Annotated in this window: 54 protein-coding genes and 1 tRNA gene (2 of these 55 only partly in view); 34 read left to right on the top strand and 21 right to left on the bottom strand. The window is 62.1% G+C overall.

The features are described from left to right. The 4 genes from SB772_RS02285 to SB772_RS02270 all read left to right on the top strand — a co-directional run. A protein-coding gene (locus tag SB772_RS02285; RefSeq protein WP_410831657.1) for a GMC family oxidoreductase crosses the window boundary here: on the top strand, window positions 1–725 show its end. 877 nt of this gene lie to the left of the window's left edge; the window shows 725 of its 1,602 coding nt (coding positions 878–1,602); the start codon falls outside the window, past its left edge; it ends in the stop codon at window positions 723–725. A 70-nt stretch (window positions 726–795) separates the two neighbouring features. Continuing rightward, the gene (locus SB772_RS02280) at window positions 796–1,980 is read left to right on the top strand and encodes a serine hydrolase domain-containing protein (protein ID WP_410831656.1); all 1,185 of its coding nucleotides are present in this window, start codon (window positions 796–798) and stop codon (window positions 1,978–1,980) included. Next, window positions 1,971–2,828 (top strand): MaoC family dehydratase N-terminal domain-containing protein, encoded by an 858-nt coding sequence (locus SB772_RS02275; protein WP_410831655.1) that lies wholly within the window; start codon window positions 1,971–1,973, stop codon window positions 2,826–2,828. Before SB772_RS02280 ends, SB772_RS02275 begins: the two co-directional genes overlap by 10 nt. A 76-nt stretch (window positions 2,829–2,904) precedes the next feature. Then, window positions 2,905–3,702 carry an HpcH/HpaI aldolase/citrate lyase family protein gene (locus tag SB772_RS02270; RefSeq protein WP_410831654.1) on the top strand — a complete coding sequence of 266 codons (798 nt, stop codon included), beginning with the start codon at window positions 2,905–2,907 and terminating at the stop codon, window positions 3,700–3,702. An 80-nt stretch (window positions 3,703–3,782) separates the two neighbouring features. On the opposite strand, the gene SB772_RS02265 is transcribed toward SB772_RS02270, so the two are convergent. Further along, a complete protein-coding gene (locus tag SB772_RS02265) occupies window positions 3,783–4,688 on the bottom strand; it encodes an SDR family NAD(P)-dependent oxidoreductase (RefSeq protein ID WP_410831653.1) in 906 nt (301 codons plus the stop codon). A gap of 181 nt (window positions 4,689–4,869) precedes the next feature. On the opposite strand from SB772_RS02265, the gene SB772_RS02260 reads away from it, so the two are divergent. After that, entirely contained in the window at window positions 4,870–5,034 is a 165-nt protein-coding gene (locus SB772_RS02260; RefSeq protein WP_410831652.1) for a rubredoxin, read from the top strand. Window positions 5,035–5,098: 64 nt separating this feature from the next. Here the strand turns inward: SB772_RS02260 and SB772_RS02255 are convergent, their stop codons facing one another. From SB772_RS02255 to SB772_RS02235, 5 genes are all read right to left on the bottom strand, one after another. Further along, window positions 5,099–6,295: an acetyl-CoA C-acetyltransferase gene (locus tag SB772_RS02255; protein ID WP_410831651.1), complete on the bottom strand. Its 1,197-nt coding sequence runs from the start codon at window positions 6,293–6,295 to the stop codon at window positions 5,099–5,101. Between the two features lie 79 nt (window positions 6,296–6,374). Next, window positions 6,375–7,634, bottom strand: a complete 1,260-nt coding sequence (locus tag SB772_RS02250) for an acetyl-CoA hydrolase/transferase family protein (RefSeq protein WP_410831650.1) — start codon at window positions 7,632–7,634, stop codon at window positions 6,375–6,377. A gap of 42 nt (window positions 7,635–7,676) precedes the next feature. Next, window positions 7,677–8,870, bottom strand: coding sequence for a CaiB/BaiF CoA transferase family protein (locus SB772_RS02245; protein WP_410831649.1), 1,194 nt, complete (start codon window positions 8,868–8,870; stop codon window positions 7,677–7,679). Next, window positions 8,867–9,853, bottom strand: a complete 987-nt coding sequence (locus SB772_RS02240) for an NAD(P)H-dependent flavin oxidoreductase (protein ID WP_410831648.1) — start codon at window positions 9,851–9,853, stop codon at window positions 8,867–8,869. Before SB772_RS02240 ends, SB772_RS02245 begins: the two co-directional genes overlap by 4 nt. A 107-nt stretch (window positions 9,854–9,960) precedes the next feature. After that, window positions 9,961–10,737, bottom strand: coding sequence for an enoyl-CoA hydratase (locus SB772_RS02235; RefSeq protein WP_410831647.1), 777 nt, complete (start codon window positions 10,735–10,737; stop codon window positions 9,961–9,963). Window positions 10,738–10,986: 249 nt separating this feature from the next. Between SB772_RS02235 and SB772_RS02230 the strand changes: the two genes are divergently transcribed. Both SB772_RS02230 and SB772_RS02225 read left to right on the top strand, forming a co-directional pair. Then, window positions 10,987–11,781 (top strand): crotonase/enoyl-CoA hydratase family protein, encoded by a 795-nt coding sequence (locus tag SB772_RS02230; RefSeq protein ID WP_410831646.1) that lies wholly within the window; start codon window positions 10,987–10,989, stop codon window positions 11,779–11,781. Between the two features lie 41 nt (window positions 11,782–11,822). After that, a complete protein-coding gene (locus tag SB772_RS02225; RefSeq protein WP_410831645.1) occupies window positions 11,823–13,064 on the top strand; it encodes a CaiB/BaiF CoA transferase family protein in 1,242 nt (413 codons plus the stop codon). Between the two features lie 192 nt (window positions 13,065–13,256). Here SB772_RS02225 and SB772_RS02220 read toward each other — a convergent pair whose 3' ends face one another. Then, complete coding sequence (locus SB772_RS02220) at window positions 13,257–14,015, bottom strand: SDR family NAD(P)-dependent oxidoreductase (protein ID WP_410831644.1); 759 nt, start codon at window positions 14,013–14,015, stop codon at window positions 13,257–13,259. Window positions 14,016–14,266: 251 nt separating this feature from the next. On the opposite strand from SB772_RS02220, the gene SB772_RS02215 reads away from it, so the two are divergent. Next, window positions 14,267–15,064, top strand: a complete 798-nt coding sequence (locus SB772_RS02215) for an IclR family transcriptional regulator (RefSeq protein WP_410831643.1) — start codon at window positions 14,267–14,269, stop codon at window positions 15,062–15,064. Window positions 15,065–15,165: 101 nt separating this feature from the next. On the opposite strand, the gene SB772_RS02210 is transcribed toward SB772_RS02215, so the two are convergent. Continuing rightward, the gene (locus tag SB772_RS02210) at window positions 15,166–16,644 is read right to left on the bottom strand and encodes an MFS transporter (protein WP_410831642.1); all 1,479 of its coding nucleotides are present in this window, start codon (window positions 16,642–16,644) and stop codon (window positions 15,166–15,168) included. Window positions 16,645–16,894: 250 nt separating this feature from the next. Here SB772_RS02210 and SB772_RS02205 point away from each other — a divergent pair, with 250 nt between their 5' ends. From SB772_RS02205 to SB772_RS02195, 3 genes are all read left to right on the top strand, one after another. Beyond that, complete coding sequence (locus tag SB772_RS02205) at window positions 16,895–18,091, top strand: amidohydrolase family protein (RefSeq protein WP_410831641.1); 1,197 nt, start codon at window positions 16,895–16,897, stop codon at window positions 18,089–18,091. 140 nt (window positions 18,092–18,231) lie between these two features. Beyond that, window positions 18,232–19,026: an enoyl-CoA hydratase/isomerase family protein gene (locus tag SB772_RS02200; protein ID WP_410831640.1), complete on the top strand. Its 795-nt coding sequence runs from the start codon at window positions 18,232–18,234 to the stop codon at window positions 19,024–19,026. Between the two features lie 67 nt (window positions 19,027–19,093). Next, a complete protein-coding gene (locus SB772_RS02195; RefSeq protein WP_410831639.1) occupies window positions 19,094–19,789 on the top strand; it encodes an SDR family NAD(P)-dependent oxidoreductase in 696 nt (231 codons plus the stop codon). Window positions 19,790–19,925: 136 nt separating this feature from the next. Here SB772_RS02195 and SB772_RS02190 read toward each other — a convergent pair whose 3' ends face one another. Beyond that, window positions 19,926–21,077 (bottom strand): NADH:flavin oxidoreductase, encoded by a 1,152-nt coding sequence (locus tag SB772_RS02190; protein WP_410831638.1) that lies wholly within the window; start codon window positions 21,075–21,077, stop codon window positions 19,926–19,928. A 115-nt stretch (window positions 21,078–21,192) separates the two neighbouring features. Here SB772_RS02190 and SB772_RS02185 point away from each other — a divergent pair, with 115 nt between their 5' ends. After that, window positions 21,193–21,366, top strand: a complete 174-nt coding sequence (locus tag SB772_RS02185; RefSeq protein ID WP_410831637.1) for a hypothetical protein — start codon at window positions 21,193–21,195, stop codon at window positions 21,364–21,366. A 48-nt stretch (window positions 21,367–21,414) separates the two neighbouring features. On the opposite strand, the gene SB772_RS02180 is transcribed toward SB772_RS02185, so the two are convergent. The 4 genes from SB772_RS02180 to SB772_RS02165 form a co-directional block, all read right to left on the bottom strand. Further along, window positions 21,415–22,110 (bottom strand): TetR/AcrR family transcriptional regulator, encoded by a 696-nt coding sequence (locus tag SB772_RS02180; RefSeq protein WP_410831636.1) that lies wholly within the window; start codon window positions 22,108–22,110, stop codon window positions 21,415–21,417. A gap of 106 nt (window positions 22,111–22,216) precedes the next feature. Next, window positions 22,217–23,581 carry a hypothetical protein gene (locus SB772_RS02175; protein ID WP_410831635.1) on the bottom strand — a complete coding sequence of 455 codons (1,365 nt, stop codon included), beginning with the start codon at window positions 23,579–23,581 and terminating at the stop codon, window positions 22,217–22,219. Between the two features lie 38 nt (window positions 23,582–23,619). After that, a complete protein-coding gene (locus SB772_RS02170; protein WP_172161047.1) occupies window positions 23,620–24,474 on the bottom strand; it encodes an oxidoreductase in 855 nt (284 codons plus the stop codon). Between the two features lie 34 nt (window positions 24,475–24,508). Beyond that, on the bottom strand, window positions 24,509–25,957 hold the full coding sequence (locus SB772_RS02165) for an acyl-CoA reductase (protein WP_410831634.1): 1,449 nt from the start codon (window positions 25,955–25,957) through the stop codon (window positions 24,509–24,511). Between the two features lie 504 nt (window positions 25,958–26,461). On the opposite strand from SB772_RS02165, the gene SB772_RS02160 reads away from it, so the two are divergent. After that, window positions 26,462–27,430, top strand: coding sequence for a phytanoyl-CoA dioxygenase family protein (locus tag SB772_RS02160; protein WP_410831633.1), 969 nt, complete (start codon window positions 26,462–26,464; stop codon window positions 27,428–27,430). A 34-nt stretch (window positions 27,431–27,464) separates the two neighbouring features. After that, window positions 27,465–28,283, top strand: coding sequence for an SDR family NAD(P)-dependent oxidoreductase (locus SB772_RS02155; protein ID WP_410831632.1), 819 nt, complete (start codon window positions 27,465–27,467; stop codon window positions 28,281–28,283). A 233-nt stretch (window positions 28,284–28,516) separates the two neighbouring features. Here the strand turns inward: SB772_RS02155 and SB772_RS02150 are convergent, their stop codons facing one another. Beyond that, window positions 28,517–29,044, bottom strand: coding sequence for a PRC-barrel domain-containing protein (locus tag SB772_RS02150; RefSeq protein WP_410831631.1), 528 nt, complete (start codon window positions 29,042–29,044; stop codon window positions 28,517–28,519). 178 nt (window positions 29,045–29,222) lie between these two features. On the opposite strand from SB772_RS02150, the gene SB772_RS02145 reads away from it, so the two are divergent. From SB772_RS02145 to SB772_RS02130, 4 genes are all read left to right on the top strand, one after another. Beyond that, complete coding sequence (locus tag SB772_RS02145) at window positions 29,223–29,429, top strand: hypothetical protein (protein WP_410831630.1); 207 nt, start codon at window positions 29,223–29,225, stop codon at window positions 29,427–29,429. Between the two features lie 157 nt (window positions 29,430–29,586). Continuing rightward, complete coding sequence (locus SB772_RS02140; protein WP_410831629.1) at window positions 29,587–30,984, top strand: PLP-dependent aminotransferase family protein; 1,398 nt, start codon at window positions 29,587–29,589, stop codon at window positions 30,982–30,984. Window positions 30,985–31,255: 271 nt separating this feature from the next. Next, entirely contained in the window at window positions 31,256–32,293 is a 1,038-nt protein-coding gene (gene doeB / locus SB772_RS02135) for a N(2)-acetyl-L-2,4-diaminobutanoate deacetylase DoeB (protein ID WP_410831628.1), read from the top strand. 7 nt (window positions 32,294–32,300) lie between these two features. Further along, complete coding sequence (locus SB772_RS02130; protein ID WP_410831627.1) at window positions 32,301–32,792, top strand: Lrp/AsnC family transcriptional regulator; 492 nt, start codon at window positions 32,301–32,303, stop codon at window positions 32,790–32,792. A 189-nt stretch (window positions 32,793–32,981) separates the two neighbouring features. Here SB772_RS02130 and doeA read toward each other — a convergent pair whose 3' ends face one another. Further along, on the bottom strand, window positions 32,982–34,202 hold the full coding sequence (doeA, locus tag SB772_RS02125) for an ectoine hydrolase DoeA (protein ID WP_410831626.1): 1,221 nt from the start codon (window positions 34,200–34,202) through the stop codon (window positions 32,982–32,984). Between the two features lie 436 nt (window positions 34,203–34,638). Between doeA and SB772_RS02120 the strand changes: the two genes are divergently transcribed. Continuing rightward, on the top strand, window positions 34,639–35,976 hold the full coding sequence (locus tag SB772_RS02120) for an MFS transporter (RefSeq protein ID WP_410831625.1): 1,338 nt from the start codon (window positions 34,639–34,641) through the stop codon (window positions 35,974–35,976). Between the two features lie 166 nt (window positions 35,977–36,142). Here SB772_RS02120 and SB772_RS02115 read toward each other — a convergent pair whose 3' ends face one another. Further along, window positions 36,143–36,550 carry a DUF3564 family protein gene (locus SB772_RS02115; protein ID WP_410831624.1) on the bottom strand — a complete coding sequence of 136 codons (408 nt, stop codon included), beginning with the start codon at window positions 36,548–36,550 and terminating at the stop codon, window positions 36,143–36,145. Between the two features lie 177 nt (window positions 36,551–36,727). Then, complete coding sequence (locus SB772_RS02110) at window positions 36,728–37,000, bottom strand: hypothetical protein (RefSeq protein WP_410831623.1); 273 nt, start codon at window positions 36,998–37,000, stop codon at window positions 36,728–36,730. A gap of 41 nt (window positions 37,001–37,041) precedes the next feature. On the opposite strand from SB772_RS02110, the gene SB772_RS02105 reads away from it, so the two are divergent. Genes SB772_RS02105 through SB772_RS02095 form a run of 3 tightly spaced genes read left to right on the top strand, consistent with a single transcriptional unit; the run spans window position 37,042 to window position 40,888 of the window. Continuing rightward, window positions 37,042–37,623 (top strand): (2Fe-2S)-binding protein, encoded by a 582-nt coding sequence (locus SB772_RS02105; RefSeq protein ID WP_410831622.1) that lies wholly within the window; start codon window positions 37,042–37,044, stop codon window positions 37,621–37,623. After that, on the top strand, window positions 37,620–38,621 hold the full coding sequence (locus SB772_RS02100) for an FAD binding domain-containing protein (protein WP_410831621.1): 1,002 nt from the start codon (window positions 37,620–37,622) through the stop codon (window positions 38,619–38,621). The genes SB772_RS02105 and SB772_RS02100 overlap by 4 nt, the downstream gene beginning before the upstream one ends. Further along, window positions 38,621–40,888 (top strand): xanthine dehydrogenase family protein molybdopterin-binding subunit, encoded by a 2,268-nt coding sequence (locus SB772_RS02095; RefSeq protein WP_410831620.1) that lies wholly within the window; start codon window positions 38,621–38,623, stop codon window positions 40,886–40,888. The genes SB772_RS02100 and SB772_RS02095 overlap by 1 nt, the downstream gene beginning before the upstream one ends. 32 nt (window positions 40,889–40,920) lie before the next feature. Here SB772_RS02095 and SB772_RS02090 read toward each other — a convergent pair whose 3' ends face one another. Then, window positions 40,921–41,055, bottom strand: a complete 135-nt coding sequence (locus SB772_RS02090; protein ID WP_410831619.1) for a hypothetical protein — start codon at window positions 41,053–41,055, stop codon at window positions 40,921–40,923. A gap of 162 nt (window positions 41,056–41,217) precedes the next feature. Between SB772_RS02090 and SB772_RS02085 the strand changes: the two genes are divergently transcribed. Further along, entirely contained in the window at window positions 41,218–41,565 is a 348-nt protein-coding gene (locus SB772_RS02085; protein WP_410831618.1) for a hypothetical protein, read from the top strand. Between the two features lie 118 nt (window positions 41,566–41,683). On the opposite strand, the gene fabI is transcribed toward SB772_RS02085, so the two are convergent. After that, the gene (fabI, locus tag SB772_RS02080; protein ID WP_410831617.1) at window positions 41,684–42,475 is read right to left on the bottom strand and encodes an enoyl-ACP reductase FabI; all 792 of its coding nucleotides are present in this window, start codon (window positions 42,473–42,475) and stop codon (window positions 41,684–41,686) included. 171 nt (window positions 42,476–42,646) lie between these two features. Here fabI and SB772_RS02075 point away from each other — a divergent pair, with 171 nt between their 5' ends. The 5 genes from SB772_RS02075 to SB772_RS02055 all read left to right on the top strand — a co-directional run bounded on the left by SB772_RS02075 (window position 42,647) and on the right by SB772_RS02055 (window position 49,142). Next, on the top strand, window positions 42,647–44,521 hold the full coding sequence (locus tag SB772_RS02075; RefSeq protein ID WP_410831616.1) for an extracellular solute-binding protein: 1,875 nt from the start codon (window positions 42,647–42,649) through the stop codon (window positions 44,519–44,521). A gap of 42 nt (window positions 44,522–44,563) precedes the next feature. After that, window positions 44,564–45,601, top strand: a complete 1,038-nt coding sequence (locus SB772_RS02070) for a microcin C ABC transporter permease YejB (protein WP_410831615.1) — start codon at window positions 44,564–44,566, stop codon at window positions 45,599–45,601. Next, window positions 45,601–46,707 (top strand): ABC transporter permease, encoded by a 1,107-nt coding sequence (locus tag SB772_RS02065; protein ID WP_410831614.1) that lies wholly within the window; start codon window positions 45,601–45,603, stop codon window positions 46,705–46,707. Before SB772_RS02070 ends, SB772_RS02065 begins: the two co-directional genes overlap by 1 nt. After that, the gene (locus tag SB772_RS02060) at window positions 46,704–48,338 is read left to right on the top strand and encodes an ABC transporter ATP-binding protein (protein ID WP_410831613.1); all 1,635 of its coding nucleotides are present in this window, start codon (window positions 46,704–46,706) and stop codon (window positions 48,336–48,338) included. Before SB772_RS02065 ends, SB772_RS02060 begins: the two co-directional genes overlap by 4 nt. A gap of 138 nt (window positions 48,339–48,476) precedes the next feature. Beyond that, window positions 48,477–49,142 carry a C40 family peptidase gene (locus SB772_RS02055; protein ID WP_410831612.1) on the top strand — a complete coding sequence of 222 codons (666 nt, stop codon included), beginning with the start codon at window positions 48,477–48,479 and terminating at the stop codon, window positions 49,140–49,142. A gap of 139 nt (window positions 49,143–49,281) precedes the next feature. On the opposite strand, the gene SB772_RS02050 is transcribed toward SB772_RS02055, so the two are convergent. After that, entirely contained in the window at window positions 49,282–50,229 is a 948-nt protein-coding gene (locus SB772_RS02050; RefSeq protein ID WP_410831611.1) for a patatin-like phospholipase family protein, read from the bottom strand. Between the two features lie 423 nt (window positions 50,230–50,652). Between SB772_RS02050 and gltX the strand changes: the two genes are divergently transcribed. From gltX to SB772_RS02035, 3 genes are all read left to right on the top strand, one after another. Beyond that, a complete protein-coding gene (gene gltX, locus SB772_RS02045) occupies window positions 50,653–52,062 on the top strand; it encodes a glutamate--tRNA ligase (protein WP_410831610.1) in 1,410 nt (469 codons plus the stop codon). Window positions 52,063–52,183: 121 nt separating this feature from the next. Then, window positions 52,184–52,259: transfer RNA gene (locus tag SB772_RS02040), tRNA-Ala, on the top strand. 119 nt (window positions 52,260–52,378) lie between these two features. Beyond that, window positions 52,379–53,764, top strand: coding sequence for a tyrosine-type recombinase/integrase (locus tag SB772_RS02035; protein ID WP_410831609.1), 1,386 nt, complete (start codon window positions 52,379–52,381; stop codon window positions 53,762–53,764). Here the strand turns inward: SB772_RS02035 and SB772_RS02030 are convergent. Continuing rightward, the gene (locus SB772_RS02030) at window positions 53,761–53,922 is read right to left on the bottom strand and encodes an Arm DNA-binding domain-containing protein (protein WP_410831608.1); all 162 of its coding nucleotides are present in this window, start codon (window positions 53,920–53,922) and stop codon (window positions 53,761–53,763) included. The two genes, SB772_RS02035 and SB772_RS02030, sit on opposite strands and share 4 nt — an antisense overlap. Window positions 53,923–54,929: 1,007 nt before the next feature. Here SB772_RS02030 and SB772_RS02025 point away from each other — a divergent pair. The 3 genes from SB772_RS02025 to dapA form a co-directional block, all read left to right on the top strand. Further along, a complete protein-coding gene (locus SB772_RS02025) occupies window positions 54,930–55,136 on the top strand; it encodes a hypothetical protein (RefSeq protein WP_410831607.1) in 207 nt (68 codons plus the stop codon). A 92-nt stretch (window positions 55,137–55,228) separates the two neighbouring features. Next, window positions 55,229–56,392: a porin gene (locus SB772_RS02020; RefSeq protein ID WP_410831606.1), complete on the top strand. Its 1,164-nt coding sequence runs from the start codon at window positions 55,229–55,231 to the stop codon at window positions 56,390–56,392. A gap of 66 nt (window positions 56,393–56,458) precedes the next feature. Next, window positions 56,459–56,921, top strand: the 5' portion of a protein-coding gene (dapA, locus tag SB772_RS02015; RefSeq protein WP_410831605.1) for a 4-hydroxy-tetrahydrodipicolinate synthase. 425 nt of this gene lie beyond the right edge of the window; 463 of the gene's 888 nt are visible here — the first part of the coding sequence; its start codon is at window positions 56,459–56,461; its stop codon lies off the right edge, out of view.

Here is a 56,921-nt window from a genome sequence, read left to right as displayed (position 1 = left end):
ATTTGCTGTACATGACTCAGGCGCGCCTCAGGCAATGGCGCGATTCACACAACCGGCAGTTCGCCGGGGCGCGTCTGTGGCGCAATGCGTTGCAGTATTTTCTGTTTCATCGCGGCGTCATGGCGTTGGGCTCTTACCCGGTTGGGGGCTTCGTCAAAACTACGCCCGACGCCACCCGGCCCGACGTGCAATTGATGATGGCGCCGTTTTCGCTGGACTTCGGAGCGGCTGGCTCCGGTTTCGAGCCGTTTCCCGGCATGCAGCTTTTCAGCTATCCGCTCAGACCCGAGAGCCAGGGGCACGTGAAGATCGTTTCCGCCGACCGCAAGGTCGCGCCCGAGGTGGCAGCCAACTATCTCGCCGAGCCCTACGACCGGCAGATGGCGATCAACGCATTCCGGCTGATGCGCAACGTCTTCGGTGCAGAGCCGTTGGCGAGCCTGCTGAGGGGCGAAACGCGCCCTGGCTCCGCGGTTCAGTCGGACGACGAAATTCTCGACCTTTACCGGCGCGAAGGCCAGTCGGGCTTCCACGCTTGCGGCACCTGCAAGATGGGTACGGATCGCCTTGCGGTACTCGATTCGCGCTTGCGCGTGCGCGGCGTTGATGGACTGCGCGTGATGGATCTGTCCGTCACGCCGGCGATGATTTCCGGCAACACGAACGGCCCGATGATGGCCATGGCGTGGCGCGCCGCCGACCTGATTCTGGAGGACGCGCGATGACCCCGCCAGACCTGTATCGCGGGCATTACGCAAACCTTCATGCGCGAAACTTTGATCATGGAGACCCGGCATGAACTTGACGGCGCAAGCGTCGCAGCGAACCGCAATCGTCCAGCAGGCGCTGGACTACGCGACGAGCGAGGCGGGTGGCGAGATCGGCGTCCAGGTGGCGGCTTTTCTGAATGGCGAACTGGTCGTGGATGCGTGGAGCGGGGTGGCCGATCCGGCAACAGGACGGCGGGTGGACGGCGAGACGCTCTTTAACGTTTACTCGGTGACCAAAGCCGTTGCGGCGACCGCACTACACATGCTGGCCGATCGCGGTCACATTGACTACGACGCGCCGGTCGCGCGCTACTGGCCCGAATACGGCGCGCACGGCAAGGCGCGCACGACGGTTCGAGACGTGTTGACGCATCGTGCGTGCGTGCCGCAGATGCCAGAAGGCGTCACACCGGAACGGATGTGCGACTGGCATTGGATGACCGCTGCGATCGCCGGCCTGAAACCGCTGGCGGAGCCCGGGACGAAGACGTTGTATCTTTCGATGACCTTTGGCTGGATCGTCGGCGAACTGGTGCGGCGGGTGGATCCCAAAGGGCGCTCGCTGGGGCGCTTCGTACGCGAAGAAATCGCCGCGCCGCTCGGCATTTCCGATCTTTGGATCGGCATCCCCGACGCGGTCGAGCCCCGCATCGCCAGGCTCACCGATGCGATGGTGCCGGTGCCGTCGGAATATCTGCCGCCGCTGTTTCTCGCGTCGATGCCCGAGCAGGTCGCGTTGAACCCAACGGTGTTCGAGCGGCCCGATGTGCGCCGCGCGGAAGTGGCAGGGGTGGGTGGCATCTTCAATGCGCGCAGCGAGGCGCGCTTCTGGGCGATGCTTGCGGGCGGCGGGGAGCTTGACGGCGTGCGGCTGCTGTCGAAAGAGCTTGTCGCAACGTTGAATACGCCGCGGGCGAACAGCGAGGAACCCGACCCGGTGATGTTCGGCTTTCCGCTTCCGATCACCATTGGCGGGTTCTGGTTCGGGGGTATTCATCCGCCGGTGACAGCGGTTCAATCGCCGCGCGCGCTGTGTCATCCGGGGCAGGGCAACTCGATCGGCTGGGCCGATCCGGACACAGGTCTAGCCGTCGCGATCTGTCACAATAAGTTGTTTAATCCGACCTCGCCGGAGGAAGATCCCTTGTTGCCCGTCGCGCGGGCAATCCGCGCAGCATTGAATCTGAGTGACTCGACGTTATGCCGATAGATATCGCCCATTTACAGCAGTGGATCGGCAGAAGCGAGTGTGTTTCCGACACGCTTTGCCTGACGCCGATCGCCGCGCTTGCCGCTACGCTCGACCATGACAGTGCGCCAGTCGTGCCCGGCGACGCTTTACCGCCGCTGTGGCATTGGCTCTACTTTTTGCCGGTGCACCGGCAGTCGCTCGTGGGTCCTGACGGGCATCCGAAGCGGGGCGGCTTCCTGCCGCCGGTGGAATTGCCCCGACGGATGTGGGCGGGCAGTCAACTGGCGTTTTTACGCGAGCTAAAGGCCGGTGACGCGGTCAGCCGTTTATCGACGATCGAGGCCGTGACCCACAAGCATGGCCGTAGCGGCGATCTGATCTTCGTCAAGGTACTGCATCAGATCAGCGACGCTGCAGGCGTGGCGATCGAGGAGCATCAGGACATCGTCTATCGCGATCATCCCGCTGCCGGCGAAGCGCCCGCGACACCTCGCCCCGCCCCTGAAGGCGCCCGATGGCTGCGTACGATCGATCCGGATCCCGTGCTGCTGTTCCGCTATTCGGCGCTGACCCTCAACGGTCACCGCATCCATTACGACCGGCCCTATGCGATGGAGGAGGAAGGCTATCAGGGGCTCGTCGTGCATGGCTCGCTTCTGGCGACACTGCTGCTGGATCTGGTGCGAGCAGAACGGCCAGGAGAGCGCGTCGCGGCCTTTTCGTTTCGGGGCACGAGTCCGGTGCTCGATACGGCCCCGTTCGTCGTCTGCGGACGTCCAGACTGTGATGACGGTAAAGCGCTCAAGCTATGGATTGCGGGTAGTGACGGCACGTTGCGCATGGAGGCTAGCGCGGTTCTGGCGTAGCGGCTGGTTTGGGCGCCTTTGTCTGGCGTGAATGGCCGGAGCGTTTGCAACCGGTGGTTATTTTTCAGGAAGCGTGATGCGTTCTTTTCTGTTTGTTCCCGGCATACGGCCTGAGCGTTTTGACAAGGCGCTCGCTTGCGGCGCCGATGCGGTGATCGTGGATCTCGAAGATGCGGTCGGCGCCGTGGACAAGGGGCCGGCTCGTCAGCATGTCGCCGATGCGGCGGCGGCCTTCGCTGCGTCGACCACGCGTGTGCTACTGCGTATCAACGGCTTCGGCACGCCGTGGTTTGACGAGGACCTCTCGTTGCTGGCGCTCGGCGGTATCGACGGCGTCGTATTGCCCAAAGCAGAGAACACGATGGCCCTCGAAGCGCTCGTCCGTGCGACCACCAAGCCGATTCTGCCGATCGTCGAATCGGCGCTCGGCGTGTGGCAGGTGCTCGAGGTGGCAAAAGGGCCGGGCGTCGAGCGGCTCATATTCGGATCGGTGGATTTCGAACTCGATCTGGATTGTTCCGGTGCCTGGGAAGCGCTGCTTTATGCGCGCTCGCGGATCGTACTTGCGTCGCGGGTGGCTGGATTGCTGGCGCCGGTGGATGGCGTCAGCGTGGCGCTCGACGACGCAGTTCGACTCGCGACCGATGCATCGCGCGGGCGAAGCCTGGGTTTCGGCGGCAAGCTTTGTATCCATCCGAAACAGGTCGCACAGGTCAATGCCGCCTTTAGCCCGAGCGAAGAGGAACTCGCGAAGGCCCGGGAAGTGATCGAAGTATTCGAACGCGCCGGGGGCGGCGCGGTGTCGGTGGACGGGCGAATGGTGGACCTGCCGGTTCTGCTCAAGGCGCGGCGTCAGTTGGCGATGGTCGGGTGAGAATCGTCGGGCGAAGCGGGTAGCGTTGTGATGAGCAGTGACTGCGTTGGCAGCCGTTTGCGAAGCGTAGAACGTGTGCGTTAAACCGGATCCCAGGGCGTCAGCGTCAGCGACGGCACGTTCGGGAAGAAACTGGATTCGAATGCGGGCATCACCTGGTCGGCGATCGATTCCGGCGTCCAGCCACCATCGCGGTGCAGCGAGCGCACCATGCGGATCTGGTTGAAGAAATAGATTTCGTTAGCGCGCACACCGAAGATCTGTCCCGACACCTTCGCTGCGCGATCCGATGCCAGATAGACCGCAAGCGGTGCCACCTTGCACGCTTCCATCTTCTTCATGATCTCGACGCGGGCCTTTTGCTCGGGCGTATCCGACGGAATCGATGCGGTCATGGCGGTCCATGCCCATGGTGCGATACAGTTTGAGCGCACGTTGAATTTCGCCATGTCGAGCGCGATCGACTTCGACAGAGCCACGACACCCATCTTTGCCGCCGAGTAGTTCGCCTGGCCGATATTGCCGATCAGGCCGGAAGTGGACGTCATATGGACGTAGCTGCCGCCGTTCTGTGCCTTGAAGTGCGGTGCGGCGGCGCGCGCCACGAAGAACGAACCGTTTAGATGCACGTCGACGACGGCCTTCCATTCTTCCGGGCTCATGTTGAAGAACATCCGGTCGCGCACGATGCCTGCATTGTTGACCACGCAATCGACTCGCCCGAAGGTATCGAGCGCGGCCTGCACGATCTTTTGTGCCGAGTCCCATTCGGCAACGCTATCCGTACTCGCCACCGCCTCGCCGCCCGCTTCCTTGATTTCCGCCACGACCCGCTGCGCTGCGAACTCGCCGCTCTCCGCATGGCGCCCAAGATCGTTGACCACCACCTTCGCGCCAGCCGCTGCGAACTGGAGCGCGAAATCGCGGCCGATACCGGCCCCCGCTCCCGTAACGACCACAACCTTGTCCTTCACGATATCGCTCACTGTCGTCTCCATTCGTTTCAGGCGTTGATGTAGAAAGTCCATCACCTTATAATAGCAAAACTGAACGACGTTGCATATTGTGAACGATCGGCTGGCGCAATGCTAACGCCTCTCTATCTGTCCCTAACGGCGACAGCCGCATCCTGAATCTGTTTCCTGAATACATGACGGACCGACGACGATGAAACAGTGGCAATGCATCTTCTGTGGCTTTTTCTACGACGAAGCCGTTGGACTTCCGGTTGAGGGTTTTCCAGCCGGCACGCGTTGGGCAGACATTCCCGACGACTGGGCTTGCCCGGAATGCGGGGCTGCGAAGGCGGAGTTTGTGATGATTGAAGTGTGACGCTCGCCGCCGTTCACTGCGTTTGCGGCGGTAACATCGCTACGATCACGCCTCTCAAGCTCGCTCAGGCCCGCTCGAATAACGCGGCCAGCCCCTGGCCGCCGCCGATGCACATCGCCTCGAGACCGTAGCGGCCCTTGCGCCGCTGCAATTCGAACAGCAGGGTGGTCATCATGCGAACACCGGTAGCGCCGATCGGATGGCCCAGCGAGATGCCGGAGCCGTTGACGTTCAGCCGCTCCGGATCGTTCCATCCCCATCCCTTGAGTACAGCCAGCACCTGGCAAGCGAATGCTTCATTCAGTTCGACAAGATCCATCTGATCGATCGACAACCCGGTGCGTGCCATCAGTTTCTGCACGGCAGGCACTGGGCCGACTCCCATGCGCGACGGCTCGCAACCCGCTGCGGCCCAGCCGTTCAGATACGCTATCGGTTCCAGACCAAGTGCTTCGAGCTTGTCTTCAGCGACGACAAGGCAGGCCGCTGCTGCATCGTTTTGCTGGCTGGAATTGCCTGCCGTCACTGTGCCACCCGGGATCAATGCGCGCAGCTTGCCGAGGCTCTCCATACTGGCGTCTTCGCGAAAGCCTTCGTCCTGGGCAAAGACCAGCGGCGCGCCTTTCTTCTGCGGCACGCTGACCGCCACGGTTTCATCGGCCATGCGACCTGACGACCAGGCGGCAGCCGCGCGGCGATGGCTGCGCACCGCATATTCATCTGCTTCTTCGCGACTAATGCGAAAGTCGCTGGCAAGGTTTTCAGCCGTTTCTATCATGCCCGAGATGCGGCCAAAGCGTTCCTCCGGCTGCGAGCGTTCGCGCCCACGCGCGAGCCGGTCGTAAAACTGCACCGAACCCGCCCGCGCGCCCCATCGCATGTCCGTGCTGTAGTACTCGATGTTGCTCATGCTCTCGACGCCGCCCGCCAGCACGACATCGGCGATGCCGGTCTGGACCATCATGGCAGCGGTCGCGAGTGCCTGAAGTCCGCCGCCGCAGCGTCGGTCAAGCTGCATGCCTGGCACTTCGACCGGCAGTCCGGCTTGCAACGCGATCCAGCGTCCAACGCAGGGTGTTTCGCTGTTCGCGTACGACTGCGCGAAAACCACATCGTCAATCCGCACGGCGTCGAGCCCCGTGCGCTTCAGGACCTCTCGGGCGACCAGTGCGCCGAGTTCTTCGACCGGCACGCTGCGCAGACTGCCGCCAAAGGTGCCGACCGGCGTGCGTACGGGAGAGACGATCGCTGCGCGTTTCATATGCGCTCCTTCAAATGGCGTGGAAGAGGCGGGCGACGGTACGGTGTCGTGCCGCCGGCCATGGGTTATCCAGATTGCGTCAGCCGGCCCCGCCGGCGGAGCGCTCAAGTGCCGCTCGGTAGTCGGGGTGGGCGATTGCCAGCAGACGCTCGCGTCGCTGTTTCAAGGTGAGTCCGCGCAGGTCCGCGACGCCGTATTCGGTGACGATGACGCCGGCGTCGCTGCGTGGCGTGCTGACCGGGCCGCTGAGTGCCGCGACAATGCGGCTCGCCCGCTTGCCCCCGGTCGATGGCAGCGCAACCACCGGCAGACCACCCTTGGCGCGCCGTGCGCCACGCAGGAAGTCGAGTGCGCCGCCCACTGCGCCGACGTAGCTGCCGTTGGCCACTTCCGCATTGATCTGTCCGCTCAGGTCGACTTCGAGCGCGGAATTGAGGGCGACAAAACGGTCGATCCGGGCCAGCACGTCTGGATCGTGGGTGTAGCTTGTCGAGCGAAATTGCACGGCCTGGTTGCGGTACGCGAAGTCGTGGATGCGGCGGCTGCCCATCATGACGCCGGCAATCGTCTGCCCCCTATCGACATTTTTACGCGTGTTGTTGATGACGCCCGCGTCCATCAGATCGGCGACCTTGTCTCCGATCGCACCCGAGTGGACCCCCAGGTTTTGCCGGTCCGACAAGCGCGCAAGGACGGCTTCCGGAATCGCGCCGAGGCCGAACTGGAGTGTCGAGCCGTCTTCGATCAAACCGGCGACGTGGCTGGCGATCGCCAGTTCGAGGCTACCGGCTTTGCTGGGCGCGTTTTCGAGTGGCGCGCGCGAGGTCGGCAGAATGAAACCGAGGTCGGCGTCGCGCAGATAGCGTTCGCCATACGTCCAGGGCGCCTGCTCGTTGATTTCGGCAACGATGACGCGGGCTGTGTCCAGCACCGGAACCAGGTACTCGTGCGCGATCGACAGACTGTAGCGGCCGTCCCGATCCGGCGGCGCGAGCTGCAGCAGCAGTACGTCGATCTTGAGCGCGCCCGCGCGCATCAACTGCGGAAATTGCGAATAGTGGCACGGCAGCACATCGAGTGCGTCGGCGCGCGCCAGTGCGCGATTGGCGCCACTGCCGCAGTAGGAAACGAAGTCGATGCAGTCGGCGTGTTCGGGCTGGCACGTATCGGTGGCGCTCGCGCCCAGAAACACGCGGAACCGGCCGATCTGGTGCCGCTGCGCGATGAGCGCCTGAGTCAGCGGTACCGGCTCCGCATTCGCCTGCCCCCACATGACGTTCTCGCCAGCACGGACAATGGACGCAAAGTCGATGGAGCCGGATTGCAGGAGTATGGGCATGAGCCTGAGGGGAGGCGAAGGGGAGGGTTCTGAGTCTTTTGATCAGGACGCTGGCGACGGCATGACGCTGTGTCTTCGCGGCGCATTCTGCGTGCGGACGACGCCGGCAGCATCGAGTGCGGCGATGTGTTCAGCGGCGTAGCCGAGCGTGTCGAGAATCTCCGCTGTGTGCTCGCCAATGGCCGCGATCGACAGGATGGGTTGTGCCGGTTCGCGCTGGAAACGGATCGCGTTGCCGACATGCTGACGGCCGGCCGCGTCGGCGCTGACCATCTGACGGGCCTGCGTGTGTGGGTGCGCGAGCGCCTCACGAAGTGACAGCACCGGCGCAACACTGACGCGGCGGCCTTCGAACCACGTGAGCCATTCGCTCAGCGTGCGTGTCAGGAAGGTCCCGGTAAGGAAGGCGCGCAGCTCGGCCTGCGCTGTGCCGGCTGGTCCCACGGCGACGTCAATCAGGTCCGGTCGGCCTAACGGCGTTAGCAGATTCGTCGCAAAGTCGAGTTCGCGGCCACCGAGACAAAGCCATTGCGAATCGGCCGTCTGGTACACAGCGAGCAGAGCGATTGCGTTGCCGCCGTGCGCAGTAGCGACGGTGTCGCCTGCTACAGGGTTCAGCGCGTGGCTAGTCAGATGCGGCTGCACCGTTAGCGCTGCGTCGTACAACGAAATATCGATGAAGTCCCCCTTGCCCGTTTCGCGTGCGTGCAACAACGCCATCAATACCGCGGACAACGCCGTCAACGAGCCCGCCAGCGCGGCAAGGGAGGCGCCCGATGTCATCGGAGCGCCGCGCTCGTCGCGTGGCAAGGTTCCCGCCATGGCCTGGATGACGGGGTCGTGCGCGGGCACCTGTGACAGCGGGCCGGTCTGGCCGAAGGCGGTCAGCGAACAGTAAACGAGCCTGGCATGGGTGCGGCTCACCGTGTCGTAATCGATGCCCAGGCGCGCCGCCACACCGGGCCGCGACGACTCGATCACGATGTCGGCCGCGTCGATCAGTTGCCGCGCGATCGCGAGACCATCAGGGTGTTTCAGATCCAGAGCGATGCTGCGTTTGCCGCGATTGAGCGCCGCGAAAAACTCGCTATCCGACTCGAGCGGGCCGCGTGCGGCATCGCCCGACAGCGGTTCGACCTTGATGACGTCGGCACCGTGATCGGCAAGATTCGACGCCAGCATCGGCCCGGGCATGAACTGCGACAGATCGACCACGCGAACGCCCGAAAGCTTCATGCGGCAGGCACCTTGAACGTGAGGCCCCGTGCCGCGATTTCGGCCGCCTGCTGCAGGATTCGCGCGATCAGTTCGGCGCAGGTCGGCAGATCGTGGATCAGGCCTGTCACCATCCCGGCCGGAAAGGCCCCGCCTTCGACATCGCCATTCGCGAATGCGTCCATCCAGCGGCTGGCACCGGTCAGCGCGTACAGGTCGGCGGCCGTGGCGCCGCCTGCACGCTCCAGGGCGACTGCCGCGACGCTGACGGTGTTTTTGATCACGCGGCTCGAATCGCCGAGCGTGCGTCCGACCAGCAACGTATCGCGTTCGGTCGCTTCCAGCAGGCGTTGTTTGATTGCGGGGTGCACGCGAGACTCCTGCGTGAGCATGAAGCGCGTGCCCATATTGATGCCGTCCGCGCCGAGCGCGAGCGCGGCCATCAGGCCGCGGCCATCCGCGAAGCCGCCGGAGGCGAGCAGCGGAATCTTCAGCTTGTCCGCAGCGGCGGGGATCAGGATCAGCCCCGGAATATCGTCTTCGCCCGGATGCCCCGCACATTCGAACCCGTCGATGCTCACGGCGTCCGCGCCGAGCGCTTCCGCTTTCAGCGCATGCCGCACAGCGACGCATTTGTGGATCACCTTGACGCCGTTTGCCTTGAACGTTTCGATGTACTTCGCGGGATTGCTGCCGGCGGTTTCGACCACGGGCACACCCCGCTCGACGATGGTGCGCACGTAGCCCTCGTAGTCGAGCCCGGCGTTACTGCCGAGCAGCGTCAGGTTGACGCCGAACGGTTTGTCGCTGAGCGCGCGCACCTGGTCGATCTCGCGCGCCAGTGCATCGGCGCTTGCATGGGTGTGCGCGGAGATGAATCCCAGTCCGCCCGCATTGCCGACCGCTGCCGCGAGTTCCGCGCGCGCCACCCAGCGCATACCGCCCTGGATGATCGGGTAGTCGATGCCGAGCAATTCGGTGATGCGATTCTTTTGAGCGTTCATGATCTGTTGTGAAGCCGTGTGGGCGAATGACAGGTTGAAAAGAATCCATCGAGTGCTAGCACTGCAACTGATGCACGCGACTGCGAATTCACGTGTACCTACGGCGCTCAGCAATGGCGAAACACCGGCTTGCGCTTTTCGGCGAATGCGGCCATGCCTTCCTTGCGGTCTTCGGTGGCGAACGTTGCATAGGCCATGCGCCGTTCGAACAGGATGCCTTCGGCAAGACTGGACTCGTAGGCGCGATTGACGCATTCCTTCGCAAGCGCAACGATGGGTTGCGAGAATCCGGCGATGGCGTCCGCCGTTTTCAGCGCTTCGTCCAGCAATTCGTCGAGCGGTACGACGCGGCTCACCAGTCCGCAGCGTTCGGCTTCGATCGCGTCCATCTTGCGTCCGGTGAGAATCATCTCCATGGCCTTTGATTTGCCGAGCGCGCGCGTGAGACGTTGCGTCCCGCCGGCGCCGGGGATGGTGGCAAGCGTGATTTCGGGCAGCGCAAAGCGGGCGTTGTCGGCAGCGAGAATGAAGTCGCACATCATGGCCAGTTCGCACCCGCCCCCCAGCGCGAGGCCGGATACTGCGGCGATCACCGGCTTGCGGCAGCGCGCCGTGCGCTCCCAGTTGGACGTGATGAACTGGCGCTTCAACACATCAATGTAAGTCCAATCGCCCATCATCCTGATGTCGGCGCCGGCGGCAAAGGTTTTTTCGTTTCCTGTGAGCACGATTGCGCCGATCGCTTCGTCAGTTTCGAAACTGTCGAGCGCGGTAGTCAGTTCGTCCATCAACAGGTTGTTCAGTGCGTTGTACGCCTGCGGTCGGTTAAGCTTGATAAGGCCAGTCCTGCCGCGCGTTTCGACGATGATCGTTTCATAAGCCATGAGTTTCCTCGCATCAATGCGGACGAACACCTATGCCATCTTTCCGCCGCCGGAACAGTGCGCGCACTCGCCATTCGCGGCCGCTTCCGGCGCTGCATCGCAGCACGAATCGGGATGAATCGGGATGAATCGGTGCGTTGCGGGGTTGCCCGTATTTTGAACGGTGTTTATAATTGTGAATGCGCGACGGGGCTTTGTCAATTGGGCTTCGGGCCTGCGCTTCATGAAAAATGGGCAAGGAGGCAGAGCATGACCACACGCCATGAGGACGGGCAGATTCGCGTCGAACAGCGCGGCCATATTCTCTTGATCGGCATCGACCGTCCGGAAAAGCGCAACGGCTTTACCCCCAAAATGTTCGAGGAACTGGCGAGGGCGTATACGCGTCTCGAAGCGAGCCCGGATCTCTTCTGCGGGCTGCTTTACGCGGAGGGCGATCACTTTACCGCGGGCCTCGATATGCCGAAAGTCGTGCCGTTGCGCCGCGCAGGCAAGCCGTTGCTGCCAGTGGGCGAAGTCGACCCGTTCAATCTGCGCGAACCGTTGCGCAAGAAGCCGGTTGTGATCGCGCTGAAGGGCATCAGCTTTACGGTGGCAGTCGAACTGATGCTGGCGTCCGAGGTGGCGGTGGCCGCCGACAATTGCCGCTTCTCGCAGATGGAGGTCAAGCGCGGCATCATGGCAGGCTGCGGCGCGACCATCCGGATGGTGGAGCGTGCGGGGTGGGGTAACGCGATGAAGATTCTGCTCACCGGTGACGAATTCACGGCGCAGGAAGCGTATCGCATGAATTTCGTGCAGGAAGTCGTGCCGGCGGGCGAAGAGTTCGGGCGCGCGCTGGAGATCGCGGAGCGCATTGCCGCCCAGGCACCGCTCGCCGTGCAGGCTACTATGGCCAATGCGCGCGTGTCGCTGGGGACAGGCTGGCAGGAAGCCTATTCGAAAATCCAGTCTGCCCAGCAGGTGCTGTACAACACGGAAGATGCCAAAGAGGGCGTGCAGTCGTTTATCGAAAAGCGCACCGCGAGATTCATTGGACAATAACCTGACCCGGCAGCAAATCAATTCAACGGAAACGGTTCGATATGACGAAAGGTGCGTTGTCCGCGATTCGAGTGCTCGATCTGAGCCGCATTCTCGCAGGGCCATGGGGCGCGCAGATGCTGGCCGATCTGGGGGCGGAAGTGATCAAGGTCGAACGGCCGGGCAAGGGCGACGACTCGCGCCAGTTTGGCCCGCCGTTCCTGAAGGACCGCGATGGCAACGACACGCGCGAGTCCACATTCTTTATCAGCGCGAATCGGGGCAAGAAGTCGATTACCTGTGACATCGCGACACCCGAGGGGCAGGCGTTGATTCGCTCGCTCGCGGCGAAATGCGACGTGCTGCTGGAAAACTACAAGGTCGGGGACCTGAAGCGATATGGTCTGGATTACGCGAGCCTCAAGCTTGTCAATCCGCGCCTCGTCTACTGCTCGATCACGGGTTTCGGGCAGACCGGGCCTTACAGTCCGCGACCCGGCTACGATTCGATCTTCCAGGCCATGGGTGGCCTCATGAGTATCACGGGAAATGGCGACGACATGCCGGGCGGCGGCCCGATGAAGACTGGCCCGAGCCTCGCGGATATTTTGTGCGGGCAGTATGCGGCATCGGCGATTGTGGCGGCGCTCTACCACCGCGACGCCGGGGGCGAGCAGGGCGGCGAAGGGCAGTACATCGACCTCTCGCTGCTGGATTCGATGATTGCCGCCACCTCGCACTATGCCAGCCAATACCTGGTGTCCGGCGAGGTGCCGGTGCGGCGCGGCACCGAGGGCAACGGCGGCATGCCGTCGCGGATGTTCCGGTGCGCGGATCGCGACATCATGATCGTCGCCGGTAACAATGAGCAGTATGCGCGCCTGTGCCAGGTGCTAAAGCATCCGGAACTCGCAACGGACCCGCGCTTTAGCGAGATCGCGCTGCGGGTCGGGAACCGCCGGGCGCTCGGGGACGTGTTCGAGCCGCTGATCGTTCAGTGGCAGAGCGACGCGTTGCTGCTTGCACTCGACGCAGCGGGCGTTCCGGCCGGTCCAATCAACAACCTTGAGCAGGTGTTCGCAGATCCGCATGTTCAGGCGCGCGGCATGTGCGTGGAGGTTGCGCATCCGCTGTCGAATGATGCAGTGCGCATGGTCGCCAGCCCGGTGAAGATGTCGGGGACACCGATCGAGTCGTACACCCGGCCACCGATGCTCGGCGAGCATACCGAAGACGTGCTGCGCGATCTACTGGACATGTCAGGCGCGGAAATCGACGCATTGCGTGCGCGCAAGGTTATTTAAACCCGGCGGCTGAACAATGCAGCGCAAAAATGGCCCTGACTTCGTGTGCAGTAGCCAAGGCCGAACTTCATCGCACTCTCGCGAAGTTCGATGGAAGAGAAATCTGTTTCGCAGCCCACGGGCGTGGGCTGCCTGCAGTTTGAACGCGACTTCCGGAGCATCGAAAAACCGGCGTCATCGGCTCGCGCTTCGTTAGAGCATAGTCTGTCCACCATCGACATTGAGGGTCTGTCCGGTTACGTAACCCGCACTCTCACTGCATAAGAATGCAACTACGCGTCCAATATCCTTCTGCGGATCGCCGAAACGGCCAAGCGGAATCTCGGACAGATAGCGCGTGCGTTCACTGGGATTCGCATCCAGATACGCGTCGGCCACAGGCGTGAGGGCCGCGGGACACACCACGTTGACGGTGACGCCGTAAGGGCCCCATTCGCGCGCGGCGACTCGCGACAGGCCGCGAATGCCCTCCTTGGCGGCGGCATACGGAGCGAATCCCTGCGTGCCTTCGATGCCCGTGCGCGACGCGAAATTGATGATCCTGCCACTGCGCTGCTGCTTCATGTGCGGCCAGGCGGCCTGCATGAAATAGAGCGTGCCGTAGAGGCCCGATTCGAGCGTTTCGCACCAGTTTTCATCGGTGACCGCTTCCAGCGGCACGCCCGGCGTGCTGCTTTGCGCATTGTTCACAAGGGCATCGATGCGCCCGAAATGCTCGATGGCGAGGGCGACGGTCTGGTCGGCATCAGCGCGCCTGCGCGTGTTGCCCGGCACCACGAGCACCTGAACGCCATACTCCTTCAGTGCCGTTTCAGCCTTGCGCAACTTGGCTTCGGTGCGCCCCGTCAGGACAAGGTTCGCGCCCTCGCTGGCCAACGCATTCGCAATACCGAGCCCTAATCCTTGCCCGCCGCCGGTTACGATGGCAACCCGGTCCTTTAGTGCGTTCATGAATAAACTCCTTCGTAAAACAACGATGGGTGACGCGCTCGCGATGCAGACCAAACTGGCTGACGACACTGAGTGGTATCGTGGGTGGGCGCATTTTGGAACGTTGTTCAATTATATTGCAGATGAGCTGCCGGATGGACTTGGCGTTATCCCGGATCCGCCAAGAATAAGTGTGCTAAACCGGCGACCAGCGTGAGACTATGTGAATGATTCATTTATAATGAGCCGAATCGAAATAGAAGGGGAGTGATATGTCGAAAGAAATCCTGGCTTCGGCAGACAAGGATGTCACCGGACCGCGTTCGCTGACTCGTCTGCTCGGGCTGTTCGATGTGTTGGCGAAAGCGCCGGACGGGATGTCGCTTGCAGAATTGAACATCGCGCTGGAGTCGCCCAAGAGCAGCTTGCTGAACCTGTTGCGGCCCCTTGTGGCGGAAGGCTTTCTGATGCACGACGGTGGCCGGTACCGGTTGGGACCGGCCATTTTCCGGCTATCGGCAAATGTAATGGCAGTATGGAATTTTTCGAAGATGCTGCGTCCGTTTCTGCTCGAACTGTCGGAGCGTACCCACGAGACGGTCTATATCGGTGTGCTCGATGTGGAGCATAAGGTCATTACGTACGTCGACGTCATCGAAAGTGCGCAATCCGTTCGATATTCGATGATTGTCGGGATGCGTCGGCCGCTGTATTGCACCGCTGCCGGGCGCGTTCTGCTCGCTTACGCGCCGGAAGCGTTTCTTGCCGAATACCTGCGGACTGTCAAACTCGAGCGCCATACGGAGCAAACGACGGTCAACAAGAAAGCCCTGCGCGAGGAGCTACAAAACATCGTCGAGACCGGTTTGTCGGTCAGCCGCGGTGAACTGCGGCCCGACTCGGCCGGTCTGTCGGCGCCTATTTTTGGACCCAATGGCGAAGTGATCGCGGCCATGGCAGTCGGTGCGCCGCTGGAGCGATTCGATCGCGAACGGGAGCACCTCGAGGAACACATGCTTGCCGTCGCCCAGCGGGCGTCGGCGTTGAGCAAAGTAAGCGAAGAGGAGTAAGCCTGGCAAAGCGCGCCATGGTACGCAACATTTGCGGCGCGCAACATGTCAGCCGACAAACGGCGGCGCCGGTCAGCGCCGCTTATCGTCATCGCGTGCAGTCAACGAGTGCGTGCGGGGCCGCTCAATCCTGTGGCTTCCAGAACGCTGGGCCGATGGCCCGGGTCGCGTTGCTTCGGCAACGCGTACGCAATAACGAGCCCCGCCAGCGCACTGCCGGCGACATATCCGAACACCGCGATATAACTTTGCGCCGCTGGAAAGGACGCACCGCCGTCGCTCACGGAGGCGCCTTGCAGCAGCGTGAACACTGCTTGTGCCCCAACCGCGAAGAAGCACGAAAAAAACACGTAGAGCAGGCCAGTCGCCTCGCCGGTCTGTTCCGCGGGGGTCGCTTCGATGATCAGGTTATAGACAGCCGTCTGCGCGAAGGCCAGGCCGAACGAGCAGAGCATCGCGCCTGGAACGAATAGCAACATACTGCGATGAAGCAGAATCAGCGACGCCCAGGTGAGCACCAACATGCTCATGCCGATCAGCGCCGCCTGTCGCGCCGCGTAGCGTGCAGCGACCCGTCCGCTCCAGGGGCTGGCAAGCGTTGCGCCGATGTTGATCGTGAACATCAGCAGGCCTGCCTGGGTTGCCGTCAGTCCGAAACCTGCGCGCGTCCACACCGGCTGCTGCAACAGGAGCGAGAACACTTGCCCAAGCTGCATTGCGCCGATCGCGATGCACATCATGCAGGCGTTCGCGAGGATCACCTGACGCTTTGCCAGTAAGCGTATGTTGATAAGCGGCTCCGCTGCGTTGCGCTGGTGCCTCGACCAGAGCCATAGCGTCACCACGCCGGCTGCCAGCAAACCCCCGGTGTGGGCATCCCGCAGTCCCCACGCGTGGATCTGTTGGACCGCGAAGAGGAGCGCGCACAACGCCGGCGCGAAGGCGAGGCCTCGCACGAAATCGATTCGTGTGCCTGACCTGCGATGCGATTTTGGCACGCACAAGCGCACCGCCGCGATTGTCATTACGCACAGCACCACCTTCAGCCAGAAACCGCCTTGCCACGAGTAGCGATCTATCACGATACCTGCGCAGATGTAGACCAATCCAGCCGAGACCATGCCTGCCGCGGTGATGAGTCCGACTGCCGAAGGGATCTGCCGCGCGGGCAGATTTTCGCGGACAAGTCCCATCGAAAGTGGCGTGATGCCCGATGCGACCGACTGCATCACGCAGCCCGCGATCAGTACGGCGAGGTTGGCCGCGCAGGCCGCCACTGCGCCTCCCGCCGCAGCGACCACCAGCACGATCAGCAGCACTCTCCGGTAGCCGAGCAGATCCCCCAGCCGTCCACAGATGGCCGCAAAGACTGCCGCGCCAAGCCAGTAGGCGGTGACCGTCCAGCCTACCGCGGCTGAGCCGGGAAAGACCCTGTAGAGCGTCACGAGCATCGTGTAGATCACGGTGATGCCGGACGACGCCGCCACCGCCGACATCAGCACCGCAAACAGGAGCCAGCGCCGTGGCCTTCCAGCGAGCGTTTCACGCGAAGAGGATTGCGGCAATGCATCAGCCTGCATGGGATGTCTCCTTTCTAGCGGGTTTCGACTATCGTCTCATAGTTGAACGATATGCGTATAGTTGTTATTTTCGTGTGTCGAGTTAGCGGTACGCCGGTGCGGTTGCTTTCGCCGATATCAATCCGGTATCGCGACTTCTGATTTCGATATGGCGGTTTGAACGTCAACTGCGTGCGCCGATACTTCTATATCAAGAGGCGCCGCCCTTGTCGCTCGCTTCATCGTCGTTTCACAAACAGGAGACTTTTTCATGTCGACTTACCAAGGAAAAATCTACGACGCCGACACGCACTTCTACGAAGTGGAGGACGCGTTCAGCCGCTACCTGCCCGAGAAGTTCAAGAAAGACTGGGGGTTCACCAGCCGGGTCACCGAAGAGAGTAATCGCTGCATGTATGTCGGCGATCGCAAGGTGGAGATCAGCGAAGGCTACACGTCGGCAGAGGGGCTGGTGCCGCCGCCGGGGAAACTGCACGAATGGCTGCGGGCGATGAAGGACGGCAAAAACAACGTCGAAATGCGGGTTCCTCCCACCCCGGACATGTTCAACCGCGACGCGCGTCTGCAAAAGATGGATGAGTTCGGCGTTGAGGCGTGCACGATGTACATTGGCGAAATGGTCGCTTGCATCTCCTATCTGAACGAACCCGTTGCGGCAAACGCCGTGCTGCACGCCTACAACCGCTGGATGCTCGACGATTGGACCTTCAACTATAAAGATCGCATTTACAGCACGCCGGTCGTCACGCTCGACGATCTCGACTCCGCGGTTGCCGAGGCGAAGTGGCTGGTGGCGAATGGCGTGCGCGTGATCCTGATGCCGATGGGTCCGTTCAATGGGCGCGCGCCGGCCGACCCGTATTTCGATCCGTACTGGTCGATTCTCAACGAAGCGGGCGTGCGTGTGACCTTCCACGTTTCCGAAGCGATCTACATGAAGGACCACATGGCCGTGTGGGGCGAACCCGTTCAGCAGTCGCGCCAGCGCCAGACCGCTTTTGTGTGGATGCATGGTTACAGCGAACGTCCGGTGATCGAAACGCTGTCGTCGTTCATCTTCTACAACTTCTTCGAGCGTTTTCCGAACGTCAAACTGTGCAGCGCGGAAAATGGCGCGGAGTGGGTGCCGTCCATGCTGGTCAAGATGGACAAATGCCGGGGCATGTCGAAAAACGGCTACTGGCCGTGTGGTCAGTTGAAGAGCCGGCCAAGCCAGATTTTCAAGGAGAATGTCTTCGTGGTAGCGTATCCGGAAGACGACCTCGCACAGATCGTCGCGCAGACCGGGTCGGCGGACTTTCTGCTAATGGGCTCTGACTATCCGCACGCAGAAGGTGTACCTGAGCCGCGAGATTTCGCAACGGAAGCGTGTGAGCCGTTGTCTGCCGAGGACACCCGGAAAATCATGTACGAAAACGGTCGCCGCTTCATGCCTGTACGGACTTAACGGATCGAGCGGGTCGAGGGGGTCGACACCCGCGGCGCACGCGCTGTGTGCATTGTTTTGGCTGATCGAATGACTATGCAAGCGTCAGCGGGAGCAGGTGCAATGTCCCGCGCGCTTGCGCCACCGTGGACAAGCTAGCCATGAATTTACTGGACTATCAGGCGTTGCTGCTGGAGCGCGACGGCGGCATTCTCACCGTTACCCTCAATCGGCCCGAGACCTTGAATGCGTTCGACGAACAGATGGACATCGAGATGTCGCGGCTCTTCGCCGATGTCGCGGAGGATCCCGAAACCCGCGTCGTCGTGCTCACGGGAGCAGGCCGGGCGTTCAGCGCCGGCGGCAATATCGAGCACATGCAACAGGTGATCGACGATCAGTCGCAGTTTCTCGGCGGCATGCAGCGCGCGAAGAAAATCATCTTCTCGATGCTCGACTGTCCGAAACCCATCATCGCGAAGATCAATGGTCATGCCGTGGGGCTCGGGGCGACGATCGCGCTCTTCTGCGATCTGAGTTACGCGGCAAGCCACGCGAAGATCGGCGATCCTCATGTGAAGATGGGTTTCGTCGCGGGTGACGGCGGGGCGGTGATCTGGCCGCAACTGATCGGTTATGCGAAGGCCAAGGAATACCTGCTGACCGGCGATCTGCTCGGCGCGCAGGAAGCAGCCCGCCTCGGGCTGATCAACTATGCCGTTCCCGCCGACGAGCTCGATGCGGTCGTTGCCGTAATGGCGACGCGTCTCGCGACGGGCGCATCACAGGCCATCCAGTGGACCAAGACCTCGATCAACATCGGTTTGAAGCAACTGGCGCATTCGATACTGGATGCGTCCATCGCCTATGAGGCGCTATCCAATCAGACCGAGGATCATCAGGAAGCGGTGAATGCGTTTCGCGAGAAGCGCGATCCGATTTTCAAGGGCCGCTAAGCCGCGTTCATCTGGCTGCGACTGGGCGATCCTGTCAAGTGCAGCGTTTGACACAGGAGTGTTTTACATGCAACAGGTAGTCGCGATTACGGGTGGCTTCGGCACGCTCGGACGGGAGGTCGGCAACGCATTTGCCGCAAATGGCTGGAAGGTTGCCTTGCTGGACCGTGCGCCGGTGCCTGACGCCTCAACCCCGGACGCACAGGACGCGCAATTCCGGCTAGGCGGCGTCGATCTGACCGATCTGGGCAACGCACGAACGGCCATGTCCGCGGTTGTCGGGCGTCTTGGGCCGCTCAATGCACTGATCAACGTGGCCGGCGGCTTTCGCTGGGAAACCCTGGCGGATAGCGATATCGAGACGTGGGATCTGATGTATCAGATGAACGTCCGCACGGCGGCGACAGCTTCCCGGGCGGCGCTGGACCAGTTCGGCGATGAGCAGGAAGGGGGGCGCATCGTCAATATCGGTGCAGGCGCGGCGCTGCGTGCCGGCGCGGGGATGGGCGCCTATGCGGCCTCGAAGGCGGGCGTGCTGCGTCTCACGGAAGCGCTTGCCGATGAACTCAAGGATCGCGGCATTAGGGTCAATGCGATTCTGCCGGGCATCATCGACACGCCGCAGAATCGCAAGGACATGCCCGATGCCGATTTTTCGCGCTGGGTGCAGCCTGCTGACATCGCGGCGGTTATTCTCTTCCTCGCTTCTCGTGCCGCCATGGCCGTGACAGGCGCATCGATTCCGGTCACGGGCCGGCTATAGATTGGCGCGCAGACGGGACCGCCGCCCGTTCGCCCGGTAATGCGTCGTCCGCAGCGGTGTTGCGGCCCGGTGTTCTGAACCGGCATGGCCCTCCCGATCCCCCTTGGTGCGCCGGATCGAACCAGGGCCGTACACCTCAGGTCAGGCGCATCAGGGAATCCGTGCTGAAGCCCAGGAATGGTTCACCCAGACGTGCGCGTCGAGCCCAGTGTGCATCGTGCAACAGCGACCGTCCCACCCCGATCAGATCGAACTCGTTGCGCAGGAAACGCTCGAGCAAGGGCGTGAGATCGGGCTGCGCCACGGTCTCCGACCCCGCCATCGAGTCATAGAAGCCCTTGTTGATGCCGATGCCGCCGACGGTCATCGACAGCTTGCCCGTCACCTTCTTTGCCCAGCCTGCGAGATTCATGTCCGAGCCGTCGAACTCTGCGCGATTGAAATACCGCGTGCTCGCCTCGAAGATATCGACGCCGGCTTCGGTCAGCGGCGCGAGAGTCTGTTCGAGTTCAGCGGGGGTGTTCGCAAGACGTGCCTTGAAATCCTGCTGCTTCCACTGCGAAAAACGGAAGCTGATGGGCATTGCGTCACCAATCTCCGCGCGGATCTCGCGAACCACCTCCGCGGCGAATCGGCTCCTGGCAGTGCGATCCTTGCCCCAGATGTCGATGCGTTGATTGGTCTCGCTCCACAGAAACGAATCGATCAGGTAGCCGTGGCCGCCATGAATGGCAATTCCGTCGAATCCGGCTGCCTTTGCGTAGGACGCGCTGCGGCGATAGGCTGCGACGACATCGGCGATTTCTTCATCGGTCATCGCGCGGGTGGGGGCGCTCACGCGCGCCACGTAGGCTGGGTCCAGCGAGTTCAGGCGGCCCGTCGGGCCCCACAGTCCGGACGGACGCATCGGCGGCGCAGCGGGGACGGGCCCTGTATCGGCTTCTTTCATTGGGCCCATGTGCCACAACTGCGGGAAAATCACGCCGCCGCTCGCGTGGACCGCATCGGTAACATACCGCCACGCTTCGACCGACCCGGCGCCCGCCAGCATTGGAATCGAGTTCTCTCCTAGACCCGCTTCGCCGAGTGCGGACGGATGATCGATGCCTACACCTTCAGTGATGATGAGTCCGGTCTCGCCTTCGGCACGCCGCTGGTAGTACGACGCGACATCCGGCCCTGGCCTTCCGTCTGGAGAGAAGCCGCGCGTCATCGGCGACATGACGATGCGGTTTGCCAGCGTAATGCCGCGAACCGGCAGAGGGGTAAAAAGCGGCGCTGTGATCACCTTTGTCTCCGTGCGCATAGTTGACTTGTGTGCGGATAATGATACGCCATATTTTTGCCGTGAGAAAGCGTCTCCCCCATGCCGGGGCGAGCGGCGCGCAAGGAGGACTCCGTTGATGCAAAGCCCTATCGCCACCGTCGCCCAAGGCGTGCCGGATGACGGCGATGTGATCCGCGAGGGCTTCGAATTGATGCTGGCGTTCGGGCCGTTCCACGAAATGGTTGGCCCGACCTGGTACAGAAGAAGCGAGCGTGGTGTTTCGCGCAGGCATCGGCCCAGTTTCAGGTGATGGGGCAGATGGACACGTAGAACACGGGGGCTAAGTTTGCGGTGTGACCTATCGGTCAGGCGCCTTGTACCCCCACGCCGAGAGCAGCAACTGCTGGATGTGTGTGGCACGCTGCTGGCGTTGCGCAGGCGTGGTCGGAATGCCCATCAGCACTTCCGAGCTGCCGGCCACAAGCGTCAGCAGGTCGCGGGCGGCCTGCGGCGCGTCGGACACGCTGATCGTCCCGCCTTGGGCGGCAGAGGCGATGAAGTTCGCTACCGGCTCCAGCATCGCGTTCACGTATTGAAGGAAGCCCTTCGCCACATCCGGAAAGCGATGCGATTCCCCGACGCTGACACGGGTGATTTCGATCGTATCCGTGGAGGCCATATGGTCAGTCAGCGTGCGTAACAGGACCAGCAGCGTTTTCGGGAAGTCGCGACGCGGCTTTAGTAGTAATTCGATCCTGCCACGCAGATCCTCCATGCCGTGCCAGATAGCAGCTCGAAACAGGTCTTCCTTAGTGCCGTACTGCCGGTAGACGGTCGTCTTGCTGATTCCCGCACGCGCAGCGATCTCCTCGACTCTGGCTCCGCCGAACCCTTCTGCCCGAAAAACCTGGGTGGCCGCGTTCAGGAGCCTTTCGCGCAATTCGGCGGCGGCGTCCTGGGTAGGCCGCCCCGCCGCGCGCGGTGCGGCCGCGACTGCCGCAGCGGCGTCAGCGGTGGCGGAGGGCGAAGCTCGAAGTGCCGAGGACCTGACCATGGGCAGTGGGAGACCGAGGGTAAAGTGGCAGTGTACTCACGTCCCTATCCATCCGCCAGTAGCACGGACGTGCGCCTGTTCGGGCGTGATGTGGCGCTCACCGGCTTCAGACGTCGATCATGCCGCGCACATAAGACTCCATCGTACCCGCGCACGACAATTTGTCCTCGCCTTCCTCGAGATCCGCATAGCGGCCGACCTGCCGGACGAGCGGCCCCTTCAGACCATCCGTCGGCTCCTCGGGCGAGAAATCGATTGTCACCTTGTCACCGGTGATGAAGCCGCCCCAGTACCCTTCGGCGAGCAGGTCGAAGAACGCGAAGCGGCCTTCGACGACGCTTTTCCCGCTGGCGGGGGTCAGCAGTTCTTCGCCTGCCTTGTCCAGCACGAACGGCACGATCCACGGACAGATCGCGTAGCCGTGCGCCACGTCCGACCACGGGCCGGTACCGATCATTTCCGACATGCCATAGCTATTCTGGACGTTCGCGGACTCGATGCCGTAGAAGCCGATGATCTGCTCGCGGAAATCGGCGGGTGCCTGGCTGCCTTTCAATCCACCGCCTGTGGTGATGACCGTCTCGGGATGACAGATGCGATCCGCGACGCCGCGCCGGCGTGCGTGTTCGACCAGCGTCCAGTGCAGCGACCAGTTACCTTGCACGAGTACAGGTACGTCACGGTGGGCGAGTAGTTTGTCCAGAAAGCGGTCGATCATCGCGCCCGTGTGCCGCTGACGCGATACTGCCTGCTGCTGGAAGGCGGCTATTTCACTCGGCTTTGCGCTGCCGTCCGCAAGCGCGCGACGCATGCGGCCCATGGCGATCGTCGCGGAAGCCAGCGCCGGCTCGTCGAACATCAGCGTGCTTTCGCCGCCGAGCTGCGTGGCGGCGCTCAGGACTGGCCCGACATGACGATGGGCTCCGCCTGGCGGCATCATCAGAAACACCGGTCGCTTGCCGAAATCCCGTTTGATCAGCTTGTTGCCATACACCCCGAGTTTTACGCACGACGCCGTCACGTGGTCAAGGTCGGCGCGCGTCTGGTTGATGAAGCTGCACTTGCCGGAGGTGCCGCTCGAACTGAACACGTGGTGCCCGGCGCCGCGCAGGCGATCCATCCATGCGTCGACGTTGTCGACGCCGTCGACATCGACGTTGGTCACCGGTCTGCTCGTCAGCGTTTGCAGCCACGTATTCAGATGCTTCCAGCGGCCGTTTTCCACGAACTGCTCGGGGTAGCTCTTGTAAATCTGGTGCGCGAAAAGCAGCGGCACCACGTCGGCTTCGTTGCGGATTTCGTCGATGCCCGTGTCGGCGGCACGACGGCCCAACAGCTTGATCTGTTCACGGCGTTGAGCGAAACGCTCCTGCATCGCCGTCAGTTGGAGCGCGCGCAAATTGTCGGGATGACGGCGAAACGGATCGCCGTCCTGTTCGAGCAGGTCGTAAAAGAGCTTGAGCGTCGACATGGTGTCTCCAGCGTGACGTGGCGGTATGCGCTTTGGCGCTATTGATCGAAATCCGTGGCACTCGAGACTTCGACCCACGTGTCGAGATTCTCCTGCAAGGACGCAAGTTTGTTGCGCAGGACGCTGACGGCATCGGGCCCGAGAGGCAACCTCAGGGGCGGCGCGTCGGCACGGACCGCCTGGATGATCGCTGCTGCGGCCTTGGCCGGATCCCCGGACTGCGTGCCGTGATAGTGGGTCATCTGCTGGCGCACCCTGCCGACGGTTTCCGCGTAGGCGGGTTCAACGGCTTCGCTCCATCGCAGCGAGCGGCCAGCGAAATTCGTGCGAAACCCACCGGGTTCAACCAGCGTGACGTGGACGCCGAACGGCTTGAGTTCTTGCGCAAGGGATTCCGAGAGTCCTTCGACCGCGTGCTTGGACGCGCAATAAAAACCGCACCCCGCGATGCCGATCAACCCTGCGACCGACGACAGGTTGACGATATGCCCGCAGCCTCGTTGGCGAAAGTGCGGCAGCACAGCCCGAATGGTGTTGACGGTGCCGAAGAAATTCGTATCGAAAACCTGTCTGGCCTCGGCGTCGGACACTTCTTCGAGCGCGCCGAACAGACCGTAGCCCGCGTTGTTCACGAGCACGTCAATCTTGCCCGCGCGGGAGAGCGCCTGCCCGATCGCATGGGGTACGGCCGCGGCGTCGGTGACGTCGAGCAATACCCCGTGTGCAAAGCCGCCAGGCGACAGCTGCTCGAAGGCTGAAATCTGCGCGGCGTCGCGCACGGTGCCGACCACGCGGTCGCCCCGTGCGAGCACCGCTTCGGCGAGGGAACGGCCGAAGCCGGACGACACGCCCGTAATTAGCCAGACCGCGGCGGAAGTCGATATAGCAGTCATCAAAGGTCTCTCTCGAGTGACAGCAAAGGGAATCTCAGGCATGCTGGCCCGCTTCTTCGGATATCCACTTCATGAAGCGGTGGATGGGAAACATGCCGTCGTGCGGATAGCCGCCGACGCCGTCCGAAATCGACTCGCCGAGCGTCACCATGCGCTGCACGCCGGCACATGCCAGCGCATCGCGCACTTCCGCGACGCGGTGCGGCGGGTAGATGCCGACGGTCTGTGTCGCCACGGTTGCAAAGCGGGTCGCATCACTTAGGCTCTGCACGGGTATCACGTTGACGGTCTTGCAGATGGGGTGGAAGTCGACCCGCTCGTCCGAGCGGACCACGAGCCCCTTGCCGTCGTAGCCCCCGAACACGCGATAGAGGGGCTCCATTTCGCGGAATACGTCGACTGCCTCGCGAATGTCGTTTGGTACCACAGGGCCTTGGCCGTCGCCATAGCGGAAGTCTTTGCCGAGCGCTGCAGCCAGGTATTCACAATAGCGGTCGGCGTCGTCCTCGTTGCCTTCGACAAACTGATAGCGGCTCGCATTGCAAGCGTCCTGATTGAACGATTGCACGTCGGCCGCGCCGGCACGTGCGACCTGTTGCAGCAGTTCGTCGGAGGCGAACGCTTCCCGGCCGATCAGCGAGATGGATACCTTGGGATCGAAAGCGACCAGTTCGAGGCCGGGGCCGGCATAACGCATGGCATGGCGCACGGCGCTTTCGCCACCCCACACGACGAGCTTGTCGAAGTATTGCGGGCGATACAGGATCGACTCGACGTTTTCGTCTCCGCCGCGCCAGTAGGCTGCCGAAAACGACTGTGTCAGCGGATGCGCCGGGTCGATTGCGGCCATCGTGCGCAGGATGGCGGTCGCGGTAAACAGGTCGTTGGACGGCAGCTTCAGCAGATGCACCCCTTTGGTTAATGCGGCGCGCATCACCGTCATCGCGGCCACCATGGGCGAATTGCCCGCAAGGATGTGAACGAGGCGGGGCGGAAACGCGCGCAGACGGCTAGGCCGGCCGCGCAATGTGCGCGGCACCCAGCCATCGATCACGCTGGCATCGCCGAAGCTGACGCACAACTCATCTTCGATCACGCCGCGCGCGAACAGGTTCGGAATATCGCGGTAGCAGTTTTCCAGAATCCGGTGGCCGAGCGGGCTCACTTCGATCATCGATTTGAGCGCGTGCTGCATCAGCGGATTGACGTCCAGATGCAGCCGCGGACCGAGTTCGACAAGGAAATCGATGACCTGTGCAATCGGCAGATCGAACGCCGGGCCCGGCTGCGTGCGCGGCCAGACGAGATCGTCGAGTTCTACCGCGGGCGTGCAGAAGCCTTTGCCAAGATCGCGCGACACGTGCGCCACTGCATCGCCTGAAACGGTGCGCCCGCGATAGACGTGCGGCACGGGCAGCGGCGCGGTGGCGTCGCTTTGACGTGATGACCCGGTTTCCCGTATGGGGGTTTCGACGTGAGCCATTTGGCACTCCTGTTAGATTCGATCAGGTGCGGTTCCAGCACCGCGACGACGGCGCGAAATACGGCGTCGGGTCGGTCGTCGTCAGCTCAGGTTATCGATCATGCGATCCATGAACTGCTTGAGCGTGTTCACTTCGTCACCCGTGAAGCCACGCAGTTGCCGGGCACGCGTTTCGACAATCAGCGGAAGGGTAGCGTCCACGCAGGCGGTTTCGACCTCCAGGGGGCGATCCTCAAATTGAAGTTCCGACGGATGATCCACTGGATTCCTGCCAAAAAAGTATCTTCGATTTAAGGCAACTATATGCACGTCATTCAAAAAACACAACGCCTTTCATCGTCTGGTTTTCCCCATGCTGTGACGACTGATTTTGTGCGAGCTGTGCTTTCCATTTAATGCAACTGTTCGTTGCATTATGTCATGCTGGAGACTAAACTGGTATGAAGGCCCGTCAGACAGGGCGTCGACCGTGTGAACAAACACGGCGCACAACAAGGAGACGAAATGAGTACCGTGCTGGAAGCTGGCGCGTTGCCGGCCATGCAGGAATTGCACGTATCGAACGATATTCTTGACGATCGCGCTGCGCTCCAGGCAGCTTGGGACCGCGATGGCTATTGGTTCTTCCGCAATGTGCTGGATACGGACGCGGTTGGGCGATTGCGCGGTGTATTTCTCGATGAGCTTGCGCAACTTGGCATGATTGCCCCGGGCGATCCAGCTGCCCGCTACAGCGGCAAGAATCTCGATGACTTCCCGTTCCGTATGGAACCCCTCGCTGCACGCAAGACGTGGAAGCCATTCGTTGCCGAGCCGGCCGTCGTTCGTTTCTTCACCCGGCTGCTTGCGGACGAGCCGTTCTGGATTCCGACAGTCGAGTACCGCGCGACGCCGCCGGTTCAAGACCGCTCCCGCTCCCGCTTCGATTACGTCCATCAGGACGGTTTCTATAACGCGGGAATACCGTTCGCCATCTGCTGGATTCCGCTCGTGGAAATAGACGCTGACGTGGGCGGGCTGGTCCTTGCCGAAGGGCTGCACAAGGGGCCTTATCTGCACGATCTCTCGCAGCCGCCGCTGTTTCCGGTTCCCGATAACGCAGTGCCCGCGCATGCGTGGCGTCGCACGACGTATCGCCCTGGGGATGTACTCATCATGCATTTGAACACCCCGCATACCGGGGTGGCGAATTACTCGGACCGCTTCCGGCTGTCGATGGACATCCGTGTGATGGGCGCATCCGGCGACACGCCGATTATCGGCGAGATCACCGCGATCACGCAGCACGAGGTGGCGGTGCAGGGCGAGGATGGCCGCAGCGGAGCGTTCACGCTCGATGAAAGCACCTATTGCCGTGGGATCGATGGCAGGAAGGTCCCGCTTGACGAAATCCCGCTGCACTTTCACGTGGGTGACGAGGTGATTCTGGCGTCGCGTGACGGCTGCGTAACGGTCTTGCGGCCTCCCCACTAATTGTTCGCCGGGCAACTTTATATCGGGCAAATCCATGCCGTATCCAAAGACATTCCACCAGCGTCTTGCGGGCAAGGTCGCGATCGTGACCGGTGCGGGTTCGCAAGGCGATGGCGTTGGCACAGGTAAGGCCATCGCCCGCGTTTTTGCACGTGAAGGCGCATCGGTTTGCCTCGTCGACCAGAACGAGGAGCGGGCAGCCGGGACGCTCGCGACGATCATCGAGGCGGGCGGCAAGGCGTTTGTCTGCGCTGCCGATGTCACCGATAACGATGCATGTGCGCGTGTCGTAGCCGCCACGGTCGAGCGTTATGGCGCGCTACATGTGCTGGTCAATAATGTCGGCGTGGCAGGCCCGGGCGGCCGCTTCGAGACGCTTGACGAAGCCTCGTGGGATCGCATAGTCGACGTGAATCTGAAGAGCGCGTTTCTGATGTGCCGCAGCGCGGCACCGCAGCTGGTTGCGGGCGGGGGTGGCGCGGTGGTCAATGTCAGCTCGACCGCCGGTATCCGGAGTCACGGGACGGCGGCTTACGGGCCGTCAAAGGCGGGCATGATCGCACTCACGCGTGAACTGGCTGTGGTGTACGGTCGCGACGGAATGCGCGCCAACGCCATTGCGCCGGGGCATATCTTCACGCCGATGGTCGAGAGCATGCTGGACGAGGAGGCTAAAGAGCGGCGCAGAAAGGTCGCACCGCTCGCCATCGAAGGCGACGCATGGGACGTTGCATCGGCTGCGTTGTTTCTCGCGAGCGACGAAGCGCGTTTCATTACCGGCGTATGCCTGCCGGTCGATGGCGGCGTGACGGAGATTGCGGCACTCCGCGCCTACGAACTGATGCAGCCGTGAGGCTTGCCTTCGAGAGTCGGTACGGGGTGGGCGTAGGGGTGACCTTCGGCACCACAGTTGGGAGTCAAACCCAGCAAGGGTTTCCGGGCAGCGCTTGTGCCCCTCCGTCTGCGCCAGTGATGGTGGCGAAACCCCGCAGAGTCCAGGCTCTGCGGGGTTTTTGTTTTTATGCGAGCTACACAGCGACCATCGAATTAACAGCGGATTCCCGTGGACGTTGTTGGTACACCGGCTTACAGCTTCACGCCACCGGCCTCCGGTGCATCCGATGAGCCAGCCGGAATCTCGCCGACATCCAGATCGTCGCGCCTCTCGAACGTCTCGCGTCCCCAGTACGGCTCGCTGCCGTAATACTGGTGCACGGAGGTAGCCCACGTCTGATCCGCCATTGAAGGCCAGTGATCCTTATCAAAACCGGGCGCGTTTTTCACGCGTTCGGCTGTCATCGCCAGCACGAAGCATTTTTGTTGCGTATCGAGCGTCAGCGCGCGCCACGGAATGGCCAACAGTTTATCGCCGATGCGGAGAAAGCCGCCGCTCGACAACACGGCATACGCGATCCGGCCGGAGCGGACGTCGAGCATGATGTCCTTGATCTTGCCGACGTCCTTGCCGTCGCTGCTGAGCACCTTGTCGCCGTCGAGGGTGCCCGCCGCCATTATGTCCGGGCCGGGGCCATCCGCGTTTGTGCGGCTTTCGCCGACAATGCGTGCGCCTTGGTTCTGACGCGGGTCGCCTTGCGTCTGTGTCTGGATCGGCATGATCTTCCTCCTGAACAGGTTGGGTGCATGGGTGTCGTAGCAACGGGCGTTCCTTCGGTTGCGCAATCGCGGCAAGGGTCGGCCGCAACGAAATTCGATGCGCCGCGGTGCGTGTAGGCACAAGTTATGCGCGCGATACGAATCGGAGTGAAATTTACTGCAACTTACGGAGAGCGAAATGAAGATCTATGCAGGGCGATCTCAAGATGAACGGGTTGCCGCACGAAAGCACAAGAAGCAAAAAGCGCAAGAACAATCGGGCGGTTCGATGGCTGTTGAAGGGACGGAGCCCGATGCCACGCATAGCAGTGGCCAGCTATCCGAAAAGGGAAAAGAAGTGTGGCGCCGAGGCGCAGGGATAGATGGGGGCGGGAAGAGCACATAACCAATTCCGCTGCGCGATGACCATTGCAGATTTGGTACGACATATGCCGCCCTATTTTTTTCCGCTAATGCACTAGGACAATAATTTTCATGCACTGTTTGGCCGCACTATTGAGGCAAAACGCAAATGCGTGACCTGAACACAGCGGAGGGCAGCAGTGATCGAGCAGTGGCGGGAAGCTGTGCGCGCGGTGCACGGCGTGGAATCGAAATATAAACGGCTGGTCAAGGCGATCGCGGGCGACATCGAAAGCGCGTCGCTGCCGGCGGGCACGCGGCTGCCGCCGCAGCGCGACGTCGCCGCTGAACTGGCGATCAGCGTGCAGACGGTGACCAACGCCTATAAGGAGCTGGAGCGGCAAGGGCTGATCCGCTGCGAGGTGGGGCGCGGCAGTTTCGTCGCGGCGCGCGTCACCGAAACCATGTCGAGCTATATGCTCGATACGGCCGAGCGATCGGTGGTCGATTTTTCGATCGCACGCATCATCCATACGGCGGAGCACGACGCCATGTGGCGCAAGGTGTGCGCGACTCTCTCGACGCTCGACGACCAGCCATGGATTCGCGCATTCCGACCCATTGCGGGTTTCGAGCATCATCGGCAAGCGGGGATTGCGTGGCTGGCGTCATTGGGCATGCCGGCTTCGGCTGATACGCTGCTGGTCACGAATGGCGCCGCGCATGGCATCTTTCTGGCGCTGGCTTCGCTGGTGGGGCCAGGCGATACGGTGCTGTGCGAAAGCCTCACGGATCATGGAGTGATCGGCTCGGCCAATGTGCTCGGCTTTACCCTGAAGGGTCTCGAAATCGACGAATACGGCATTCACCCTGAGCACTTCGAGGAGATGTGCGATAGCGAGCGCATCACGGCGCTTGTCTGCACGCCTACTCTGAACAACCCCACGGTCGCGCTGATGCCCGACTCGCGGCGCCGCGCGATTGCTAAAATCGCCGAACGCTACGGTGTTTACGTGATCGAGGACGACGTCTACGGTCCTTTGCCCGCAAAGGCCGGCACGCCGATTTCGAGTCTGATTCCCGATCTGTCTTTCTACTGCACGAGCCTGACGAAGTCGGTGATGGCCGGTTTGCGGATCGGCTATCTCGCTACCCCGCGGCGGCTTGCACTACGTGCCGAAAGCGTGCTGCGCGTGAGCAGCTGGATGGCGACCCCACCGATGGCCGAGGTGGCGACCCGCTGGATCGTCGATGGGACGGCCGAACGGCTCGTGGAAATACAGCGTGAATGTTTGGGGCGGCGTCAGGCACAGTTGCGGCAAACGCTGGGCGACTATGTGCTCGGCGCGCATCCGCAGGCGCTGTCTGCCTGGTTGCGCGTGCCCGATCATTGGCGTACGGACCGCGTGGTGAGGGAACTGCGCAACCGCAATATTGCCGTGACTTCGCCGGATCCGTTCATGGTGCGTGACGCGGACAGGCCGAATGCGGTGCGCGTCTGCGTCGGCGCCGAGGTCGGTGAAGAGGCCTATAAGAGCGCGCTGGAAACCATGCGCGACGTGTTCGAGCAGTACCCGCAGGTGCACGATTTCACATGATGTTTTTACGTGAGGTCGCTGTGATTTCAAGCGGGGCGCGTGAAATGAACTAGGACAATGAGAATCGTTTTTTAGAATATTAGACTGGACTGCATTGAAAACGATGCGGCCGCAATCAGCGTGACAACGCAGGCGCGACAGCATCGGAATGAAACCCTTTTGTGCAGGGCTATGTGAAACAACACAACTGGAACGGGGTACGCGCGTACTGTCCCGGCATCGAAACGTTTTGGAACACGCCGCACAAGCTGTTCATGAGGGAGTAGTACCTATGCGGGCATCACCCATTCAGCCGACGGTCGATTTCAATGCCGACGGCGAACAACACGGCTTTCTGAGGCTGCCACATTCACACGACATGTCCGCGTGGGGCGCGGAGATGATTCCGATCACGGTGATTCGCAACGGCGAGGGTCCGACGGCGCTCCTCACCGGCGGCAATCACGGCGACGAATACGAAGGCCCGATCGCATTGTCGAAGCTGGCCGCAACCTTGAAAGCCAAAGACGTGAAAGGGCGCGCGATCATCGTGCCGTTCATGAATTTGCCCGCGTTCCGTGCGGGCACACGCACGTCGCCGATCGATCGTGGCAATCTGAATCGCAGCTTCCCCGGCAAGCCGGACGGCACGGTCACCGAGAAGATCGCCGATTATTTTCAGCGCTATCTGCTGCCGCTAGCCGATTACGTGCTGGATCTGCACGCCGGCGGCCGCACGCTCGACTTCGTGCCGTTCGCCGCGATTCACCTGCTTCCGGATGCCAATCAGCAGGCCCGGTGCGAAGCGGCGATGCGCGCATTCGGCGCGCCGTATTCGATGCGGATGCTCGAACTCGATAGCGTCGGCCTGTACGACACAGCGGTTGAAGAAGCGGGCAAGGTGTTCGTGTCGACCGAGCTCGGCGGCGGCGGCACGGCGACGGTGCAAAGCGTAGCAGTGGCGGAGCGCGGCGTGCGCGGTTTCCTGCAGCAGGCTGGCATCCTCGTGCCGGACGAAACCGGGCGCAAGGCTGGGTATCCAACCCCGCGCACCACGACGCTGCTCGACATGCCCGACGGCACCTGCTTCACGACAAGCGAACACGACGGTCTGCTGGAGTTGTGCAAGGACCTTGGCGAGACGGTTGAAAGCGGCGAAGTGATTGCGCGGATTTACGATGCTTCGCGCACCGGCGTCGCACCCGTCGAATATCGCACGCGCCGCGGCGGTCTGCTCGCGGCCCGGCATTTTCCGGGCCTCGTGCGGGTCGGCGATACGGTGGCGGTGGTGGCCGATGTCGTCGAGCGCGGCATACCGGTGGCAGTCTGAGCGCACGATGAAACTCGACCGTTACGATCTGGCGATTTTGCGTATCCTCGCGTGCGACGGACGCATCACCAAATCGCGTCTCGCCGAGGAGATCAATTTGTCGATCTCGCCGGCGTGGGAGCGCGTCAAGCGTCTGGAAGAGGGCGGTGTGATCCGCGGTTATCGCGCCGATATCGACTGGGTGCGTGCTTTCAAGGGCAGCCGCGTGGTGGTCGAGGTCACGCTGGCGCGCCATACCGCGCATGACATGCGGCACTTCGAGGAGCGGATCGCCACCGCACCGGAGGTCGTGCAATGCGACGCGACGGGGGGCGGCGTCGACTATGTGATGCACGTGATGTCGCGCGACATCGATCACTATCAGCGGTTTATCGATTCGCTACTGACCGACGGACTGGGCATCGAAAGATACTTTACCTACGTTGTCACGAAGGTGGTGAAGAGCAGCGCGGAAGGTTTGCCGGACTGGGCGGAACAAACGATCGGCGACGGCAGTTGAAGCGCACGGCGATGTCGCCGGAAAATCTCCATACGCCGCGGCGAATTCCAGAAAAACGCTGGCTTGGCGATACCACAACCAAAAAAACCAGGTCGCCGCCGGACGGCAGGCGGTCGACGCGCGTAACGAATCGGCGCGCCGGTTTGCGTGCCGCGGCGCGACGCGGATGCGGCGGCACAGGTAACGGGCTTACGGTTTGATGAACAGCTTGCGCGGCGTGTTGCAGAACGTTTCGACGCCGGATTCGGTAATCAGGATGCTTTCCGTGATTTCGAGTCCCCAGTCGTCGAGCCACAGGCCGGGCATGAAGTGGAACGTCATGCCCGGTTCAAGAACCGTCTTGTCCCCTGGGCGCAGGCTCATCGTGCGTTCACCCCAGTCCGGCGGATAGCTCGCGCCGATCGGATAGCCGCAGCGGCTGTTTTTTTCGATCCCGTATTTGTGCAGCATCGCGAAGAACGCGTTGGCGATGTCTTCACATGTATTGCCGGGTTTGGCCGCGGCCAGACCGGCCTCAATACCTTCCACCACCGCGCGCTCTCCAGCGATGAAATGCTTCGGCGGTGTGCCAAGGTACACGGTGCGCGACTGCGGGCAGTGATAGCGCCTGAAGCAGCCGGCGATTTCGAAGAACGTGCCGGCATCCCTGGCGAAGGGCGTGTCGTCCCAAGTCAGATGCGGGGCGGCGGCATCGGCACCAGTCGGCAATAGCGGCACGATCGCCGGGTAGTCTCCGCCGTGCCCCTCCACACCGGTAATTCCTGCCGAATAGATCTCGGCGACCAGCTCGTTCTTGCGCATGCCGGGTTCGATCCGCTCGACGATATGCGCATGCATCTTCTCGACGATGCGTGCAGCCACGCGCATGTATTCGATCTCACGCGGCGATTTGACGGCGCGCTGCCAGTTAACGAGGCTGGTCGCGTCCTGCCATTTCGCCTTCGGAAGATGAACGACGAGTGAACGGTAGGCCGCGGCGCTGAAATAGTAGTTATCCATTTCGACGCCGATCTTCAACGCACCCCAGCCGCGCGCTTCGATCACCTCACGGGCGAGGTAATCCATTGGATGCCGCGCGGCGGATTGCACGTAATGATCTGGATACCCGACGATCTGGTCGTGTTCCATGAACACGGTGCGCTTTGCACCGTTCGCGTCCTGGCCACGGCCGAACCAGACCGGTTCGCCGTCCAGCGCGAGTAGCACGCACTGATGCACATAGAACGACCAGCCGTCATAGCCGGTGAGCCACGCCATGTTGGTCGGATCGGACACGATCAGCAATTCGATCCCTGCTGCCTGCATCGCTTTGCGCGTTTTGCCGATGCGGGCGGCGTATTCGGCACGTTCGAACGGCAGGCGTACGACGTGCGCCGTAGTTCGCGATTTCTGTTGCGTTGTATCTGACATTTTTCCCTCTCTCCGAGCGTGACGTCGTTGCGCAAGGTGGCGACTCATGCATGCAATGTGCTACCTGCAGGCATGTCTGGCCGCAGTCTAATGCCGTGGAAAACGGCTTTAAATGTGCTAGTTCAATCTTCGTTGCCGACCGGTTTTCTCCGGGGAAAAGAATTGTTCTAGAGCAATCGGATCCCGAATATGGCTTTGTATGCTGGTTTGGTCGGCGTAAAAACGCGCCCGGACAAAACCTGACCGGCGAGCGGGCGCCCGGTGACGCTGCCACTGCCTGCACTTCGAGTGAAGCGCATCATGCCGGGACGGAGGTCATGGAAAACCCCGGCGGAATCATTGTCCCAGGACATCGTGCATCCCTGTGCACCGCAGGTATTGTGGATTCAATGCGGCGCCGAGTGTGCCTCATCGATCGAGATTCAGGAGGAAGACAATGAGTTACGTACAGCCATGGAATGGCGACACCCTGCAACACCATTCAACGGGTCTATTACGGCGCGCCATTGCCGCATCGGCGTTGGGCAATGCCACGGAATGGTTCGACTATGGAATTTATGCGTATGGCCTGAGCTACATATCGGCCGCACTCTTCCCAGGGAGCACGGCGCAGGCCACCTTGTTCGCACTTGCCACTTTCGCCATTTCGTTTCTGGTTCGCCCGCTTGGCGGACTGTTCTGGGGGCCGCTCGGCGACCGCCTGGGTCGCAAACACGTGCTGGCGCTGACGATCATCGTGATGTCGGTGGCGACGCTGCTTGTCGGGCTCGTGCCGTCTTACGCCCGCATCGGGTGGTGGGCTCCGGCGCTGCTGGTCGTCCTGCGAATGATCCAGGGTTTTTCGACTGGAGGGGAGTACGGTGGCGCGGCAACGTTCATGGCCGAATATGCGCCCGACAAGAAGCGTGGCTTTTGCGGCAGTTTCCTCGAATTCGCCACCCTTGCAGGTTTCTCGCTCGGCGCCTTCCTGATGCTTGGTTGTTCCGTCGCACTGGGGAACGCAAACATGCATGCATGGGGATGGCGTCTGCCGTTTCTAATCGCGGCGCCGCTTGGTCTGATCGGTTTTTATTTGCGCTCCAAACTGGAGGACACGCCTGTGTTCCTCGAACTGGAACAGTCGATTCACAAGGAACAGCATACCTGTGTGCCGCTGAAAGCCTTGCTGAGCGGATACTGGAAACCGCTGCTGTTGCTGGGCGGCCTGGTGGTGGCCTTAAACGTCGTCAATTATGTATTGCTGGCTTATATGCCGACCTTCATGCACAAGCAATTGGGCATGAGCGATAACATGTCGTTGCTTGTTCCGCTAATTGGCATGTTGGCGATGATGGTCTTTCTGCCTTTTGCCGGGACGTTCTCGGATCGGGTCGGCCGCAAGAACGTCTGGTGGTTTTCGCTGGTTGGACTCTTTGTCGCGGCCATTCCGATGTTCCTCCTGATGACACATGGTCTGGCCGGGGCGCTCGCGGGTTTCTCCGTGCTGGGCTTGCTGTACGTCCCGCAACTGGCCAGCATCTCGGCCATGTTCCCGGCGATGTTTCCCACACAGGTGCGCTATGCCGGGATGGCTATTGCCTACAACATCTCGACATCCATCTTCGGTGGTACGGCACCGATGGTGAATGAATGGCTCATCGCGCATACGGGCAATGCGCTGGTGCCGGCGTATTACATGATGGGCGCTTGTGCGATTGGCGCATTCGCCCTGATCTTCGTTACGGAGACAACGGGTTGTTCGCTACGCGGGCGGGAGATTCCCGGCAGGAAGTAGGGCACCGTGCTGCCGGCGGCATAGGTGTAGGCGCTGCCGGCCATCGGCATGGTCGATGCTATCTCCGCATCGCGTAGACCGGCGATTTGTGCACGGGGTGCGCGGGAGTGACAGTCCGGGAAGCGGCGCTCCGCCGCGTGCTTTGCAGCGCTGATGCCGCAGGCGCTCATCGAGGGGGCCGGGCATTCGGCCGTTCGCTGCCGGACAGCCGCTCCGGCGGCGCTGCGGTCGATACGCTCGCCCCCGGCAGCTGTCGGTCCACCGCCCGCAGGTGCCAGCAACCTTCCACCGGCATACGCCGGGTGGCCGATTGCCACGTCGCTGCGCCCTCGGCAATGGAGGTGCGCTGATGGCGGTCCATACGCAGACCGCGCAGCGTGCACAGCGGTATCTCCGATCCGGGTGGACAGAGTAGGGTGAGACCGCCCGTGCTGTGTATCTCGCCGAACGGAGGGAGTTCGATTCCGTTGCAAAGCTGCCGAGACCACGCTTGCTCGACGATATCGAGCCACAACACGGCGTAGTCGTGGCTGACGGTCGGATCGGAACAATTGATCAGAATCGATAGGCGCATGCGGCTTTCCTTTGGCGTTGTTCCTCATTTGCCGACCTGTCAGACGAAACGCGTCAGTTGCGCCCCGATTGCCTCTGTGTACTGTTGCCTGCGACGCGCCCTGTTTGCAAAGCTTGCCGCGAGGCATGTAGATATTCCATCAGTCGCAGAATCCAGTCACGGCATATGTACGCTTCTTCACGCGCTCCAGATGGCGCATGCATTCTTGATGCCCGGCGTACGGTTGATGTCGAATTTCATCCGCCGGTTGGTTCCCACCGTCGATTTCCCGCAGCGCGGCGTAAAGCGCATAGAGCCAGCTCGCGGCAACAGGCCCGGTGCCTGGCCGTCGCGATTCTCAGTACGGTGCTGTTCCTGCTTGCCATCGCGGCGCTGATCGTCGGCTCGAAGTATCGCGGCCGGCAGGGGTTCCGGGAACGGTCGCAGGCGGGCACGCGTGATGCGCGGCAATCCCGCATCCGGTCAACCCGCGACAAATAAAGGAACGCTAAATGAATACGCTGAACACGCGAGACGACCCGTCCACGTTGGACGTTGCTGGCTCGGACGTGCAGCGCGTGGCCGTGACCTTCGAGATCAATCGTGCGCAGTACGCGTTCGAAATCGAACCCTGGACCACCTTGCTCGACCTGCTGCGCGAGCATTGCCGGTTGACCGGCACGCGCAAGGGTTGCGACCACGGCCAGTGCGGCGCGTGCACGGCGCTGGTCGGCGGACAGCGGATCAACACCTGCCTCGCGCTTGCCGCCGTGTATGACGGCGCATCCATCACGACGATTGAAGGGCTGGCGGACGGTGACTCGTTGCATCCGATGCAGCAGGCTTTCATTGACCACGACGCTTTCCAGTGCGGTTACTGCACGCCCGGCCAGATCTGCTCGGCCGTAGCAATGCTGGCGGAAGGACACGTCGGCACGCGCGACGACATACGCGAACTGATGAGCGGCAACCTGTGCCGCTGCGGCGCGTACGTCAATATCGTGACCGCGATCGGGCAGGTCGCGGGTATCGGCAGCACGGAGCGCGCGGACGGACGCGCACCTGGGCGGCGTGACACCGGAGCTGCAGAATGAACCGCTTTTCGTATGCTCGCGCAACCGGCGTTGAACAGGCGATCGACCTGCATCGGAGTACGGCCGCCGCGGCGTTCGTCGCCGGGGGGACGAATCTGGTGGATCTGATCAAGGAAAATGTCGCGCGCCCCACGTTGCTCGTCGATATCACCCGGCTGCCGCTGAAAGACATCGACGCGACGCCGGCCGGCGGTATCCGGATCGGCGCACTGGTGACGAACAGCACGGTCGCCTACGACGATGTCGTCACGCGACGTTATCCGCTGCTCGCAAAAGCGATTCTCGCGGGTGCTTCGGCGCAGATCCGCAATGTAGCGACCGTCGGCGGCAATCTGCTGCAACGCACCCGCTGCCATTACTTCTATGACACGGGCACGCCGTGCAACAAGCGCGAGCCCGGGACCGGTTGTCCCGCACTCGAAGGTGTCAACCGGATCCACGCGATTCTCGGTACGGGCGACCAATGCATCGCCGTGCACCCGTCCGATATGTGTGTCGCGCTTGCGGCGCTGAACGCGATCGTTCATATCGCGGGCAAGGATGGGCCGCGGGTGCTGCCGTTCTCCAATTTTCACCGGCTGGCCGGCGACACGCCGCAGATCGATACGAACCTCCACGATGACGAAATCGTCACCGCGATAGAGTTGCCGCCCGCAGGGTTCGCTGAATATCACGCGTACCTGAAGATTCGCGACCGCGCGTCGTATGCCTTCGCTCTGGTGTCCGTTGCGCTAGGCCTCCAGCTTGAAGGCGGGACGATTCAGGAAGTGAGCTGCGCGCTCGGCGGCGTCGCGCATAAACCGTGGCGCGACGTTGAAGCGGAAGCGTGGTTGCGCGGAAGGCAGCTTACGTCCGATGCAATACGCGGTTTCGCCGACATGTTGGTGCGCGAAGCGCGCGGCCGGCGCGGTAACGCATTCAAGATCGAACTCACCACGCGGGCCGTCGTCCGGGCATTCGAAATGGCAACGCAACAGTGTTTCACGGAGAAGGCGTGATGGCACGAGAAGAGGCTTTGCATATCGGGTATCCGCCGCCCCTGGCAACCGGGACGCCCGTCAACCGGGTGGACGGCAAACTGAAGGTGACCGGCGCCGCGCGTTACGCAGCGGATTTCACGGCCGACGGCCTGGTGTATGGCTTCGTCGTGTCGAGCACGATCGCAAGCGGCCGCATCATTGCAATCGACGCGTCGGCGGCGCTCGAGACGCCGGGCGTGCTGCTCGTCCTGACGCACGAGAACCGGCCGGAACTGCCGCTGCATGATGCCCGCTACAAGGACCAGATTGCGCCCGGCGGCATGCCGTTCCGGCCGCTTTGGGACGACAGGATCTGGTATAGCGGGCAACCCGTCGCGCTCGTTGTCGCGGAGTCGCTCGAACTCGCGCGCCACGCTGCTTCGCTCGTGCGTATCCGCTATGAACATACGCCGCATTGCACGGAGTTCGCCGAGGTGATTGCGCACGCTTATCCGCCGTCGCAGGAAAAGGGCGGCTTCGAGCCGCCGCCCGCGCCTCGCGGAGATGCCGCCACCGCGTTCGTCAAGGCGGACGTGCGCACCGACGCGTTCTACACGACGCCGATCGAGTATCACAGTCCGATGGAAATGCATGGCTGCACCGTCGTGCCGGATGCACAGGGGCGACTCACCGCCTACGAGAAGACCCAGGGTGTGCAGAATACCCAGCAGTACCTGATGAACGTATTCGGCCTCGCGGCTGACGACGTGCGGGTAATCTCGCCTTTCGTCGGCGGCGCTTTCGGCTCCGGCCTGCGGCCGCAATATCATCTGCCGCTGGCGGTGATGGCTGCGCTCGACCTGAAGCGACCGGTGCGGGTCGCGCTGACGCGGCAACAGATGTTCAACTTCGTGCACCGGCCGCAGTCGATCCAGCGCGTCGCGCTCGCTGCGTCGGCGGACGGAAAGTTGGCGGCAGTGATACACGAGGCCGTGTCCGAGACCTCGCAATTCGAGGATCACTGTGACGTGATCGTGAACTGGGCGGGGCAATTGTATGCGTGCGATAACGTGCGGCTTGGCTACAAGGTCGCGAGACTGAACGTCTGTACGCCAGGCGACATGCGGGCGCCGGGCGCGACGCAGGGACTGTTTCCGCTCGAGTCGGCCATGGACGAACTCGCACAGAAGTTGCAAATAGACCCTTTGGCGTTGCGTCTGATCAATTATGCCGAGCGCGACGCGAACAGGGACTTGCCGTTTTCGAGCAAAGCGCTGCGCGAATGCTACCGGCAAGGCGCGGCACGCTTCGGCTGGGCTGGCCGTCCCTTGCAGCCCCGTGCCATGCGCGATGGCGCGGAACTCATCGGCTGGGGCATGGCGACCGGCGCGTGGGAGGCAATGCAAAGGCCGGCCGCGGCGCGTGCGGTGCTGACCCGCGACGGCCTCGTCGTCGTGTCCAGTTCGACTGCCGACATCGGCACCGGCACCTACACCGCGATGACCCAGATCGCGGCGGATGCGCTCGGCGTCGATATCGATAGCGTTCGCTTCGAACTCGGCGACTCCACGCTGTCGGAAGCACCGATCGAAGGCGGCTCGTTTACGGTGTCGTCGGTGGGCAGCGCGGTGCACGCGGCGTGTTCGCGACTGCGCGAGCGCCTCGCCGCGCTGGCGCGCGAATACGGCGGCGAAACGTTTGCCAATGCGGCTCGCGCGGAGGGCGAGATCCGGCGCGAAGGCGCGCAACTGGTTTGCGGCGCCGACAGGCGTGACGCGATAACGATCGACGAGTTGCTGACTCGTGCCGGCGTCGAGCGGCTCGACGAACAGGCAACAGTCAGTCCTGAAGACAGGCAACAGCAGTATTCCATGGGCACGCATTCGGCCGTGTTCGCGGAAGTGCGCGTCGACGAAGCGCTGGGCACGGTGCGCGTCACGCGCGTGGTCAGCGCGGTCGCGGCCGGCCGGATTGTGAATCCGAAAACTGCGGCCAGCCAGATTGCCGGCGGGGTGGTATGGGGCATCGGCATGGCATTGCAAGAAGACGCGCAGTTCGATCATGACCTGGGCCGCGTGATGAATCACAATCTGTCCGAGTACCACTTTCCGGTAAACGCCGATATTGACCATATCGACGTCCTGTTTGTCGAAGAGCCCGACGACGTCGTCAACCCGCTAGGCGTGAAGGGCGTGGGAGAAATTGGCGTGGTTGGTGTCGCTGCGGCGATTGCGAATGCGGTCTGGCACGCGACGGGAAAGCGTATTCGCGATTTGCCGATTACGCTGGACAAGGTCTTCGCTTGACTTCAGCGCGGCCATTCAACCCGTTATCGGCATCAGAACGCGTGACGCAGCCCCACCATGCCGACGAATTGCGACGGTCCTGAGGGATACGCGCCGACCTCGTCCCAGAACTGCACCCACGCCGGATTGCCGTCGCGCGACTCGATCCGCGGGCCGGCTTGCGCCACTTCGTCGAACGCCGGATGTAACGAGACGTAACCGTGCAGTGACCTGTGCGATCTTATGCATCAATTAATCTTATGCATCAGTTATTACAGCCTTGAAATACGCGGAAAGTGGCGTTGCGCTATATTTCGCCCAACAACACACATTCTCCAAAAGGGTGATCAATGAAGTCTGCTCGTCTTGTTCCACTTCTGATCGGGGTTTTCGCGTTGGGTGCGTCAGGTGCTGCAATGGCCGGTGGGCTCAACATCGGTGTCAACATCGGCATTCCCGCGCCGGTCTACGTCGCTCCGGCTCCGGTCTATGCGCCGCCCCCGCCCCCGCCGCCGCCCGTCGTCTATCAACCGGCGCCGGTATACTACGGCGGCCCGGCAATCGTGATCGGCTGGCACGGCGACCGCTATTGGGATGGCCGCCGCTACTGGGCGCGCGACGACTGGTATCGCCATCATCCGCCGGGCCGCTATGACTACGGTCGTGACCACTACGACAACCGTCGCGGCTGGCACTGAGCCGAGTCCGGTGCCGCTGCGGCGGCAATCAAGTCGAAAAAAACCGCCTGGAAAAAGGCGGTTTTTTATTGCCCGAACGAGATCCCCAAGCCGTCGACTCGTGTCAACGCAAGCACATTTATTCGGCCACGGCAGCCATGCCGCCGACCACGGCGTTAAAGCCGCTGTCGACGTGCACGATTTCCGCCGTCACGCCGCCCGCCAGATCGGACAGCAGGAACGCCGCCGTGTTGCCGACCTGTTCGATCGTCACGTTGCGCTTGAGCGGTGCGTTGCCTTCAACGAATTCCAGAATCTTGCCGAAGCCCTTGATGCCGCTTGCGGCCAGCGTCTTGATCGGGCCCGCCGAAATGCCGTTTACGCGCACGCCCTTCGCGCCGAGCGACACGGCCAGATAACGCACGCTCGCTTCGAGCGATGCCTTGGCAAGCCCCATCGTGTTGTAGTTCGGGATCGCGCGTTCGGCGCCGAGGTAGCTCAGCGTGAGCAGCGACGCAGTCGGCGTCAGCATCGATTGCGCGGCTTTGGCGAGGGCCGGGAAGCTGTACGCGGAGATGTCGTGCGCGATGCGGAAATTTTCGCGCGTCATGCCGTCGAGGAAGTCGCCGGCAATTGCTTCGCGCGGCGCAAAGCCGATCGAATGGACGAGGCCGTCGAGGCCGTCCCAGTGTTGTTTCAGCGACGCGAAGAGGGCGTCGATCTGCGCGTCGTCGGCGACGTCGCACGGGAACACCAGGTCGCTGCCGAATTCGGTCGCGAACTCGGTGATGCGGTCCTTGAAACGCTCGCCGACATACGTGAACGCCAGTTCGGCGCCTTCGCGCTTGCAGGCTTGCGCAATGCCGTATGCAATCGAACGGTTCGACAGCAGGCCGGTCAGCAAGATTCGTTTACCAGCGAGGAAGCCCATGAATTCTCCTAATGAGGTCGGTGCGGCGCGCACGTCGCAGACGCGCATGTGCGGATTATGCGAATTTAATTAGGTAGAATTCTCTCACATTGCAACCGCCCACTGACCAACAAGGCCCCTATGACAACTGGCTCGCGATGGGTTCAAGCGTCTCGTGCACTTCGGTGCAGCATGATTCACAGGCTCTCGCGTGTCGGCTTACCGGTTGTGTCGCGTTCGTTCCAGGTGAGGCTCGCCATTGCACTATGTAGCGCGTGGACCTTGCTCGCAGCGCCGCAGGCCCATGCGGTCTATGCGATCGCCCAGTATGGCGAGCCGAAATATCCGGCCGGGTTCAAACACTTCGACTACGTCAATCCGGATGCGCCGAAGGGCGGCACGCTCGTGCTGGCCAATCCGAGCCGCCTCACCAGCTTCGATAAATTCAATCCGTTCACGCTGCGCGGCAACACCGCGCCGGGCGTCAGTCTGCTGTTCGAAAGCCTGACGACCGGCAGCAGCGACGAAGTGGCCTCCGCCTATGGCCTGCTCGCCGACGACATCAAGATCGCGCCCGACGGCCTGTCGACGACCTTCCATATCAACCCCCGCGCGCGCTTTTCGAACGGCGATCCGGTCACCGCCGACGACGTCAAGTTTTCCCTCGACACGTTGAAAAGCCCGCAAGCCGCACCGCAATTCGCGGCAATCTTCGGCGAAATTACGCGTGCGGTGGTGATCGATCCGCAGACGATCCGCTTCGAGTTTCATCAGCGCAATCGCGAGCTGCCGCTGATGGCCGGCGGCATGCCGGTGTTCTCGCGCAAGTGGGGGATGAAGCCGGACGGTAGCCGGATCGCGTTCGATCAACTGGCGTTCGAAAAACCGATCGGCAGCGGGCCTTATCTGATCGAGCAGTACGACAACGGCCGCACGATCACGTACCGGCGCGATCCGAATTATTGGGGCGCGGCGTTGCCGGTGCGGGTCGGCACGAACAACTTCGAGCGCATCGTCTACAAGCTGTATTCGGATAGCACGGCGCGGCTCGAGGCGTTCAAAGCGGGCGAGTACGACGCGCTTGTCGAGTATGTCGCGCGCAATTGGGTGCGGCGCGACGTCGGCAAGAAGTTCGATAGCGGCGAGTTGATCAAGCGCGAGTTTGCGCAACACAACGGCACCGGCATGCAGGGCTTCATGCTGAACACACGGCGGCCGTTGTTTCAGGATGTGCGCGTGCGCAAGGCGCTCGATCTCGCGCTCGACTTTCAGTGGCTGAACCGCCAGTTGTTCTTCAATCAGTACACGCGCATCGACAGCTTCTTTGCCAACACCGATTTGCAGGCGAAGGGGCTGCCGTCGCCGGGCGAGTTGGCGTTGCTCGAACCATGGCGTTCGAAACTCGATCCGGCGGTGTTCGATCCGCCGCCGAAACAACCGGACACCGATCCGCCCGGCTCGCTGCGCGCCAATCTGCTCCAGGCGCGTGCCTTGCTGCAACAGGCCGGCTGGACCTACCGCGACGGCGCGTTGCGTAACGCCAAAGGCGAGCCGTTCCAGTTCGAGATCCTCGACGATTCCGGCTCGTCCTCATCGATGGAACCGATCGTCGCGACCTTTATCCGTAATCTGCAAAAGCTCGGTATCGCCGCGACCTTTCGCGTATCCGATTTCGCGGTCTATCAGAAGCGTCTCGACGCTTACGATTTCGACACCACCACGATCCGCATGCCGGATGTACAGGTGCCGGGTTCGGAGCAGATCGACCGCTTCGGCAGCAAGTCCGCGGACACCCCCGGCTCGGACAACATGATCGGCCTGAAATCGCCGGCCGTCGACGCGATCCTGAATGCGCTCGTGCATGCGCAGACGCGCGAGCAACTGGTCGACGCGACGCACGCGCTCGACCGCGTGCTGATGCATGGCTACTATGTGATTCCGCACTGGTACAGCGCGACGCACCGGGTCGCGTTCAAGCGCGGTCTCGCGTGGCCGCAGACGCTACCCTTGTACTATTCAGCGGAAGGCTGGATCACGTCGACGTGGTGGTATGCGCAGCCGCGCTAAAACGTCCATTCACTCACTGCCTTCGCACCGGAAACGCCGCTCATGTGGAGCTACATCCTTAAACGCCTGCTGTTGATGATTCCGACCTTGCTCGGCGTGCTGACGCTGACTTTCGTCGTGATCCAGTTCGTGCCGGGTGGCCCGGTCGAGCAGATGCAGCACGAACTGCGCAAAGGCGCGGAGGGCGGCCCGCCGTTCGGCCTGCGCGCGCATAACGGCGTCGACGCGCAGCAGATCGCACAACTGAAGGCGCTGTACGGTTTCGACAAACCGCCGCTCGAACGCTACGGCTTGATGCTAAAGCGTTTCGCTACGTTCGACCTCGGCCAGAGCTATTTTCGCCATCAAAGTGTATGGTCGTTGATCGTCTCGAAGCTGCCGGTGTCGATTAGTATCGGCTTATGGACCTTCTTTCTCACGTACCTGATATCGGTGCCGTTGGGCATCGCGAAAGCGGTGCGCAACGGCTCGCGCTTCGACGTCGCGACGAGTCTGGTGGTGCTGATCGGCTACGCGATTCCGGGCTTCGTGCTGGGCGTGCTGTTGCTCGTGCTGTTCGGCGGCGGCACCTTCCTGCAACTGTTCCCGCTGCGCAATCTCACCTCGGACAATTGGGCGCAGCTGAGCCTCGGCGGCAAGATCGTCGATTACCTGTGGCATATCACGTTGCCGATCACGGCATCCGTGGTGGGCAGCTTCGCGGTTGTGACGATGCTCACGAAAAACGCCTTTCTCGACGAAATCCGCAAACAGTATGTGCTGACCGCGCGCGCGAAAGGCTTGTCCGAGAAACGCGTGCTGTGGAAGCACGTGTTCCGCAATGCGTTGCTGCCGCTGATCGTCGGCTTTCCGGCGGCGTTTATCGGCGCGTTTTTCACCGGCAGCCTGCTGATCGAGACGCTCTTTTCGCTCGACGGCCTCGGCCTGCTGTCTTACGAATCGGTGGTGCGGCGCGACTATCCGGTCGTGCTCGGCACGCTGTATCTGTTCACGCTGATTGGCCTCGCCACCAAGCTGATTTCCGACCTTTGCTATGTGTGGGTCGATCCCCGCATCCAATTCGAACAACTGGAGCGCTGATGAATCGAGCCCGCCTTCCGGCCGATACGGCGCCGCGTACCGAACCGGTTCGCGCATTCGTGTCGCCTTCGCCCGCGCGCCGTGTGTGGCAGCGCTTTCGCCAGCAGCGTCTGGGCTACTGGAGTCTGATCGTATTCGTGGTCGCGTTCGCGGCGAGCCTTGCCGGACCGCTGTGGTCGAACGACAAGCCGCTGGTGGTGCGCTACGAGGGGCAGTTGTATTTCCCGATGTTCAAGACTTACGCGGAGACTACTTTCGGCGGTGACTTCCCGACGCCGGCAGATTACCTCGACCCGTATATCAAGCATCGATTCGACACGCCCGGCAACTTCGCGCTGTATCCGCCGAACCGCTACTACTACGACACGCTGAACTACTTTTCGAAGGCGCCGAACCCGGCGCCGCCGTCGCGCGATAACTGGCTCGGCACCGACGACCGCGGCCGCGACCTGTTCGCACGGCTGCTATATGGCTTTCGCGTGTCGGTCGAGTTCGCGCTGGTGCTGACGCTGATCGGCACCGTGCTCGGGATTGCGGCGGGCGCCGTGCAGGGTTACTTCGGCGGACGTATCGATATCGTCGGGCAGCGGCTGATCGAAATCTGGAGCGCATTGCCGGAGCTCTACCTGCTGATCATTTTCACGTCGATTTTCGAGCCGGGTTTTATTCTGCTGATCGTGCTGCTGTCGCTGTTCGGCTGGATCGGTTTGTCCGACTACGTGCGCGCGGAGTTCCTGCGCAATCGTCAACAGGACTATGTGCGTGCCGCGCGGGCGATGGGGCTGTCGAACTGGCAGATCATGTGGCGGCACGTGTTGCCCAACAGCCTGACGCCGGTCATCACGTTCTTGCCGTTCCGCATGAGCGGCGCGATTCTCGCGCTGACGAGCCTCGATTTTCTCGGCTTGGGCGTCCCCTCGCCGACACCGAGCCTCGGTGAACTGCTCGCGCAAGGCAAAGCGAATCTCGACGCGTGGTGGATCTCGTTGTCGACCTTCGGCGTGCTGGTCGCGATGCTGTTGCTGCTGACTTTCATGGGCGACGCGCTGCGCAACGCGCTCGACACCCGCATCTCCGATGCCATGCGTGCCGGAGGCAATCAGTGAGCGCCGCTGTGGAGCAGAAAACGCAGCAAGGCGTGAGCTCGCCGCTGCTGGAACTCGATCGTCTGCATGTGACGTTCGGCGACACCGTCGCGGTGAGCGACGTCACGCTCGCGATCGAACGCGGCGAGCGGGTCGCGCTGGTCGGCGAATCGGGTTCGGGCAAGAGCGTGACCGCGTTGTCGATCTTGCGTCTGTTGAGCGATGCGCAGGTGAGTGGATCGATTCGTTTCGACGGCGAAGATCTGCTCGCCAAAAGCGAGCGCGAAATGCGCGGCATGCGCGGCTCGGACATCGCGATGATCTTCCAGGAGCCGATGACGGCGCTCAATCCGCTCTACACGATCGGCGACCAGATTGCGGAGACCATCGTCGTGCACGACGGCGTGGCCGCCGGCGAGGCGCGCAAGCGCGCCGTGGCGCTGCTGGGGCGCACCGGCATCGCCGAGCCGGGCAAGCGCGTGAACAGCTATCCGCATCAACTCTCGGGCGGCCAGCGGCAGCGCGCAATGATCGCAATGGCGCTGGCGTGCCGCCCACGCCTGTTGCTTGCCGACGAGCCGACCACCGCGCTCGACGTGACGATCCGAGCGCAGATCGTCGACCTTCTGCTGGAACTGCAACGCGACGAAGCGGAAAAGCGCGGCATGGCCGTGCTGCTGATCACGCACGACCTGAATCTGGTGCGGCACTTCGCGCAGCGCATCGCCGTGATGGAACGGGGCGTGCTGGTCGAGAGCGGGCCGGTCGAGCAGGTGTTCGAGTCGCCGCAGCATCCCTACACGCGGCGGCTGCTGGCGAGCCGGCCTGAACGCACGGTGGTGCCGGTGCTGCCGATTTCACCGGTGCTGCTCGAAGCCTGCGGCGTCTCGGTCGATTTCAAAACGAAACTGCCGGGTTTCAGCGGCTGGTTTCGCGCAGGGCGCTTCCGCGCGGTCGCGGATGCAAATGTATCGGTGCGCCAGGGGGAGACGCTCGGGATTGTCGGCGAGTCGGGTTCGGGGAAATCTACGCTCGCGATGGCGCTGCTCGGTCTGCAACGCACCGCTCATGGCGAGATCGAGTTTCAGGGCAGAGCACTCGGCAGCTATCGCGGCGCCGAACAGACCGCCTTGCGCTCGAACATGCAGGTGGTCTTTCAGGATCCGTTCAGTTCGCTTTCGCCGCGCCAGACCATCGAGCGGATCGTCGGCGAAGGGCTCGCGCTGCATCGGCCGCAGATGACCCAGGATGCGCGGCGCGACAAGGTGATTTCCGTGCTGCGCGAGGTGGGCCTCGACCGCACGGTGCTGTACCGCTATCCCCATGAGTTCTCCGGCGGCCAGCGGCAGCGGATCGCGATTGCGCGCGCGCTGGTGCTGGAGCCGCGCATCCTGATCCTCGATGAACCGACCAGCGCGCTCGACGTTTCGATCCAGCAGCAAGTGCTGAAACTGCTCGCCGGGTTGCAACACAAGTACAACCTTGGCTTCGTATTTATCAGCCACGACCTGGCCGTGATCGGGGCGATGGCGCACCGTGTGGCGGTGATGCAAAACGGTTCAATCGTTGAAAGCGGGGAGGTTGAGCAGATTTTTGCGACACCCTCCCATCCTTACACTCGAAAGCTGCTGAAAGCGGCGCTCGGCCATTGATTTTTCACCCCTTTCACCAATTGGGTGCGTGTCTCGATTGTATTTTTCTATTTGTTTTGACACACGAATACTTACTGGCTAGTATCGACCAAACTTTTTTCCGTAGACCACTGATTTTTAGGCAAAAAATACCGACCAATGCGGCACAGAAATCTTACCCAGGCTTGCACGCGCGTCGTCGCCGGGATGTTCATTGGCGTCTTGATGGCAGCAGCTCCCGGCGCGTTCGCCGACGAAGTAAGCAATTTTAATCAGAATGCCTCATATTCGACCTCTAGCGGGTCGAATTCCCTGTCCTTCCAGAATCCGCAATCGCCCGCTCCTGACAGCAATGGCGGCGCCAAATCGTTCCTGTCCGGCATGGCCGGAAAAGCGGGCGACGTGGTGGTCGGCGCGCTGAACATGATCGGCGTTCGCTACCGTTGGGGTGGCAATACACCCGATTCGGGTCTCGATTGCAGCGGCTTCGTTCGCTACGTGTTCCAGGACACGCTTGGTATGGCGCTGCCGCGCCGCGCCGAGGAAATGAGCCGCGTCGGCGAAAAGGTTCGTGTCAGCGACCTCAAGCCGGGCGATCTGGTGTTCTTCAACACGATGCGTCGTACGTTCTCGCACGTCGGCATCTACATCGGCGATAACAAGTTCGTGCATTCGCCTTCCACGGGCAGCACGATCCGCGTCGACGATATGGATAGCGGCTACTGGGAAAAGCGCTTCACCGGTGCACGCCGGATCGAGACGTCCTATCAGGACGGCGAGGACCTGAAGAAGCGCGTGAACGCTACGATCAGCGGCAATAACTGATCTGACGCGCCGGCAATACCGGCGCGAAAAAAAGCCTGCCTCGAATGAGGCAGGTTTTTTGCGTTTGGCGCCCTGGTTGCGCGCATCTCGCCACCGGCCGCCGCGCCGGCCGATGTGGCGACGCGGCGGCCAAAGAGCGTTACACCGCTGCGCGGCTCGCCGACAGCTTGCGCTGCAACTCCAGCATCATCTTTGCTACTGCTTCCTCGCCCGCCAGAATCGCCGCGTTACGTTGCGAAAAATCGCTGCCGCTCATGGCAGCGAGATTCGGCCGGATCACGATATCGGCGTACTTGTCAAGTTCATAGGACTTGATGGTCTGGCCCATGATCGTGAAGGTCTGCATCAGCACGTCGAACGAACTGGCCGTCAGTCCGCTTTCAGGACGCTGCGAGATATCGACGGCGATCACGAAGTCCGCGCCCATTTTGCGCGCGAACGAGGCGGGCACCGGGCTCACCAGGCCGCCGTCGACGTATTCATGGCCGCCGATCTTCACCGGCTCGAAAATCGACGGCACGCTGCACGATGCGCGCACGGCGACACCGGTGTTGCCGCGCTGAAACAGGATTGGCTGGCCGGTCTTCAAATCAGTCGCGACAATGCCTAGCGGCTTGGCCATCTTCTCGATCGGAAGGTTGTTGAGCGTGGTGTTCAGGTAGTTTTGCAGCGCGATGCCTTGCAGAAAACCGCGTGTGCGAAACGGCATCGCCCAGTCGCTGATCGACGCTTCGTCCATGCTCAGCGCGAGCTTGTTCAGGGCAAAACCGTTCATCCCCGACGCGTACAGCGCGCCGACCACCGAGCCGGCGCTGGTGCCGGCCACCAGGTCGACCTGGATGTTGCGCGCCTCGAGCGCCTTGATGACGCCGATGTGCGCGAAGCCGCGCGCGGCGCCGCCGCCTAGCGCGAGGCCGACGCGGATCGGCCGCAGTGGTTTGTCGAGCGGCGGCATGCTTACGGTGGGTGTGGCGGCGACCGGCGCGCTATCGGTTTTTCCGCCTGTCGTGGTGCAGGCGGCGAGCACCGCCGAAGCGGCGGCAAGCGAGAAATGGCGGCGGGCGAGGCGGGGGGATGACGGTTTCAACGAGTTCTCCAGCAACGGCACAGGCGACGACGCAATCAGCGTAACCGTGTACCGCGATCAGGCGGATAGCCAAACGGACGGGATCGCCGGCGGCGATCGCGGTTCGTGTGTTGCGCGGCGGTTCCAGGTGCTACTCCGACTGGCAGCGCGCGCACATCATAAATCAAAGCTTCAGGCGCGCGGCGGGCCCGTAATGAAACCTTGCAGAGGAAGCCCTCAGGCGCCGCCGGGCGCGCATCGTGCGCTGCAATCGGCCGTCTGGACGAGGTCGGCTAACATGGCTTCGGAAGGTATAATTCGGCTCTTGTGTTTTTTCCTTCGTGTTCGTGCACGGCGCCGCCTGCCGCATGAACGCGGTCCGCTGCCGCGCTTTTCTGGCGAGGTTTGGCCAGGCGCCGGCGCCCGTCTTCCGAGTAACCGCTTATGACCACCTCCGTTCGTACCCGCTTCGCACCGAGTCCCACCGGCTTCATCCACCTCGGCAACATTCGCTCCGCGCTCTATCCGTGGGCGTTCGCGCGCAAGATGAAAGGGACCTTCGTGCTGCGGATCGAGGACACCGACGTCGAGCGCTCCACTTCTGAATCGGTCGACGCCATTCTCGAAGGCATGGCGTGGCTCGGCCTCGATTTCGACGAAGGCCCGTTCTACCAGATGCAGCGCATGGATCGTTATCGTGAAGTGCTCAAGCAGATGCAGGGCGCCGGGCTCGTGTACCCGTGCTACATGTCGACAGAAGAACTGGATGCGCTGCGCGAGCGTCAACGTGAAGCCGGCGAAAAGCCGCGTTATGACGGCACGTGGCGCCCGGAGCCCGGCAAGACCTTGCCGCAGCCGCCGGCGGGCGTCGAACCCGTGCTGCGCTTCCGTAATCCGCTCACCGGCGTGGTCGCATGGGACGATGCTGTGAAGGGCCGCATCGAGATCTCTAACGAAGAACTCGACGACCTCGTGATCGCGCGCCCGGACGGTACGCCGACCTACAACTTCTGCGTGGTGGTGGACGATCTCGACATGCGTATCACGCACGTCATTCGCGGCGACGATCACGTGAACAACACGCCGCGTCAGATCAACATCTTGCGCGCGCTCGGCGCCGAGCCGCCGGTGTACGCGCATTTGCCGACCGTGCTGAACGAGCAGGGCGAAAAGATGAGCAAGCGCCATGGCGCGATGAGCGTGATGGGGTATCGCGACGCCGGTTATCTGCCGGAAGCAGTGGTCAACTATCTGGCGCGTCTGGGTTGGTCGCACGGCGATGCGGAAATCTTCACGCGTGAGCAGTTCGTCGAATGGTTCGACCTCGAGCATCTCGGCAAATCGCCGGCTCAGTACGACCACGACAAACTGAACTGGCTCAATGCGCACTACATCAAGGAAGCCGACAACGCGCGCCTCGCCGACCTCGCACGGCCGTTCTTCGCCGAGTTGGGTATCGACGAGGCCGCAATCGCGCAAGGTGCCGATCTGACGGCGGTGGTCGGCTTGCTGAAGGATCGCGCATCTACAGTGAAGGAAATCGCCGGGAATGCCGCGATGTTCTATCGCACACCGGCACCTGAAGCGGATGCGCTGGCGCAGCACATCACCGATGCAGTGCGTCCGGCGCTGGCCGATCTGGCCGCTGCGCTGAAGACCGCGGAGTGGACCAGGGAAGCGATCGCCGCTGCGTTGAAAGCCACGCTCGGCGCGCACAAGCTGAAGATGCCGCAACTGGCGATGCCGGTGCGTCTGCTGGTGGCGGGCACGACGCACACGCCGTCGATCGATAGCGTGTTGATGCTGTTCGGCCGCGATGTCGTCGTGAGCCGTATTGAAAAAGCGCTGGCCTGAGCGCGCTCGCGCGTGCAATGAGGGGGTTTGCATGCGGCTTGCGAAAAAAGTCGCATGCAACTGCTCAAAGGGTATTTACAAAGCGCGATTTGGCCTCTAAAATCCCGTTTCTGTTCTGCAAGGGGGTATAGCTCAGCTGGGAGAGCGCTTGCATGGCATGCAAGAGGTCAGCGGTTCGATCCCGCTTACCTCCACCAATCGATAGTCTGATGTGGTGCAGGACAGTCTGGCAAAAGCGAAAAAGCCTTGAGAAATCAAGGCTTTTTGCTTTTCTGCTGTCAATTTACGTCTAGCCCCGTCTGACTGAATCCACAGTTTGCGTGTACCCCGCGGTGTACCCCAAAATGAATTATCCGAAAAATTCATTTTGGGGTACACCATGGGCCTCCTGACCGACCGCCAGATCCTTGCCGCACAGCACCGGCCGTCCGAATACTTTCTCGCAGATGGGGACGGTCTGTACCTCCGAGTGCGTCCGACCCGCAAGGTGTGGGTCTATCGGTACAAGCAGGATGGTAAGGAGATCAAGCTCGGCCTCGGCCGCTATCCGGTCGTCTCGCTCGCGGCTGCCCGCCAGAAGGCGCGGGCGTTGATGGAACAGCGGGCTAACGGTGTTGACCCGAAACAGGATCGCCGCGTGACGCAGGAGCGTGAACGCGTGCAGCGGCTGAACACATTCGAGCTGGTCGCGCGAGCGTGGCACGCGCAGGCGTGGAAGGACCGGCAGTGGTCGGCAGACTACGCGGGCAAGGTCATACGTGCACTGGAAGTGCATGTTTTTCCATGGACCGGCCGGCATCCGATGGTGTCCGTTGCGCCGACGGAAATCGTGCGATGCCTGCACCGCATTCGGGATCGCGGACATTTCGAGACCGCGCAGCGCGTGAGGGGCTATGTCCAGGAGGTCTACCAGTACGCGGTCGACATTGGTCTCCTTGAGCCGGTGCAGAACTTCGTCAACAGTCGCACGGGCGGTCTGCCTGCGCCGCGCGCGCGACACTACGCGGCGATCACCGATCCGGAGCAACTCGGGCAACTAATGCGTGACATCCGCGCCTATAAGGGACAGGTGCTCACGCGGGCGGCATTGCAACTGGCGCCCCTCGTGTTCCAGCGGCCCGGCCAACTGCGCTTCGCCCACTGGGAGGATATGGATCTCGACAAGGCCGTCTGGAGTTGTCCGCCGGAGAAGATGAAGATCCGGGAATGGAAAAAGTGGGACAGCCGCACACCTGTGCACCAGGTTCCGCTGCCGAGGCAGGCCGTGCAGATCCTGCGCGATATCTATCCGCTCACCGGGCCATCGGGGCCCGTGTTTCGCAACATGGCCCGGCGCTCGGACGGTTCGCGTTACATGAGCGAGAACACGATCAACAGCGCTTTGCGCACGCTTGGTTACGACACGCGAGAACAGATCACGGGGCATGGGTTCCGTGCGTCGGCGCGTACGCTGATCCGGGAATGCCTTGGGTGGGATCGCGAGGTGATTGAGCGGCATCTTGCGCACGGCTCAGACGAGGAGCTGGGTGACAGTTATGACCGGGCGACGTTTTTCGAGCAGCGCCGCGAGATGGTTCAATGCTGGGCGGACTTCCTAGACGACCTTGCGGCCGAGAAAACTCCCAAGCGAGTTCTTCATCCTCAGGCAGCGGATAGCCCAGTTGCAGGATCGACAAGTCGCTTGTCGCGCATTGTGGCCTAGCATCCGTCCGCATAGCGTCCCATTGAGATACAGGGTTGCTTGCCGTGCAGGCGGTAACGGAAATGCCAGAACTTGGTGCCATCCGGTGTCACCCAGAGAACAAGACCGTCGCCGTCGGCGACGCAGTAGGGCTTCGACCTGGGCCGGGCCGCCTTCACCTCACCAACGGCGAGGGGTATGGTGAGTACATTGCTGATCTCGAACTTTGAATGTGCTCAAAAACATACTCGTCTGCATCCAGCTCGCCATGTTCCACTCTGGACGGCAATAAACAAAACTTCAGCGTAGTTGAAAAATTTCTCCAGATACATTGGACTCCTTTATATTACGCTGGATAGCTTTTTGGTGCCAGGAGAGGACTCTCATAGGATCGCTAGCGCATTGATAAGAAAGAAGGATTGTTCCGTGTTAGGTCAACCGTGTACTCATCAATGTACTCAACGGAGCTACGCTGGAATTTTCCTCGGATTGTCGCGAAAACGCTACACGGAGGCCATCGGTCCTACGCCTGCGCGGCAGGTGATGACCACGCGCCAAATAGGTACCAGCAATCCGGGCACAAGGAAAATTCATTCCTGACTGCGATGCGCGGTACTGGGGCGCCCATCGCCTGCTCGGGCAAGGTCATCCTGCAATCGGGAAATGCCCGTTCGCACATCGCCGTCGAATTTAGTTACAGCCGGGCAGCACAGTGGTAACAAAATTTGTTGACGGGAGTGGCGCGCTGAAGTCTTTGTGGAAGCGTCTTCGTGAGAAATCCTGCCCGCACTGCGGTAGTAACAACTTTGCTTGCGCGAGCCCCGGATGACCGCTAACACAACTAAAGTTGTGTCGACATTTCAACTAATTTGGTTATCGCTACCGGCGTCGGTCTTCAGTGCCAACGTTCCACCGGAACTGAATGGCATGCCGCGGCCAGCACCTCATTCGCGTTCTCGCCGCGTCTGGTCCGCCACAGCCTGCGTTATCCGGGGCAGCCGGGCTGCTTCGGCTAGCTTGTTCGCCTTGCGCCAAAACGCGCCGTCGGCCTTCGTGTTAGACAAATTCGCGATAGTCCGCCGCCGGACGCGCAGCCATCGGCTCGGCCTCAATGACGCGCCTGTGACGGAAACGGCAACGCGACCTGACAGATCCGGCGTTACTGCTCTGCCGCGCTCAGCAAAATGTGGGAACCGAGGTGATACCAAATAAGGGCAGCGCCGCTGCGGATATGGCCAGCAGAATCAGCGCAATTCGCCAGCTCGCGATCCGCGCGAGCACTCGCGAAACCCCTTCCTCGCAATTGACCGATCCAATCACCGAAGTGATCGAATCGAAAAAAACACTTGCAACCGACCGTTTCGGTCATTATATTGATCGAAACGGTCGTTAGTTTGATCGGGGCAATCACTTTCAAACCAACCGACCGTCTCAACGTGGCCCGAGTGCCACGGCGTGCCATCAAGAAAAATCACGGAGACATCATTGAAAAACCGTTCCTTCCAGGTCCTGGCCACTTTGGGCGTGCTTGGCGCCGCCACGACCACCGCGCAGGCGCAAAGCAGCGTCACACTGTATGGCTTGATCGACACCGCGCTCGTTTACACCAACAGCCAGAAAGGCCACTCGAACATCCAGATGTCCAGCGGCACATTGTCCGGCAGCCGTTGGGGATTGCGCGGTCAGGAGGCTCTGGGCGGAGGCCTCAGTGCGCTGTTCGTCCTTGAAAACGGCTTCAGCAGCACGACGGGCACGCTCGGCCAGAACGGCCGCGAGTTCGGTCGCGCCGCTTATGTGGGCTTGAGCGGCGGTTTTGGCAAGGTGACGGCGGGTCGGCAGAACGATACCTCCGCGGACTTCGTGGGTGCGTTGACGGCGGCGAATCAATGGGCCGGCGGCATCGGCGCGCATCCGGGAAATACGGACAACCTTTACGTGAACGAGCGGATCAGCAACAGCGTCAAGTTCACCAGCAACGACTACGGGGGCTTCCGCTTCAGCGGCTTATACAGCTTCGGCGGCACGGCCGGCGACTTCGCCAACAATCGTGTGTGGGGGCTCGGCGCCACCTACGCAAGCGGCCCGTTCGTGGTCGCGGCGTCGTATATGAACGCCACCACGCCGAATACGGCACTCTTCGACGGCACGGCTGGCGCGGCGGCGATTTCGCCGAACAACACGCCGATCTATTCGGGCTATGCGTCCGCGCGGACCTTGCAGATCGCCGCGCTGGGCGGCGCGTACAGCTTCGGCGCGGCGACGTTCGGCCTGATCTATTCGAACTCAAAGTTCAAGGATCTGGGTTCGGGCGCGGCCTCCGCACCGGTCGCGCGTTTTGCCGGCGACACGGCGACCTTCGACAACGTCGAAGCAAATTTCCGCTACCAGTTGACGCCGGCCACGCTGCTCGGCGTGGCCTACAACTACACCCGCACGCACGGCGCGGGCGACGCGCACTATAACCAGGTGAACGCGGGCGCCGACTACTTTCTGTCCAAACGCACCGACGTGTATCTGACCACCGGCTGGCAAGCCGCGAGCGGCATCGATTCGACGGGCCGCGCGGCGACGGCGGCGTTGTGGCCGATCACGGCGTCGAGCACCTCGCATCAGTTCGTCGCGGCACTCGGCTTGCGGCACAAGTTCTGAGCGTTTCGATCAATCTGATCTAACAGGAAGGCTTCAACGCCTTCCGTCGTGGAAGTGGAGTGGAGCATGACAGTCTTGTTCAAAGGGATCATTCCCGCACTCATCACGCCGATGACGGCAACCGAAGAGGTGGACGAAGCGGGCTTGCGCACGCTGATCGAACGCCTGATCGAATCCGGCGTGCATGCGCTGTTCGTGCTCGGCACCAACGGCGAATTCATCGCCCTGAACGAAGCGGAGAAGTTGCGCATCGCGAAGATCGCGGTCGATCAGGCGCGCTCGCGTGTGCCGGTGATTGCGGGAACGGGCGCATACGCCACGCGCGACGTGATCGATCTGAACAGCAAGATGCTCGACGTGGGCGTGGATGCCGTGTCGGTGATCACGCCGTATTTCAACGGCGCGACCCAGCAGGAGCTGTTCACGCACTACGAGCGGATCGCGCGCGCAACCACGCTGCCGGTGATGCTCTATACGATTCCCGCAAAGGCCGGCGTCACGCTGAATGTGGACACGGTGCGGCGCCTCG

It is taken from the genome of Paraburkholderia sp. SIMBA_030 (assembly GCF_046535245.1).
Lineage (GTDB): Bacteria > Pseudomonadota > Gammaproteobacteria > Burkholderiales > Burkholderiaceae > Paraburkholderia.
This window is presented reverse-complemented; position numbering and strand designations above follow the sequence as displayed.

What these genes read in the sequence shown, in the direction of transcription:
- SB772_RS02280 (WP_410831656.1), top strand. Translation starts at nt 796, where the DNA reads ATGAACTTGACGGCGCAAGCGTCGCAGCGAACCGCAATCGTCCAGCAG.
- SB772_RS02275 (WP_410831655.1), top strand. Translation starts at nt 1,971, where the DNA reads ATGCCGATAGATATCGCCCATTTACAGCAGTGGATCGGCAGAAGCGAG.
- SB772_RS02270 (WP_410831654.1), top strand. Translation starts at nt 2,905, where the DNA reads ATGCGTTCTTTTCTGTTTGTTCCCGGCATACGGCCTGAGCGTTTTGAC.
- SB772_RS02260 (WP_410831652.1), top strand. Translation starts at nt 4,870, where the DNA reads ATGAAACAGTGGCAATGCATCTTCTGTGGCTTTTTCTACGACGAAGCC.
- SB772_RS02255 (WP_410831651.1), bottom strand. Translation starts at nt 6,295, where the DNA reads ATGAAACGCGCAGCGATCGTCTCTCCCGTACGCACGCCGGTCGGCACC.
- SB772_RS02250 (WP_410831650.1), bottom strand. Translation starts at nt 7,634, where the DNA reads ATGCCCATACTCCTGCAATCCGGCTCCATCGACTTTGCGTCCATTGTC.
- SB772_RS02245 (WP_410831649.1), bottom strand. Translation starts at nt 8,870, where the DNA reads ATGAAGCTTTCGGGCGTTCGCGTGGTCGATCTGTCGCAGTTCATGCCC.
- SB772_RS02240 (WP_410831648.1), bottom strand. Translation starts at nt 9,853, where the DNA reads ATGAACGCTCAAAAGAATCGCATCACCGAATTGCTCGGCATCGACTAC.
- SB772_RS02235 (WP_410831647.1), bottom strand. Translation starts at nt 10,737, where the DNA reads ATGGCTTATGAAACGATCATCGTCGAAACGCGCGGCAGGACTGGCCTT.
- SB772_RS02230 (WP_410831646.1), top strand. Translation starts at nt 10,987, where the DNA reads ATGACCACACGCCATGAGGACGGGCAGATTCGCGTCGAACAGCGCGGC.
- SB772_RS02225 (WP_410831645.1), top strand. Translation starts at nt 11,823, where the DNA reads ATGACGAAAGGTGCGTTGTCCGCGATTCGAGTGCTCGATCTGAGCCGC.
- SB772_RS02220 (WP_410831644.1), bottom strand. Translation starts at nt 14,015, where the DNA reads ATGAACGCACTAAAGGACCGGGTTGCCATCGTAACCGGCGGCGGGCAA.
- SB772_RS02215 (WP_410831643.1), top strand. Translation starts at nt 14,267, where the DNA reads ATGTCGAAAGAAATCCTGGCTTCGGCAGACAAGGATGTCACCGGACCG.
- SB772_RS02210 (WP_410831642.1), bottom strand. Translation starts at nt 16,644, where the DNA reads ATGCAGGCTGATGCATTGCCGCAATCCTCTTCGCGTGAAACGCTCGCT.
- SB772_RS02205 (WP_410831641.1), top strand. Translation starts at nt 16,895, where the DNA reads ATGTCGACTTACCAAGGAAAAATCTACGACGCCGACACGCACTTCTAC.
- SB772_RS02200 (WP_410831640.1), top strand. Translation starts at nt 18,232, where the DNA reads ATGAATTTACTGGACTATCAGGCGTTGCTGCTGGAGCGCGACGGCGGC.
- SB772_RS02195 (WP_410831639.1), top strand. Translation starts at nt 19,094, where the DNA reads ATGCAACAGGTAGTCGCGATTACGGGTGGCTTCGGCACGCTCGGACGG.
- SB772_RS02185 (WP_410831637.1), top strand. Translation starts at nt 21,193, where the DNA reads ATGCAAAGCCCTATCGCCACCGTCGCCCAAGGCGTGCCGGATGACGGC.
- SB772_RS02180 (WP_410831636.1), bottom strand. Translation starts at nt 22,110, where the DNA reads ATGGTCAGGTCCTCGGCACTTCGAGCTTCGCCCTCCGCCACCGCTGAC.
- SB772_RS02175 (WP_410831635.1), bottom strand. Translation starts at nt 23,581, where the DNA reads ATGTCGACGCTCAAGCTCTTTTACGACCTGCTCGAACAGGACGGCGAT.
- SB772_RS02170 (WP_172161047.1), bottom strand. Translation starts at nt 24,474, where the DNA reads ATGACTGCTATATCGACTTCCGCCGCGGTCTGGCTAATTACGGGCGTG.
- SB772_RS02165 (WP_410831634.1), bottom strand. Translation starts at nt 25,957, where the DNA reads ATGGCTCACGTCGAAACCCCCATACGGGAAACCGGGTCATCACGTCAA.
- SB772_RS02160 (WP_410831633.1), top strand. Translation starts at nt 26,462, where the DNA reads ATGAGTACCGTGCTGGAAGCTGGCGCGTTGCCGGCCATGCAGGAATTG.
- SB772_RS02155 (WP_410831632.1), top strand. Translation starts at nt 27,465, where the DNA reads ATGCCGTATCCAAAGACATTCCACCAGCGTCTTGCGGGCAAGGTCGCG.
- SB772_RS02150 (WP_410831631.1), bottom strand. Translation starts at nt 29,044, where the DNA reads ATGCCGATCCAGACACAGACGCAAGGCGACCCGCGTCAGAACCAAGGC.
- SB772_RS02145 (WP_410831630.1), top strand. Translation starts at nt 29,223, where the DNA reads ATGAAGATCTATGCAGGGCGATCTCAAGATGAACGGGTTGCCGCACGA.
- doeB (WP_410831628.1), top strand. Translation starts at nt 31,256, where the DNA reads ATGCGGGCATCACCCATTCAGCCGACGGTCGATTTCAATGCCGACGGC.
- SB772_RS02130 (WP_410831627.1), top strand. Translation starts at nt 32,301, where the DNA reads ATGAAACTCGACCGTTACGATCTGGCGATTTTGCGTATCCTCGCGTGC.
- doeA (WP_410831626.1), bottom strand. Translation starts at nt 34,202, where the DNA reads ATGTCAGATACAACGCAACAGAAATCGCGAACTACGGCGCACGTCGTA.
- SB772_RS02120 (WP_410831625.1), top strand. Translation starts at nt 34,639, where the DNA reads ATGAGTTACGTACAGCCATGGAATGGCGACACCCTGCAACACCATTCA.
- SB772_RS02115 (WP_410831624.1), bottom strand. Translation starts at nt 36,550, where the DNA reads ATGCGCCTATCGATTCTGATCAATTGTTCCGATCCGACCGTCAGCCAC.
- SB772_RS02105 (WP_410831622.1), top strand. Translation starts at nt 37,042, where the DNA reads ATGAATACGCTGAACACGCGAGACGACCCGTCCACGTTGGACGTTGCT.
- SB772_RS02100 (WP_410831621.1), top strand. Translation starts at nt 37,620, where the DNA reads ATGAACCGCTTTTCGTATGCTCGCGCAACCGGCGTTGAACAGGCGATC.
- SB772_RS02095 (WP_410831620.1), top strand. Translation starts at nt 38,621, where the DNA reads ATGGCACGAGAAGAGGCTTTGCATATCGGGTATCCGCCGCCCCTGGCA.
- SB772_RS02085 (WP_410831618.1), top strand. Translation starts at nt 41,218, where the DNA reads ATGAAGTCTGCTCGTCTTGTTCCACTTCTGATCGGGGTTTTCGCGTTG.
- fabI (WP_410831617.1), bottom strand. Translation starts at nt 42,475, where the DNA reads ATGGGCTTCCTCGCTGGTAAACGAATCTTGCTGACCGGCCTGCTGTCG.
- SB772_RS02075 (WP_410831616.1), top strand. Translation starts at nt 42,647, where the DNA reads ATGATTCACAGGCTCTCGCGTGTCGGCTTACCGGTTGTGTCGCGTTCG.
- SB772_RS02070 (WP_410831615.1), top strand. Translation starts at nt 44,564, where the DNA reads ATGTGGAGCTACATCCTTAAACGCCTGCTGTTGATGATTCCGACCTTG.
- SB772_RS02065 (WP_410831614.1), top strand. Translation starts at nt 45,601, where the DNA reads ATGAATCGAGCCCGCCTTCCGGCCGATACGGCGCCGCGTACCGAACCG.
- SB772_RS02055 (WP_410831612.1), top strand. Translation starts at nt 48,477, where the DNA reads ATGCGGCACAGAAATCTTACCCAGGCTTGCACGCGCGTCGTCGCCGGG.
- gltX (WP_410831610.1), top strand. Translation starts at nt 50,653, where the DNA reads ATGACCACCTCCGTTCGTACCCGCTTCGCACCGAGTCCCACCGGCTTC.